The sequence below is a fragment of the Nostoc sp. JL34 genome, assembly GCF_017114945.1.
In the GTDB taxonomy this organism is placed as follows: domain Bacteria; phylum Cyanobacteriota; class Cyanobacteriia; order Cyanobacteriales; family Nostocaceae; genus Nostoc.
On the sequence record NZ_JABXKQ010000131.1, the window covers coordinates 1 to 57,671 of the forward strand.

The 57,671-nt window shown below is 42.2% G+C and carries 51 protein-coding genes and 2 pseudogenes (1 of these 53 running past the window's edge); 26 read left to right on the plus strand and 27 right to left on the minus strand.

Annotated elements, in window-relative coordinates; translation table 11 throughout:
• Positions 1-698: 698 nt before the first annotated feature.
• The 3 genes from HWQ44_RS23345 to HWQ44_RS23355 all read right to left on the minus strand — a co-directional run bounded on the left by HWQ44_RS23345 (position 699) and on the right by HWQ44_RS23355 (position 6,429).
• Positions 699-2,204, minus strand: coding sequence for a glycosyl hydrolase family 57 (locus tag HWQ44_RS23345; RefSeq protein ID WP_292723680.1), 1,506 nt, complete (start codon positions 2,202-2,204; stop codon positions 699-701).
• A gap of 461 nt (positions 2,205-2,665) precedes the next feature.
• On the minus strand, positions 2,666-3,538 hold the full coding sequence (locus HWQ44_RS23350) for an SDR family NAD(P)-dependent oxidoreductase (protein WP_292723682.1): 873 nt from the start codon (positions 3,536-3,538) through the stop codon (positions 2,666-2,668).
• A gap of 1,187 nt (positions 3,539-4,725) precedes the next feature.
• A complete protein-coding gene (locus HWQ44_RS23355; RefSeq protein WP_292723685.1) occupies positions 4,726-6,429 on the minus strand; it encodes an alpha/beta hydrolase in 1,704 nt (567 codons plus the stop codon).
• A 298-nt stretch (positions 6,430-6,727) separates the two neighbouring features.
• Here HWQ44_RS23355 and HWQ44_RS23360 point away from each other — a divergent pair, with 298 nt between their 5' ends.
• Positions 6,728-6,922 carry a hypothetical protein gene (locus tag HWQ44_RS23360; RefSeq protein WP_292723688.1) on the plus strand — a complete coding sequence of 65 codons (195 nt, stop codon included), beginning with the start codon at positions 6,728-6,730 and terminating at the stop codon, positions 6,920-6,922.
• 99 nt (positions 6,923-7,021) lie between these two features.
• Here the strand turns inward: HWQ44_RS23360 and HWQ44_RS23365 are convergent, their stop codons facing one another.
• Both HWQ44_RS23365 and HWQ44_RS23370 read right to left on the minus strand, forming a co-directional pair.
• A complete protein-coding gene (locus HWQ44_RS23365; RefSeq protein WP_292723691.1) occupies positions 7,022-7,936 on the minus strand; it encodes an ion channel in 915 nt (304 codons plus the stop codon).
• Positions 7,937-8,107: 171 nt separating this feature from the next.
• Positions 8,108-9,001: a DUF2382 domain-containing protein gene (locus HWQ44_RS23370; RefSeq protein WP_292723693.1), complete on the minus strand. Its 894-nt coding sequence runs from the start codon at positions 8,999-9,001 to the stop codon at positions 8,108-8,110.
• Positions 9,002-9,088: 87 nt separating this feature from the next.
• On the opposite strand from HWQ44_RS23370, the gene HWQ44_RS23375 reads away from it, so the two are divergent.
• Positions 9,089-9,235 (plus strand): hypothetical protein, encoded by a 147-nt coding sequence (locus HWQ44_RS23375; protein ID WP_292723695.1) that lies wholly within the window; start codon positions 9,089-9,091, stop codon positions 9,233-9,235.
• Between the two features lie 24 nt (positions 9,236-9,259).
• Here HWQ44_RS23375 and HWQ44_RS23380 read toward each other — a convergent pair whose 3' ends face one another.
• Together HWQ44_RS23380 and HWQ44_RS23385 are read right to left on the minus strand one after the other, a co-directional pair.
• Positions 9,260-10,159, minus strand: a complete 900-nt coding sequence (locus HWQ44_RS23380) for a DUF2382 domain-containing protein (RefSeq protein WP_292723697.1) — start codon at positions 10,157-10,159, stop codon at positions 9,260-9,262.
• 438 nt (positions 10,160-10,597) lie between these two features.
• Positions 10,598-11,440: a DUF2382 domain-containing protein gene (locus tag HWQ44_RS23385; RefSeq protein ID WP_292723701.1), complete on the minus strand. Its 843-nt coding sequence runs from the start codon at positions 11,438-11,440 to the stop codon at positions 10,598-10,600.
• Positions 11,441-11,839: 399 nt separating this feature from the next.
• On the opposite strand from HWQ44_RS23385, the gene HWQ44_RS23390 reads away from it, so the two are divergent.
• Together HWQ44_RS23390 and HWQ44_RS23395 are read left to right on the plus strand one after the other, a co-directional pair.
• Positions 11,840-12,574 carry a DUF1995 family protein gene (locus HWQ44_RS23390; RefSeq protein ID WP_292723703.1) on the plus strand — a complete coding sequence of 245 codons (735 nt, stop codon included), beginning with the start codon at positions 11,840-11,842 and terminating at the stop codon, positions 12,572-12,574.
• Between the two features lie 72 nt (positions 12,575-12,646).
• The gene (locus tag HWQ44_RS23395) at positions 12,647-13,192 is read left to right on the plus strand and encodes a histidine phosphatase family protein (RefSeq protein WP_292723705.1); all 546 of its coding nucleotides are present in this window, start codon (positions 12,647-12,649) and stop codon (positions 13,190-13,192) included.
• 34 nt (positions 13,193-13,226) lie between these two features.
• Here the strand turns inward: HWQ44_RS23395 and HWQ44_RS23400 are convergent, their stop codons facing one another.
• The 4 genes and pseudogenes from HWQ44_RS23400 to HWQ44_RS23415 all read right to left on the minus strand — a co-directional run bounded on the left by HWQ44_RS23400 (position 13,227) and on the right by HWQ44_RS23415 (position 17,245).
• The gene (locus HWQ44_RS23400) at positions 13,227-13,562 is read right to left on the minus strand and encodes a XisI protein (RefSeq protein ID WP_292723707.1); all 336 of its coding nucleotides are present in this window, start codon (positions 13,560-13,562) and stop codon (positions 13,227-13,229) included.
• Complete coding sequence (locus tag HWQ44_RS33635; RefSeq protein ID WP_334727168.1) at positions 13,550-13,675, minus strand: element excision factor XisH family protein; 126 nt, start codon at positions 13,673-13,675, stop codon at positions 13,550-13,552. The genes HWQ44_RS23400 and HWQ44_RS33635 overlap by 13 nt, the downstream gene beginning before the upstream one ends.
• Before the next feature lie 19 nt (positions 13,676-13,694).
• A pseudogene (locus HWQ44_RS33640) lies at positions 13,695-14,099 on the minus strand (element excision factor XisH family protein).
• A 119-nt stretch (positions 14,100-14,218) separates the two neighbouring features.
• Positions 14,219-17,245, minus strand: coding sequence for a zinc-dependent metalloprotease (locus tag HWQ44_RS23415; RefSeq protein ID WP_292723713.1), 3,027 nt, complete (start codon positions 17,243-17,245; stop codon positions 14,219-14,221).
• Positions 17,246-18,175: 930 nt separating this feature from the next.
• On the opposite strand from HWQ44_RS23415, the gene HWQ44_RS23420 reads away from it, so the two are divergent.
• Positions 18,176-19,945, plus strand: coding sequence for a pentapeptide repeat-containing protein (locus tag HWQ44_RS23420; protein WP_292723716.1), 1,770 nt, complete (start codon positions 18,176-18,178; stop codon positions 19,943-19,945).
• Between the two features lie 299 nt (positions 19,946-20,244).
• Here the strand turns inward: HWQ44_RS23420 and HWQ44_RS23425 are convergent, their stop codons facing one another.
• Genes HWQ44_RS23425 through HWQ44_RS23435 form a run of 3 tightly spaced genes read right to left on the minus strand, consistent with a single transcriptional unit; the run spans position 20,245 to position 21,194 of the window.
• Positions 20,245-20,526, minus strand: coding sequence for a transposase (locus tag HWQ44_RS23425; RefSeq protein WP_292723719.1), 282 nt, complete (start codon positions 20,524-20,526; stop codon positions 20,245-20,247).
• The gene (locus HWQ44_RS23430; protein WP_292723837.1) at positions 20,495-20,809 is read right to left on the minus strand and encodes a hypothetical protein; all 315 of its coding nucleotides are present in this window, start codon (positions 20,807-20,809) and stop codon (positions 20,495-20,497) included. Before HWQ44_RS23430 ends, HWQ44_RS23425 begins: the two co-directional genes overlap by 32 nt.
• A gap of 19 nt (positions 20,810-20,828) precedes the next feature.
• Positions 20,829-21,194 carry a helix-turn-helix domain-containing protein gene (locus HWQ44_RS23435; protein WP_292723721.1) on the minus strand — a complete coding sequence of 122 codons (366 nt, stop codon included), beginning with the start codon at positions 21,192-21,194 and terminating at the stop codon, positions 20,829-20,831.
• Positions 21,195-21,598: 404 nt separating this feature from the next.
• Here HWQ44_RS23435 and HWQ44_RS23440 point away from each other — a divergent pair, with 404 nt between their 5' ends.
• From HWQ44_RS23440 to HWQ44_RS23455, 4 genes are all read left to right on the plus strand, one after another.
• Entirely contained in the window at positions 21,599-21,790 is a 192-nt protein-coding gene (locus tag HWQ44_RS23440; protein WP_292723724.1) for a hypothetical protein, read from the plus strand.
• 42 nt (positions 21,791-21,832) lie between these two features.
• Entirely contained in the window at positions 21,833-22,903 is a 1,071-nt protein-coding gene (locus tag HWQ44_RS23445) for an LOG family protein (RefSeq protein WP_292723727.1), read from the plus strand.
• Between the two features lie 409 nt (positions 22,904-23,312).
• Positions 23,313-24,635, plus strand: coding sequence for a D-alanyl-D-alanine carboxypeptidase (locus tag HWQ44_RS23450; RefSeq protein ID WP_292723730.1), 1,323 nt, complete (start codon positions 23,313-23,315; stop codon positions 24,633-24,635).
• A gap of 270 nt (positions 24,636-24,905) precedes the next feature.
• Positions 24,906-26,120 (plus strand): HhoA/HhoB/HtrA family serine endopeptidase, encoded by a 1,215-nt coding sequence (locus tag HWQ44_RS23455; RefSeq protein WP_292723733.1) that lies wholly within the window; start codon positions 24,906-24,908, stop codon positions 26,118-26,120.
• Positions 26,121-26,319: 199 nt separating this feature from the next.
• On the opposite strand, the gene HWQ44_RS23460 is transcribed toward HWQ44_RS23455, so the two are convergent.
• The 6 genes from HWQ44_RS23460 to HWQ44_RS23485 all read right to left on the minus strand — a co-directional run bounded on the left by HWQ44_RS23460 (position 26,320) and on the right by HWQ44_RS23485 (position 32,636).
• On the minus strand, positions 26,320-27,222 hold the full coding sequence (locus HWQ44_RS23460; protein WP_292723735.1) for an MBL fold metallo-hydrolase: 903 nt from the start codon (positions 27,220-27,222) through the stop codon (positions 26,320-26,322).
• 11 nt (positions 27,223-27,233) lie between these two features.
• Positions 27,234-27,617: an aspartate 1-decarboxylase gene (panD, locus tag HWQ44_RS23465; protein WP_292723737.1), complete on the minus strand. Its 384-nt coding sequence runs from the start codon at positions 27,615-27,617 to the stop codon at positions 27,234-27,236.
• A 113-nt stretch (positions 27,618-27,730) separates the two neighbouring features.
• Positions 27,731-28,243, minus strand: a complete 513-nt coding sequence (locus HWQ44_RS23470) for an inorganic diphosphatase (RefSeq protein ID WP_292723739.1) — start codon at positions 28,241-28,243, stop codon at positions 27,731-27,733.
• Positions 28,244-28,698: 455 nt separating this feature from the next.
• The gene (locus tag HWQ44_RS23475) at positions 28,699-28,887 is read right to left on the minus strand and encodes a hypothetical protein (RefSeq protein WP_292723742.1); all 189 of its coding nucleotides are present in this window, start codon (positions 28,885-28,887) and stop codon (positions 28,699-28,701) included.
• A gap of 1,238 nt (positions 28,888-30,125) precedes the next feature.
• The gene (locus HWQ44_RS23480; protein ID WP_292723828.1) at positions 30,126-31,097 is read right to left on the minus strand and encodes a DUF362 domain-containing protein; all 972 of its coding nucleotides are present in this window, start codon (positions 31,095-31,097) and stop codon (positions 30,126-30,128) included.
• 117 nt (positions 31,098-31,214) lie between these two features.
• A complete protein-coding gene (locus HWQ44_RS23485; protein ID WP_292723745.1) occupies positions 31,215-32,636 on the minus strand; it encodes an aspartate ammonia-lyase in 1,422 nt (473 codons plus the stop codon).
• Positions 32,637-32,767: 131 nt separating this feature from the next.
• Here HWQ44_RS23485 and pgsA point away from each other — a divergent pair, with 131 nt between their 5' ends.
• From pgsA to HWQ44_RS23500, 3 genes and pseudogenes are all read left to right on the plus strand, one after another.
• Positions 32,768-33,295: a CDP-diacylglycerol--glycerol-3-phosphate 3-phosphatidyltransferase gene (gene pgsA, locus HWQ44_RS23490; protein WP_292723747.1), complete on the plus strand. Its 528-nt coding sequence runs from the start codon at positions 32,768-32,770 to the stop codon at positions 33,293-33,295.
• Positions 33,279-33,513, plus strand: a pseudogene (locus HWQ44_RS23495) (type II toxin-antitoxin system HicB family antitoxin). The gene pgsA and the pseudogene HWQ44_RS23495 overlap by 17 nt, the downstream one beginning before the upstream one ends.
• A 121-nt stretch (positions 33,514-33,634) precedes the next feature.
• Entirely contained in the window at positions 33,635-33,790 is a 156-nt protein-coding gene (locus HWQ44_RS23500; RefSeq protein WP_292723749.1) for a hypothetical protein, read from the plus strand.
• 78 nt (positions 33,791-33,868) lie between these two features.
• On the opposite strand, the gene HWQ44_RS23505 is transcribed toward HWQ44_RS23500, so the two are convergent.
• Entirely contained in the window at positions 33,869-34,753 is an 885-nt protein-coding gene (locus HWQ44_RS23505; RefSeq protein ID WP_292723751.1) for an SMP-30/gluconolactonase/LRE family protein, read from the minus strand.
• Positions 34,754-34,976: 223 nt separating this feature from the next.
• Between HWQ44_RS23505 and HWQ44_RS23510 the strand changes: the two genes are divergently transcribed.
• Positions 34,977-35,702, plus strand: a complete 726-nt coding sequence (locus tag HWQ44_RS23510; protein WP_292723757.1) for a Uma2 family endonuclease — start codon at positions 34,977-34,979, stop codon at positions 35,700-35,702.
• Between the two features lie 161 nt (positions 35,703-35,863).
• On the opposite strand, the gene HWQ44_RS23515 is transcribed toward HWQ44_RS23510, so the two are convergent.
• Positions 35,864-36,802, minus strand: coding sequence for an NAD-dependent epimerase/dehydratase family protein (locus HWQ44_RS23515; RefSeq protein ID WP_292723759.1), 939 nt, complete (start codon positions 36,800-36,802; stop codon positions 35,864-35,866).
• A 271-nt stretch (positions 36,803-37,073) separates the two neighbouring features.
• Between HWQ44_RS23515 and HWQ44_RS23520 the strand changes: the two genes are divergently transcribed.
• The 8 genes from HWQ44_RS23520 to HWQ44_RS23555 all read left to right on the plus strand — a co-directional run bounded on the left by HWQ44_RS23520 (position 37,074) and on the right by HWQ44_RS23555 (position 45,049).
• Positions 37,074-38,216 (plus strand): glycosyltransferase, encoded by a 1,143-nt coding sequence (locus tag HWQ44_RS23520; RefSeq protein WP_292723761.1) that lies wholly within the window; start codon positions 37,074-37,076, stop codon positions 38,214-38,216.
• A gap of 112 nt (positions 38,217-38,328) precedes the next feature.
• Positions 38,329-39,087 (plus strand): sugar transferase, encoded by a 759-nt coding sequence (locus HWQ44_RS23525; protein WP_094342755.1) that lies wholly within the window; start codon positions 38,329-38,331, stop codon positions 39,085-39,087.
• Between the two features lie 495 nt (positions 39,088-39,582).
• Positions 39,583-40,662, plus strand: coding sequence for a GDP-mannose 4,6-dehydratase (gene gmd, locus HWQ44_RS23530; RefSeq protein ID WP_292723763.1), 1,080 nt, complete (start codon positions 39,583-39,585; stop codon positions 40,660-40,662).
• Positions 40,663-40,685: 23 nt separating this feature from the next.
• Complete coding sequence (locus HWQ44_RS23535; protein ID WP_292723765.1) at positions 40,686-41,630, plus strand: GDP-L-fucose synthase; 945 nt, start codon at positions 40,686-40,688, stop codon at positions 41,628-41,630.
• Positions 41,631-41,703: 73 nt separating this feature from the next.
• Complete coding sequence (locus HWQ44_RS23540; RefSeq protein WP_292723767.1) at positions 41,704-42,321, plus strand: 5-formyltetrahydrofolate cyclo-ligase; 618 nt, start codon at positions 41,704-41,706, stop codon at positions 42,319-42,321.
• On the plus strand, positions 42,318-43,328 hold the full coding sequence (locus HWQ44_RS23545; protein ID WP_292723770.1) for a catalase family protein: 1,011 nt from the start codon (positions 42,318-42,320) through the stop codon (positions 43,326-43,328). Before HWQ44_RS23540 ends, HWQ44_RS23545 begins: the two co-directional genes overlap by 4 nt.
• 389 nt (positions 43,329-43,717) lie before the next feature.
• Complete coding sequence (locus HWQ44_RS23550) at positions 43,718-44,005, plus strand: hypothetical protein (protein ID WP_292723771.1); 288 nt, start codon at positions 43,718-43,720, stop codon at positions 44,003-44,005.
• A gap of 210 nt (positions 44,006-44,215) precedes the next feature.
• The gene (locus HWQ44_RS23555) at positions 44,216-45,049 is read left to right on the plus strand and encodes a carbohydrate ABC transporter permease (protein ID WP_292723774.1); all 834 of its coding nucleotides are present in this window, start codon (positions 44,216-44,218) and stop codon (positions 45,047-45,049) included.
• Between the two features lie 151 nt (positions 45,050-45,200).
• Here HWQ44_RS23555 and HWQ44_RS23560 read toward each other — a convergent pair whose 3' ends face one another.
• The gene (locus tag HWQ44_RS23560; protein WP_292723776.1) at positions 45,201-45,854 is read right to left on the minus strand and encodes a sugar transferase; all 654 of its coding nucleotides are present in this window, start codon (positions 45,852-45,854) and stop codon (positions 45,201-45,203) included.
• Positions 45,855-46,205: 351 nt separating this feature from the next.
• Positions 46,206-50,294: a hypothetical protein gene (locus tag HWQ44_RS23565; RefSeq protein ID WP_292723778.1), complete on the minus strand. Its 4,089-nt coding sequence runs from the start codon at positions 50,292-50,294 to the stop codon at positions 46,206-46,208.
• 556 nt (positions 50,295-50,850) lie between these two features.
• Here HWQ44_RS23565 and HWQ44_RS23570 point away from each other — a divergent pair.
• From HWQ44_RS23570 to cobT, 3 genes are all read left to right on the plus strand, one after another.
• Positions 50,851-51,552, plus strand: coding sequence for a Crp/Fnr family transcriptional regulator (locus HWQ44_RS23570; protein WP_179065484.1), 702 nt, complete (start codon positions 50,851-50,853; stop codon positions 51,550-51,552).
• Between the two features lie 224 nt (positions 51,553-51,776).
• Positions 51,777-52,517: a DUF2232 domain-containing protein gene (locus tag HWQ44_RS23575; protein WP_292723784.1), complete on the plus strand. Its 741-nt coding sequence runs from the start codon at positions 51,777-51,779 to the stop codon at positions 52,515-52,517.
• Between the two features lie 70 nt (positions 52,518-52,587).
• Positions 52,588-53,739 carry a nicotinate mononucleotide-dependent phosphoribosyltransferase CobT gene (gene cobT / locus HWQ44_RS23580; RefSeq protein ID WP_292723831.1) on the plus strand — a complete coding sequence of 384 codons (1,152 nt, stop codon included), beginning with the start codon at positions 52,588-52,590 and terminating at the stop codon, positions 53,737-53,739.
• A 563-nt stretch (positions 53,740-54,302) separates the two neighbouring features.
• Here the strand turns inward: cobT and HWQ44_RS23585 are convergent.
• Entirely contained in the window at positions 54,303-54,674 is a 372-nt protein-coding gene (locus HWQ44_RS23585; protein WP_292723786.1) for a hypothetical protein, read from the minus strand.
• Between the two features lie 356 nt (positions 54,675-55,030).
• On the opposite strand from HWQ44_RS23585, the gene HWQ44_RS23590 reads away from it, so the two are divergent.
• Together HWQ44_RS23590 and HWQ44_RS23595 are read left to right on the plus strand one after the other, a co-directional pair.
• Positions 55,031-56,188, plus strand: a complete 1,158-nt coding sequence (locus HWQ44_RS23590) for an extracellular solute-binding protein (protein ID WP_292723787.1) — start codon at positions 55,031-55,033, stop codon at positions 56,186-56,188.
• Entirely contained in the window at positions 56,189-56,425 is a 237-nt protein-coding gene (locus tag HWQ44_RS23595; protein ID WP_292723789.1) for a hypothetical protein, read from the plus strand.
• Positions 56,426-56,471: 46 nt separating this feature from the next.
• Here HWQ44_RS23595 and HWQ44_RS23600 read toward each other — a convergent pair whose 3' ends face one another.
• Together HWQ44_RS23600 and HWQ44_RS23605 are read right to left on the minus strand one after the other, a co-directional pair.
• Positions 56,472-57,188 carry a molybdopterin-dependent oxidoreductase gene (locus HWQ44_RS23600; protein ID WP_292723791.1) on the minus strand — a complete coding sequence of 239 codons (717 nt, stop codon included), beginning with the start codon at positions 57,186-57,188 and terminating at the stop codon, positions 56,472-56,474.
• Between the two features lie 7 nt (positions 57,189-57,195).
• Positions 57,196-57,671, minus strand: the 3' portion of a protein-coding gene (locus tag HWQ44_RS23605; protein WP_292723793.1) for a cytochrome b/b6 domain-containing protein. Its footprint extends 121 nt past the window's final position; the window shows 476 of its 597 coding nt (coding positions 122-597); the start codon falls outside the window, past its right edge; it ends in the stop codon at positions 57,196-57,198.

The following is a 57,671-nucleotide window of genomic DNA, read 5'->3' on the forward strand; positions in this document are numbered from 1 at the left end:
ATTGCTATATCAGGCAAGTCCTATTGTCAATAGGCTTTGAGACGCGCTAACCCTGCCAGTATGGGCAAGTTCTGAGGCAAGTTTTTCAGCTGGCTCGGTATCAATTTGTCGATAGCTTATAAAAACGTTAGCCATAACATAATAAGTTAATATTTAATTTATACTTCCTATTTATACTTCCTTTTAAAGATACTTGGTTAATTTAAAAACTTAAAAACTCATATCTAGTCAAATAAATAAAATGTTAAAATTTATTATTAAGCCTTTACTTTCACCTCAACCTTGACGGAAGGCAATTTGGTAAGTAGCTAATTTGAATTACAAAATATCTGATTGTACCCCAATTATCTTACAAGTGCGATCACATCATATGCCAAGCAAGCACACCTCTAATTCGCCAAGTGCGATCGATTTTGCTATCCACAAAAAAATGAGGGAACTCGCAATATTCTAATCGGATACAAAGTAGATTTAGTTAAAGTACAACGTGCCAAAGAACTTCGCCAGCAGATGACATAGAGGACTGCGTTTGTTGCGAATTAAAAATGAAGAAGTGAGATACGAACTTGATTAAAGTTTTAATGCGTATTTCCACAGCTTGTTCTCAATAAATATAACCCCCAACCCTCTTTCTTACAAGAATGGGGCTGGGAGTTAGGTGTGTATTCAACTCAACAGAGAAGCGCTATACCAATTCTCTATAATCTCGCAGTCGTTTGTAGCAAGCTTTCGCCACGTTGATAAATTTCGCGTGCGTAATCAGTCCAAGCGCCTTGTCCCCAATAACGAAAACAACTAGTTTGCAGCAAAAGGTTATGTAGGAGAAGGTTACGGTATTGAGATTGTCTAGTAATAGGTTCTGCTGAGTCAGTTTGCAGTAATGGATCAATCTTTTGATGAAATAAACTGCTTAATTTATACATGGGAGACAACACATTTTCATATCCTTTTACCCAACTGATATGATTTGTCCACGAGGCTCCATCCATGTGAAAATTAGAGTTTATTTGCTTTAATTCTTGAATGGCATTCTCTACAGCTTCCGGTTGACTATTATCTGGTGAAACTCGCTCCCAAATCTGATGTTGTCCTACTGGTTGGCAAGTTGGATAATCTTCAGGTTTACATCCTGCTGCTTCTATTAATTCTAAATATTCTGTACCACATATCCCGACTACACCTGATTTTCCTCCGCCGTTATTTACCATATCCCACCAAGCTTGTTTAAAAGCGCTAGGAAATTCATTCATCATCACGCCACCATTTTCACCATCTCCAATTTGGCTAACTATCGGTGGTACAAACACACTACCTATTTGTTGTTTCGATAAGGTTTTAGCTTCATAATAAGGCTGCATTTGTGCGACTAATTTAGTATCCGAACCTTGGGTTTTAATTAAGGCTGTGATGCTAATTGTTTCACCTTGAGAATTACGGGCAATCAGACGATGTGGTAAATGTTTGTGAGTGAGAGATTGACCACTAATTGTTTCTACAGAATGTTCTTGAACAAGTAGCCAGCGATATCCACATTCTTTCAGCGCTTTCACAAATTCAAATAGAGCATCAGGGTGATTTGGTAGATGCATTTCTGGGGGCGAAAATCCTTTAACTCGCGCTAGTGCTTCCCAGCCAAAAATTGCCGCAAAGTGATGTTGCCATGCGATGATCTGCAATTTAATATCTGCTATGGGTGTGGAAGGAATCACTGCATGACTCCACATTGTACCCAACCACTCTACATAAGGTTGATAGGTTGGATCGCAAGTGATGCGTTTAAGATTATCAAGAACATCACCGCGTCCCATTTGCCTGAGTCCCCACAGAAGATTACCAGAGTAATCCAACATCACACGCGGATTGCAACCTTGATTTACAAGTTCGGGGATCAAGTCTCCCATGCGGCTGTAACAATGGGCAAAAGGATCTGCATTGTGGTTATCCCCTTCGTTGGGATGCTCAAACATATATTGCAGATTGCTGATGAGTGTACCACCATGTCCAGCGGGTATAGTTGGCTGGTGCATGTGTAAGGCGATCGCAAATACAGCATTTACGTCTTCTAAGCGGATATTCGTAGTTGGTAAAAATACTGGTTGTTCCTGGTTAACTACAGAGAGAATCTCTGTTTCCCAACCAGAAATATTCGGTAAGCCATCAATGATTTCGGGCAAAGGAGTCAGGGTTGTGGGGAAGGATAGCATTTCTAGTTGCTCCGAAATAAGTTGTATTTATAAAATTTGCACGAGTATCTAATAGCACCTGACTCAGTACAGATCCAATAAATATCCTGAGCCATAACATTTTTAATTTGGTGATTTTCAGTAACTGCGAACTCAGGCAAGTCTAGTAATCATCGGTGCAGTCTACCCAGATATTCGCATCTTTGTGTTCTATTTATTGATAAAGTTTGTTTACCGTCTGCTAATACGCCAGATTTTAGTCAGAAATCTATGATCGGCAGGGATCAGCCTTTTTGGTAAAATATAGTTAGTCCATACAGATTGCCGATATCTGGAATTAGAAGCTGATTGAGTTGGGTTGTGTAAGGATTGCTGATTGCAGTTAATCTAGTTAATTTGGTCGGGTACTGCTGTTTTTAGCCTAAAGGTAAAAGCAATTGACCCCAGAACAGAAAGCGCGATCGCCCCTAAAAATTTAGGACTCATGTTCTTGACAAGAACAAATCACCGAAACGATGGATTCTCGTTAAAAAACTCAGTTTCGGGATCAGCGTTTTCAGTTTTTCAGCAGGCTGTTGTTTTGTTGGCGCTGGCGGAGTCGCTATTCGTAAAATTAGCTCTAGCAACCAAGGAGCAAGGCGTTGACACAACACGGCTAAATGACTTTGCCATCCGACTAGAATTTCTGGTGAATCATTTTGCATTCCGGTGACGAGTGCTTTAGCCACTTGCTGAGGAGTCATGGGGATCACCCAGCGAAATAATTTTAAGTCGCGCACCATGTCTGTATCTGTGAGGGAAGGCAGTAATGCAATCACTCGAATATTGTGTTCAGCTAGTTCCCGCCGCAAGGCTTGGGTAAATCCGATGATGGCAAACTTGGTAGCTGAGTAAGTCGCCATCGTCGGTGCAGCGACTTTCCCCATCAGGCTTGATACATTGACAATTGTCCCTTGTCTTTGGCTAGCCATGCGTCGAGCGATCAGACTAGTGAGGTTGTACATCCCTAACAAGTTCACAGAGAGTTCTTCTTGAACTTGGGGCATTTTAGATTGCAAAAACGAACTTTGGTAGGCGACTCCTGCACAATTAACCAGCAGGTGAATCTGTCCGAAATTGCGCCACAGTTGGGCTACAGCGATATTTATTTCAATTGTCTGTGTCAAATCTAATGCCACGATCGCAGTTTCTGTGCCCATCGCCTCGATTTCGTTAGCTACCTCGACTAACTTTTGGCGATCGCGTGCTACTAATATCAGCCGCTTGATGCCTTGTTGCGCTAGTTCGAGAGCGATCGCTCGTCCAATCCCACGAGAAGCCCCTGTAATTAAGGCAACTTTACCTTGAATCTCCATTGATTTTATCCTCCAAAATTTAAGTCTTACCAAACTCTTCGTTATTGCCGATAAACTCAAATCTTGAGCTACTCGCTTGTCGGCACAAGGTAAGACAAATAATTAATCGCAATTGAAATCAAACTGAAACTAAGTCTTTAGCAACGAGATATTTCTTGGTTAATCTGCAATCACTCATAATTGTCTATACGAGGCAGAAATTTCTCATTTTTAACCTGTCAAACCCTAACACACTTGGCTGAATGGGTATAGCTCATAGATTTTATTTCTCCTAGATCCGAGCGTTCATCAGCATCGTTGTCATACACACGTTAGCAATTAAATCAAGGGATTGCAATATTCTTTAATAAGGATTTCTTAATACCTCTTAACGACAAGCATATATATAGAAAAGATTTTATTAAATAAGTTTTTATGAATACCTGAGTACAAATATCTGAATTTCCTGACAAACAACCTCTATTTTGGGAAATTGCTATATCTGATTCATAGTTTAGAAACAAAAAAGACATCTAGCGTTTTGGCTTATGGGTACAATACTTAGGTATTTCAGCTAGCTTGCAGACTTGCGGCAGTATATTTACTGATTTACTTGAAATCAAAAACTTTAATTTCTATTTTTTAAAAAAATAGAAGAGATCCCCAAACCCTCTTAAAAAGGGAGAGATATTAAAAGCCGTTTTTTTAAGGGAATTAGGGGGATCAGGTTTCAGGTTTTCAGTTATTATTCTTAATGCAAATTACAACAGCATATCTATCTGCTAAAACTTTAGGATAAATGGTAAATCGTTTGGGTTTAGCTTTGAGTTTATCAAAGAAATGCTTGAGACTTGCCCGGTGTAAATAAGTTGACGATAAAAATTTAATCTATAGTAATTCTAAATCATTCGTCAAAAGTTAGATCCCCGACTTCTTTGAGAAGTCGGGGATCTGGACACCGAGAATTTTCACAACTCATTTAGGATTGCTATATATGAATAAATAGAAATTTAAGTGTAGGGAAAGCTCCGCAACGCACTGTCCCTACATTTACATTTCTTAAGAGAGCTTAAAATCTTAGCACCAACTGACTTATACAATAACCCCGACTTCTCTAAGAAGTCGGGGTCTAAAGCTTTCAATCTTCACAAATCAAATAAGATTGCTCTTATTAGCAAAGTGCAGGTGTGTGTTGAAAACTACTATAACTAAGGTCGGGTAGGGGTAGGTTGAAGATTTGATGGTTTGACTGACTGAGGAATCGAGCCATTCCAGATTTTATTGAATTGATCTACCGATAACGATTGTAAAAGACTGAGATTCAGAGGCTCTTTACTGATGAATGTGGCGTAGGAAGGCTGTAAATAGGAGCGGTATTCAGGGCGATTAAGGAGATGGGTTTCCAAAAAAGCTACACTCAAGGCGTTGAGATAGGAATAAACAGCAGCACGATCGGGGCCCAGCAAGGCAGGTGGCACAGGTAATACATCGTTTTGAGAAGTAGGTTCAGCGATCGCTGAAAAGTGGGTAGCGTTTTCGATTAAAGCGAGGTACTTATTGGAGTCAGAAAGCCAGGTAAAGGGGCGAATTTGCTCAGATACGGGTGGGGCGAAAATATCTTGACTACCTGCTACCAGCATGACAGGAATTTTAATTTGACTGACTCCGCCTTCACCCAAAATTGAGCTATCAATGGGATTAATCGCAATAATCGCCTTGATGCGATCGTCTTTGAATTCGTAATTCTTTGGGGGTAAGTCAGTTGCTTGACACTGCAAAAAAAGTGACAAATTAAAGGATGAATTATTGGGATTACAGTCTTGACGCAGTTGCTCAAAGTTAATCTTTGCTCCTGCTAGAGTCAAAACAGTATAACCACCAAAGGACTGACCGATCGCCCCAACTTGCTGAAAATTGAGTTTTCCCTGGAGGGTGGGATCAGATTTTTCTAGACGCTGGAGTTCATTGAGTAGATACTTAATATCTAAAGGTCGGTTGATAAATTCTGCTGCATCTGGCGGCCCTGCCAAACCCGCAAAATATTGCTGAAAGCGTTGAGCATTACTACCAGGGTGTTCCAGTACAGCAACAGCAAAACCATAGGATGCTAGATGTTCAGCCAGATAGACAAAGGTAGAGCGGTCTGAGGCGATGCCATGAGAAATTACAATCAGGGGAAAGGGAGGGGACAGAGAATTCTGAGTTGTGAGTTGTGAGTTTTGAGTTGTAGGTAAATAGACATCCACAGGTAGACGGCGATCGCGAGAAATGTCATTTAACTCGAAGGTTTTTTTCTGCCAGGTGAATTTTCCTGGCGATCGCAAATCTTGCTGTTGGGAGAAATCAACGGTTGAAGTGGCTGCTTGAGCGATCGCTTCTTTTTGAAGAGAGGCAAAAACTTCATCCTTTTTTTTGATCAATTGCGACAAGTCATCGACTATCCTTAACCCCTCTGTGAAATTCACCCGTATAGTATTGCTAGGAAATTTCCGCAGCAAATTCACAACCGTTAAACCCTGTTGATCGGCAGCAGCCAAAATCAAAGAGGCACGTATGGCATAGAAGCCATTCTTTCGAGACTCAGTGAGAAGTAATTTTCCCAATTGTTGCACCAGCTGCTCACCTATAGGTGAGTAGGTAACTTGAGATAATAATGTAGGAGTGACATTAAACCTTTTCTGGAGTAGATCCCGCAGTTGAGCGAGTTGTTCAGGGGTAGCACGACTAGCATAAAATGAAAAATCTTGATCGATTTTGCCTTCTTTCGCAAAAGTTTCCAGCGAGTCCACAGATAAGGAAAATTCGCCGAAGGGAGGATAATAAAAGCTAATGCGCTCGGCTCCCAATCCGGGAGTAGCGGTCAAAAAGGTAGATAGCAAACCTAAACCCAGATATCTCAAAAATTTTTTCATTAGAAAAACCCACTGTCTAACCGTGCCCAAAGAAGTTTGAGCAGGGAGGAAAGCGGGGCGGGATCTATAACCGCTTTCCTATTTAATTGGTTTAGATATATCAAACAAGCTACAAGCACAAGAAAGCAAGTACTTACATCCATAGTTTCGCATATACGCAATAGTCAGCACTGAATTAAATTTCGAGCTGTGCAATCCCTACTTATTGTCCTCAATAATCAAAATACATAGGTAGCAAATTTTTCAGCCAAACAGCAACAGTAGGGCGATAATATATATAGAGATCAAAATGTTTTATATGTCCTTTGCCTCCTGCGCCTGTTGTGTTGTCGTCCTCAACCAACAACAAGAGCAAAATATCTCCCAAAAAAACCAGTGCCAGGATGTGCCAGTTAACCACAGCAAGAGCACGGTTAAAAGTTGCACTGTTGTTGAAAATGGTCGGGTTGTCGTTAAACCGTTACAACCACCACTCAATCAGACTTCCGAGTAAACTTCAGGTATTTCAACTCCTTTAACTAATTTGCCGACGTAAGTCTAAAATGCATCATTGCTCCAGCCCATACTATACCTTCAGGTCAGTGTGGGTAGTTTACTCTAAAGGTAAAACATCGTGGAAGCGGTTGTAATCAATGTAACGATGTCCATCCGGTGTGTGGTGAAAGATATCGACAAATTGATTGTTCCACAAAATCTCATTAGCACTATAGCTATGACGGGCATGAACAACCTGGGCAACCGTTTCATCAATGCCACTCAAAGAGACAATCACCATAGTATTTGTCTGAATTAACGATTCTGGGGTCATCCCATATAGAGGACTAAACTCATCAATGACATGCATCACTGACCAGCTTAATGTGAAGCTAGGTGTTTGGTTCCTCAGTAGTTTGAGATCGTAGAACCGACGCATGAACTGTCCTTCTAGGGTTACTTCATCGCGCATCAAGTAGACTCGCATCTGCGCCTCCAAAATCATATTGCGACGCTGATTAGCGCTGCGAAATATGAGAGTCGGCATTGCCTCATGAGATGTAATTACTGCTACACGACTAAAGAGTACACGGGCTGTGGGTCGGGAGAATCGAGCAAAGGCTAGTCCCGTCATCACAGCAATTCCCACCAAACCGATCATTGCTTCAATGGTGACAATAATGTTGGCGTAAGTTGTTTTAGGATACATTGCCCCATAGCCGATAGATGCTAGGGTTTGGACGCTAAAGAAGAAGACATCTAAAAAAGAGCCAGGTCGGGCGTTGGCAATACAATCTCCTCCTATCAAGTAAGCTAGGGCAAATAGAGCATTAATAGTTACATAAAAAGTACAAATCAAGATCAGAAAACCAGTCCAGGGAATCGTTAGCAGTAAATGGTAGGGATCGCGCCAGTAGGAATGCCATACACCCATACCCATAATCTCAAATTTTCCATCTCGAACTTGAATCTGAATCGGTGGGATCAGATGCTGTCGTTTCTTCCGTGAAAGTCTCTTCAGTCGAAATCTCATTGCAAGTAGCCAAAAGAACGGCAACTGCTTAGTATTGTAAATTAAGTTGCTTTAGAGACATTCACTCTAGACAATTAGGCAGTGGGGAACAAGAATTTAAACTTTCTTTTCTTAAATCAGCAAAAAAATAGGGTGAGCAATGCCCACCCTACTAATTTATCTGCTAGAAACTTATTTTTTTGGCTTTAGTGATTCACCTTTAGAACAGCGGTCAAACCACTCCTGGTATTTTTTCTGGTGTGACTCATCTTCAACAGCAATGCTCACTCGCACCTGCTTACATCCGTGATTTTGCTCTAGTGCGATCGCATTCAGCAATAAACTAGCAATTTTAGGCGAGCTAAATTCACCGCTTACCGTTAAACCGCCGTCAAAACGTGTAAATTCAAGTTTTTCTACTTCGGTCAAGTCAATGCCAGCAATTTCCTCTTGTCCTAAATCAATTTCTGCGAGTTGTTTGTGTTCTGGACTAATTTGTTCCACAATCAGTTTTTCACGCCGGACAGGAACTTGTACCATCCGGGTTTCGATTACTTTGCGAACAATCACCTCACCAACTTTACGCTTACTGGTTTCAACAACTAGTCGTTCTTGTAGTAGACGAATAATCTGTTCTTCGGTAGCCTGTTCTAAATTTACTGGCTCAACTGAGCTATTTGTAGTTTGATGATTTACTAGTTGCTTAGTTGAGTTTTCTGATAGTGTGGGTTCGCCTGGTGTTTCTGTTTCTAAATATTCAGGCATATACTCTATTTCTGATTTGTTTAAGTCTATGAAAACAGATTTAGTCGGCTTGTCGATTTTTTTTATTCTTTGGCTCTGTAACTGAAATAAAGAAGGATGTTTATCGGCTAATAGCTGACCATATTCTCCAGCTTCTTGATTCGGCTGATTAGATATAACTAAGTTTAGCCGACGATTAGCATCCACAATTAAATCATGAACTACTCCTACTAGCTTACCTTGCTTATCGAACACAGTAAAATTGTTCACCTTACTTCTTAAATCTGCCAGTGAGGTGCTAGTGCGAGAGTTTCCGTTTGCCTGTCCAATCTTTCTTGCCATCAGTTGGCTATTCATATGCAAAATTTATGAACTGCTTTCTACTTAGCTAGATTAAATGTATTAATTATCTAGATACCATTTAGAAAAATGTTTGCGACAGATGCATTTATCCAACCCATCTCAGAAGCAATATTCGCGATTCAAAATCTTAACTGGTATCAGCTATTGCAAGCACAGGTAAAGCTAATTCAACAGCCTCACCTGCACTGTGTCGAATTAATTATTAGTCATTAGTTATCAGCTAATGACTATATTTAGTTAGCGTTCTTCAATTGGAAGATTACCAGAATTCACATCTAACTCTTCACGACGCACGGTTTCTTGAGTTTCAACTGTCTCTTGATCTACCACTTTTCTAACTCTGACTTCTTCACGCAAAAATGCTTCTTTGCGAACATCAGGAGTTTCTTCATGGATTTCTATGCGAGCAACTTCACCTTCACGGAAGTCTGCTTCACGCCCGGAAGCGGCAGTACCCGCATCTGCTGGAGTTACCCGTTCAATCACAACTCGCTCTCTTTCAATCGGGACTGCAACCCGTGCAGTATCAGTCTCAACATGCTTGCCAATCGTTACTTCTCCGGTTTTTTGGCGGCGTTTACTGGCAATCAGCCGTTCTTCATACAATCTCAGAGTTTGATGATCTTGCTCATTTAACCCGTATAAAGAAGGTTCACGTTCGTAAGTGTAGTTATCACGGGCGTAAGCGGGCGTTGTACCCAATGGTGCTGGTGCTAAAGGGTCTAGTGCTGCTGAAGCATCTAATGGCGCTGAAGCTTCTATAGGAGGGGTGTAGTTTGTGGGTTGGCGATATACACCACGCACCCGTTCTTCATAGTCATAATCAAGGGTTTGACGTTCATCGAACTCAGGTAAATCTTCTGCTTGCTCTCTAGTCAAGCCAACTGTGTAGACGCGATCAACGTTATAGTCGATACGGGCCCGACCAAGTGGTAGCAATACTTTCTTACCAAAAATCCAGAATCCTAAATCAACGACTAGATAGCGAAAATGACCTTCATCATCAACTAAAACATCGCTGACAGTGCCAATTTTTTCATCAGTGCCTTGTGCATAAACTCCAAGCCCTTTAATATCGTGACCTTCAAATGTATCGCGGTAATTAGGCTCAAAATCTTCTAATTTGTAAAGAACCATTATATTTAACCTCAAAAAATTTTTCTTCATTTCCTAATAACTAAACTAGACATTTATTTATTTGTGTACCTCCTTCTACCGAATGAATTATTTCCAGAGTTCAACAATCCAAAGTTATAGATATTTTTTATTTAGGGCAGATAAAACAAAATAGCTGAATTAGAGACGCGAAACTGGGGGCATCTCACTTTCTATTGTAAAAATATGTTTACCCTTGGTGCATGAAATTTGCCGAATATATTAAAATACTCATTGAAAAATATCACATCTCTACATGATTGAGCAAGATGTAAATTCATTTAAGCTTGAGATTCCCGACTTATTAAACAAGTTGGGAATATTGTTATTGAATAAAAAAATACAGGCAGAGATAAAAATTAACTTTGCCTGTCTGATTATTTCAGATAAATCTACCAAACAAAATTATTAACCAGCTAATTAGATAGTTTCATGTGTAGTGATATCATTTGCTTGCACATGTAAATTACCCGCAGTATCAACATCTAACTCTTCGCGACGAATGGTGTCTTGTGCTTCCACAATGTCCCGTTCTACTACTTTCTTGACCCGGACTTCTTCACGCACAAAGGCTTCTTTATATATCTCAGGCGTTTCTTCGTACACTTCTATGCGGGCTACTTCCCCTTCTTGAAACTTCAGTTCATTGGGATCTACAACTTTTCCTGCTTCTGTTGGCACAACTCGCTCAATCAGAACTCGTTCTTTTTGAATAGGGATTGTAACGTGCGCTATTTCTGTTTCAATGTGCTTACCAAGCGTTACTTCTCCGGTTTTGACGCGATGTTTGTTGGCGATCAATCGTTCTTCATAGAGTTTAAAAGTTTGATGAGATTGCTCATTCAAACCGTATAAATCTGGATCTTTCTGGTAATTGTATGTGTCGCGATCATAAGTCACACCGCTGGTTGAAGAACGAAATACACTACGGACATTTTCTTCGTAATCATTATCAATGAGCGCATCTTCTTTGTGATCGGGTAAATTTTCTACTTGCTGTCTGCTTAATCCATCAACATAAACGCGTCTTTCTGGATAATTGATCCGGGAAAGACCAATCGGCAGTAATATTTTCTTGCTAACAAAATCTAAGCTTGTATCAATAATTAAATACCGGAAACGACCATCGTCATCAACTAAAACATCAGCCACTGAACCAATCCTTTCTCCTCCCTCAGTATAAACATCCAGCGCTTTAATGTCGTCTCCGCCAAAAGTATCTTGATAGTTTTGGTCAAAATGTTCAAGTTTGTGAAGAGGCATACGCTGTTACCAAGTTGTTTATAAGGTTTATTTAACAGTGTAAAAAATATTGTGCTAAATCTCCTCCTGCTAGCGACTGAGTTCAGTTGAAAGATTTTATGATTTATAATTCATACTTGATGAGAAAAGACTCCAGTTGAACCTATTGATAATCAATAGAAATATAACTAAAGTTATAAAAATCAGATATTATACTGGTATAAAATATTTTTTAACCTAGGTCGAGCAAGCGATCGCATAATTAAGTAAATTTCTCACCCATACAGTTGACAAAATCCCTCAGAGATCGAATAGAACAGCGCTGCTTTAAAAAGCAGTTGAGCGATCTCCTCTGCGTAAGTCCTAATTAAGAGCCAATACTGAAACAATGGGAGTAGACACTACAGCACTATACAGATTATGAGTGAACTTCCAAATAGTCTTGAAGATGCGATCGCCCAATCTCGTGTAGCCGTTCAAGCTGCCCTTGCAGATGGCTGTACTCGCTTACAAGTTGAGTTCCTGTTCCCAGAACTGAAGTTTATGCCGGTAGCGGAACAATTTCTGCCGGCGTTTACAGAATATGATTCCCGTTTGAAGATTTTCTTTGCTGACGCTGGTGCTGCGGCCCTAGCCCGCCGCGATTGGGCTGATGCACCATTTCAAATTTTGGATATTGGTACGGGTAGGGCTGCATCCTTGCAAACAAAAATTCAGCCAGAAGATGAAATTTTCTTATTCATTGCCCCCACTGCCGTAGAAGTACCGCAGTTGGAAAAGTTGTGTGAAGTAATAGGCGATCGCCCTTTAGTTTTGTTAAATCCACGCTTAGAAGATTCTGGAACTGTAGGCATTGGTTATACAGCTAGAAAAATCCGCGATCGTTTCATCAGTACCATTGAATCCGCCTATTATCTCCGCCCTGTAGACGATCAAAGTGCCTTATGTCGCTGCTACCCAGGACAGTGGGAAGTTTGGCTGGAAACCGGAGGCGAATATCAAAGAATTGCCGAATTACCCACAAAACCATCGGGTGATGAGTTGGATCTCATCCTGATGAAAGGACAACCGCAAACAACAACAGACGCTGCACCTGCGAGAAAGCCGAGCGTGTTTAAGAGTTTGCAACGGTTCTTAAAGGCATTGAGTAGTTAGGAGAAAGCAGGGGTAGCAGGAGGAAACTTTCTCGTCTGCTGCCTCATTTTGAGTTTTTTCTACAGAAATTTAATGCTAAAAACCCTGTATATTGTGCGACATTGCCAAGCAGTTGGACAAGAACCTAATGCGCCTCTTACATCAGAGGGTCATCTTCAAGCGATCGCTCTGACTGATTTATTATTTGATTTTGGGATCGAGCGGGTTATTTCTAGTCCATTTATTAGAGCATATCAATCAATCGCTCCCCTCGCTAAACGTCTGGGTCTTTCAATCGAGATTGATAACCGACTTACTGAGCGCGTTTTGTGTGCAACACCGCTTGCTAATTGGCGTGAGCGATTGGCTGAATCATTTACCAATCTCGATTTATATCTAGATGGTGGTGAGTCAAGTCGTGATGCTATGGCGCGTGGAATCGCTGTAATTGATGAAGTATTGCAGCAAGAAGTAAGTAAAGTTGCGATCGTCACGCATGGCAATTTAATGGCGTTGATCCTGAAGCATTTTGATGACCGCATTGGTTATGCTGAATGGGAAAAATTGAGTAATCCAGATGTGTACTGCGTACAGTTTCTCAACGCTAAAACACACGTGGAACGAATGATCTGCGCTTAGTATACATACTGTCATTTTCAGTCTTGATTTCTCTTTAACTCATAGCATAGTCTGTATACTGCCGGATGTAGGGTGGCTGAAATCCAACTACAATATCGTTTTTTGGTACTCCCATCGCCGTAAGTTGCTCACCTACATCCTCTTCTGTACCATTCCACTGAATCCAAATTTTACCGTTTTTGATATCAAAATGCATCACAGGGCCGAAAACCCTACGTCTATTTTGCCAACCAATATATATCAGTTGGTAATGATCTTGTTCTCCGTCAAAAATTGTTTGAGCTTCAATTTCATTATTAGAGGAGGCGCGTTGAGCATATTCTGTAAGTAATTGACGAATACACTTTCGATATTTATCTAAATCTGCCATCGGCTAATTTCCTCCGTTTCCACATCATAAACTATTAGATTGATTTGACTACGCTGGATAATAGTTTTAATAAATGGTTTATTTAAAAAATCGTTATAAGTGTTTAAGGGCACTGCTAAATACAAAACTCGCTCAGAATCTATCTCTTAAGAAAGCATATCGATAATTAATAAACTGTCCCACCGCGGTATGAAATTCAGAAATAGTTGAAGTACCGAGGAAACTTTTAACTTCAACCGCTATTATTTGTCCCTCTCTTTCTGCGGCAATAATTCTCTCTGCTCCCAAGTCATATCATGTTCGGGTAAAGACTTATCATTTAGACCGCAGGGGTGCAGGGGGCAGGGGGCAGGGAGAAAGAGGTTTTCCTGACTTTTGCACGGATGCGGTAATCATAAGTAATTAACCGGACTTGATATCAATATACATATCGGTAATATTTTCTATGCGAATTAGCAAGGGATCATGAGTAATTCGCCACCCCTCCTTTTGTAATGCCGATTTCACAACATTGTGAAATTTATCTCTAGCTGACATAAACTATTTTCTCAGCCTGTATGAGCATTCTAAATATATTTTGCCAAAGTGGTGATGGAAACAGAGAAGGGAGAGGGAGATACAATTTAAAAATTATTCCCCCACTTCCTACTCCCTTTTTAATTCCCTTGCAACGGCGCATTCAAGACTTTCTCGATGCGATCGCGCGTTTCTAGTAAGTGCGCTTTGGTGTATTCATCATCTGAATTAACTCCCTTCAGTTTCTCATCCAGTTGTTTGAGTTTATACCAAGCGAGAGTTCGAGCATCTTCTGGAACATATTCTTTTCGCAATACCATACCAGTTAAAATGTCCAGATATTGCCGCTGCAAGCCTCGCCGCAAACTGGTAATCTTCATTAGTTTACCTTTTGGTTTGATAACTTCCGTCCAAATACCTGACTGCAAAGTGTCAAATAATTCTGGTAGAGTCAGTGCTTTTCCTTCAGGAGTTTTGAGTTCAATATCCTTGAGACGAGAGAGGCGATCGCCTGAGAGTAAATCCCGCAACACAGAACCCTGCATGAGTAGTACCAAGTCATGAATGGGAAAATCCAAACGGCCAACTTGCGGAGAACTACCCCAATGTCGCCAACGGGAAGGTGCTAATTTATTCAGTAGTTCTGGGGAAAAACTGAGGGCATCTTCTGCAAATACATATTTTTGTAGCGTTTCTAAAGCTTGGCGTTGTTCTTCAACTGGTACTGGTTCAAATGGTAAACGGTGTTGGCGGACTCCAGAGCCTTTCTCGGCAGGTAGTTCGCTGGGGTGAATGCGATAGAAAGATTGTCCCCCAATATATTTTGTGGTGTAATATATTTGCTGGAAATAGTTACCCAATACTGTACTAAAGCGTTCGCTCACATCGCTGTAACTATCGCCAGCCATTGGGTAACGCTTATCGAGACGTTCCCACATCACCCGCGAATTATTCAACTGCCACTGAGAATAAAGCAGCACATTACCGCTATTATCCCAAGCATCAGCCGTTGGGTCAAGGTCATATACATCTTCATCTGTAGAATAACTCAACTCTGGCTTGTAGGATTGTGCAGCAATTTCCTCCAAAATTGGCTTTTCCGCTAGAGGAGTTGATGTCTGAATTGTTGTGTAGCCATACTTAATCGCCCATTCATCATAAGGCCCCACCATACTAGGAAAATAATCTCCCTGTTTTGTCCCTTGAGGAGCAATATTTGGAGGAATATAGTCCATTACGGAAGCTGTCAGACCTTTAGTTTTGGTAATTTCCGTATTATTCATTTCCTCTGGTGATAGCAGAGTACTACCACGGAAATTATGACGTAAACCAAGAGTATGTCCAACTTCGTGAGCGATGATTAAACGTAAATATTGATTGATATATGCTTTCACCTGATCTGGAGTGGCTATAGTATCTGGCAGCAGTGACATCGCCAAGGAACCAAAGGCAAACTGGTTAGCGGCTTCCATCCCGTAGCATAAATCGTACTCACCTGCCATTTTCGATAAACGACTCAATAACCCCTGTTGCCCTTGCGTCTTCTGGGGCACACCATTATTTTTCGCATCTAAACCATTGGCGCAAAGAAGACGATTTTGCATCAAAGCTGATAAAGTGGTGCGATTTTCTGTTTGGCTGGGTTGAACGATTTTGCGATACTCATTCTTGAGTGCCCGCACAAAGCTAGCATCTACGAGAATGTCTGCATCTAAAATTTCTCCTGTCAATGGATTAACACGGGATGGCCCCATTGCAAAATAACCATCTACTGTGTTAATCCAGCGAATCGTATTGTAACGAATATCTGCTGGGTCCCATGTGGCGTCATCTGGCATTTGGCGGACTTCAATTGCATCCTTGAATCCAGCTTTGAGAAAGGCTTTGTTCCACATGAGAACGCCTTCTTTCATGGCATCGCGATACTCTAAGGGTACAGCGTTATCAATCCAGAAGACAATCGGTTTTTTGGGACGAGAAATAACTGCTTTCGGGTCTTCTTTTTCTAAATGCCAGCGATTTATGTAGCGGACAAAAGAATCGCCGCGATCGTCGTCTTTGGATAAATCTTGGTAGGCAGTGATGAAATAGCCGATGCGATCGTCAGCAAGGCGCGGTCGATAATCTTGGTCGGGTAGTTGGGAGAGACTATAGTGGACGCGCAGGGTAAAACCACGGTTATCAGCTAGCGATGCAAAACTTGCCAATTCACTATCGCGGTCAACGCTACCAGAGTAATTCAAAACTGACTCGACTTCTAAGTTTTGGGGAAAGGCTTTAGCAGTACCAAAATAAGATTGGTCAGTGGTTGCGGGGACTCCTAAACTTGCAGATAATCCCGCCAAGTCTGTGAGTAACAAATCGCCCAAATCGATGAGAAGAGTTTTGCGTTGTGGATGAATGCTTTTAATGGAAATGGTGTAAAGAACAGAGTCACTAAAAGACCGGGCTAGCGATCGCACTTGAGGATCTCCCTCACGAGTGCGAAAATTCACATTGCGGATCACAAAATGTAGTTTATCATCCACCCGTTGGAAATAAAACAAAAAATCTTGCAGAGGCATACCGCTGTAAATACCCCGTTCGCCAATGCCCGATTCCAGGGTTGCCGTAGCTAAGTAATTTTTATTAAGTTGCTCTGGCTTAATTTCTAGATAAATTTTATTCTTTTCTTTATTACGATAAAGGGTGAATAATCCCCCTGAGTTTTGGGTGTCTTTGATTACTTCGTTAAATGGTTCTAAATCTTCCTTTGCTGGTTTAGCACTAGGATTAGGCTTTGCATTCGGTTTTTCTGAGGGTTTTGCAACTTGCAAAAATGGTTGCTGTTCTACTTTTTTAAGGTCTTTTACTACCCAAATAAATGGTTGAGGCTGTACGTATTTATTTTGATTAACTACCCAAACTTGCCCTGACGGGAGCCTCTGTTTATGGGTAATATTAATATTCTTTGGCGATAAGGCTGAGATTTGGGTTGAAGAAGTTTCTGCCTTGAACTGACTATTGGATTGCTCTCCACTGCTAGCTGTAACTACGCCTTCTACAACCCGATGGTTGGCTGATAACTCTGTATCAACTCTGTTAACAGAGGGTGACTTGGCGTTAGCTGTTGCTATTCCTAAAAACAAACTATGTAACAAAATCATATAAAAGGTTAATCTGTTCATCGCATTCATTCCCCGATAACTATTCAGTAGTTAATTTTTAACTTTTGCCAAGCTATACAGCCTGCCTTCTGGCGATTCTCTTAGCTGCTTTATATTAAGCAGCAAACTTTTGCTCGTGCCAATTTGAGATTTTGGATTTTTGATTAAAAAAGTTTTTTTGGTAGATGCCCCAATGGCATTTGATACCAGTCCGCTCAAGTCAGGAGACCCGCCCACGCGGCTGGCTCCTTTATGCCGAGAAACCTTTCCATCGCAGTGCCTTCCCCTTGTGGGTGAAACAAATCCAAGCATCCGCTCGTAACGCTCGATAGAGTTCGCGCAGCATCTCGTAGAGAAGCGTTAGCGACTGTGCGTAGCGTCTGACTCAATATCGTCAATCTAAAATCACTGAGCCAAGTACCTTGTGGTTAGGGTCAATCTAAAATTGTTTGACTTCAATTTTAGTTACCATTTTTCAGGTTTGTTACGTTGTTTTAGTGTAGGATTTTTCCTAATAATTGTGTCTTTCACAAACAGTAAGCATTATTTTTACATCAGACTAGTAAATTTATTGGTAAAAAAGTACAACAAATTAGTCAAAACATGGAAATTACTTGATTTTTGAAAGAATTTTTCACCTAACACTTTATTTACATCACCAGAAGAGGCTTAAGGCTACTAGAGGTTAATTAAAAGCCGTCCTCCAGCAAAGCCGTGGCAAATGCACAAGAAGTAGCCCGCACTTCTTTAAGAGACGCTACGCATAGCTTGCTTCCCCGGAAGGGTACGACAAAGCTCAGTGACCAGCGTAGATATCACCAACTCATGATTTTTTTATATAGTATTTATTTATACTATTTATTTTTGGCAATGAACAGAAAACTAGCATAGAAAAATTTTTAATTTAGGATTATCAAAAACAGTAATTTAAATGTAACAACGGACACAAAAATGTCAACATATTTATCTCAAGTCTGGCAGCTGCTGAGAAATTATGTGAGGGGTACAAGGTTGGAAGAGATGCCAAAGACCACATCGCCAGAAACCGAAGCAGTTTTACCTCTAGGAAAAAGTATTAAAGAACTAGATAAAAGCGTTGAATTTGCTCAAGATAATTTGCAGGAATATTTATACTCTCCAAGGCTACAAAAGAGCTTAGAAAAATGGACAATACCAAAGAGCAGTTTGACTTTTAAGATAGACGATCAGACATCGGGCACTTTACCTTCTGGGTTATCCTTTAGAGTGTGCGATCGCCAGATGCATGAAGAAATTTATGATTTACTGGGCAATGGGGCGCTGAAACCAGAAATAGTCAACCAAGTAATGGAATTGGTTGTGACTAGTCAAAAAATTCGCCTAGAATTGCTTTTCTGGCGGCTAGAAGATTTTTATTATCGCTGGTGTCAGGGAGAATTTATCGATGGAACACCAGATGATAACCTGCCTCAGAAAACAAGGTTAAAGCTAGCGGCACAAAATATTGCGATCGGGTTGAGACAGGTAGACATATATACAGGGCTGAACGTCCTGATTTTACTATTAGAGTTACACCGCTACGCCCAAGAGCGAGATGAACTCAAACAAAAAATCACCTTCTATCCATCTGCCCAACCAGATACAGACAATTTTTTCACATCCCAACTGCTGCGGATTATCAACTATAGTGATGCCCTGGAAATTGGCAATTTTAGCAGTATAGTTGGGCAATTCCTCAAAGGCGGCAACTTTCGGAGTGCTTACCTCGGCGATGCCAACCTTACCGGGGCAGACTTTAGCGGTGCTGATCTGGGCCAAGCTTATCTCGGCGATGCCAACTTAACTGGCGTAAACTTCAGTGGTGCCAACCTTAGCGGTGCCAACCTTGGCGATGCCAACCTCAGCGGTGCTAACCTCAGCGGTGCTAACCTCAGCGGTGCCGACCTCGGTAGCACCAACCTCAGCGGTGCTAACCTTAGCTGTGCCAACCTTAGTCGCGCCGACCTGAACCGCGCCGACCTCAGCAGTACTAACCTCAGCCGCGCCGACCTGAATCGCGCCGACCTGAATCGCGCCGACCTCAGCAGCACCAACCTTAGCCATGCTGACCTCAGCAACGCCATTCTTTTCGGTGCGAATCTAAGTGAAGCCAACCTCAGTAGTGTCAGCCTCAGTCATGCCGACCTTTGCCGCGCTGACCTCAGCGGTGCTGACTTGAGTCATGCCATTCTCAATGGTACTAACCTTAGTGACACAATTCTTTTCAGTACCAATCTAAGTGATGCCATCCTCGTCGCCGCAGACCTCAGCTACGCCAAACTTAACGGTGCCAAACTCAACAATGCCAGACTTAACGGTGCAATGTTTTTAGGTGCTGACCTCAGTGGTGTAGACCTGAGTCGGGTGATTCTCAACGAAGCCGACCTCAGTGGCGTGATTCTCAACGACGCCGACCTTAGTGGTGCTGACCTCACCGACGCTATCCTCTTCGGCACAGACCTCAGCTATGCCAACCTTAACAGTGCTAACCTCAGTGGCAGTAACCTCAGTGGTGCTATCCTTAATGGTGCGGATCTCAGCCATAGCAACCTCACTTACGCCATTCTCGGTGGTGCAGACCTCAGCGACGCCAATCTCCAAGAAATGAACTGGGGTAAAAAGCAGCAGTGGGAAGATGTGCGGGGATTAGAGACAGCAGTTAATGTACCAGAGGCGTTGAAAGAAGAACTGGGGTTGAAGTGAGATGACGGGAAAGGGAAAAGTCAAGTTCTCAACAGCATCGTTCGAGTTCCGAACTCGAACGATGCATATCTCAGCTTGAATGATGAATTTAAAACCAGCAAAGTCTAATTATTAGGATAATGCGATCGCCTTTTCTTTTCCTCCATTGCCCTCTGCGCCTCGGCGGTTTGTCATTCTTCCTACACTCATCAACCCCAGCAAAAGCCTTAATTGAAAAAGCTAAAGAAAAACTGGGTAATGAAGCGCTACAAGACATCTTTAGCTGAGCAATCAATGTGCCAAAAGCCTTACAGCAATTTTCAGGTAAATAGACCACAGTGGTTGAACCAACCGAGGGCATCATCTTCGGTAATGTAATTGACAGCTTGAGCCATTACTTGGTCGAGTGATTCCAGTGTGCGTGCTTCACAGGAACGGAGAAATTGCTTCAGTTTCGACCAACATAATTCTATAGGAGATAAATCTGGAGAGTAGGGGGGCAAAAACTTTACTTTTGCACCGACGGACTCAATTGCAACCCTTACACGTTCGGCATGATGAACTTTCAGGTTATCCATGACTACAATAGCCCCTTTCCACAACTGAGGTGCTAAGACTTGAGTGACATAAGTGAGAAATGCTTGACATTTTTATACTTCCTGACACAGTCATTGCTGCAACTAGTCCATCAAGGTTTAAAGCACCTACTAAAGAAACTTTTCCACCCTTACTTCCAGGAATACTACCAACTGCTCTTTCACCATCTACCGCTCTAGCGAACAACCGTGTCATTGATAAATGTAATCCCGCTTCATCGATAAATACAAGGTTTCGGACATCAATTTTATCTAAACTTCGTCGATAATCATGCCTTAGCTCTTGCACTCGTGGGCTATCTTGCTCACTAGCATAAAGACTTTTTTTTTACACGTAAGCCTAATTTTTCTACAGCACGATGCATTGTCGTGATACTTACGCTAGTCCCTGTGCGTTCTGCATAGCGATCGCATAATTCTCTTAGCAACAAATCATTCTTACCTTCCACCAAAGACTTGATCATGCTGAGATGTTCATCCTGAATTATCGGTTTTTGATACCCCCCGCGTTGTTTTGCTTCAATTTGTCCACTTTTACGATAATGACGTACCACGTTGCGTACAAATGACAAGCTGACCTTAAACCTTTGAGCCAGTTGGCGTTGCGAACCTTCCTTCTCTAACCAAGCGGCAATCACACGACCACGCAAATCTTTGGAGTAAGATACTGGCATTGAATTTGACAATCACTATCTATTTAGCTTACCGTTTTTTGTGGTTCAATTACCTGAAAATTGCTGTAAAACAACAGTTGGGGTTGAGTTAAGAAGAGACGGGAGCAAAGGAGTAGGGGAGAATAATTTAGGGATTTCCAACAAATAAATTATCCAATCTTGTAGGGTGGGCATCTTGCCATTAGTGTCAAGTTAAGCTCAAACTTCCTATGTCAATAAGTATTTATGCTTAACAATTTGGTTTGAAAGGGACAAAAAACGAACTTTTTCAGGGACTATTAATGCTTTGTTTATTAGCATCACTCCCAGCTTGCGTATAAAAGTCAGAAAAAAGTTCACCTTTATACTTCGTTCCTAACAAAACCTATCGTTGACAAATGGGTTTTAACCTTAAGTTGACACTAATGGCGAGACGCCCACCCCACAAGAAATTAGAGCTAAAAGCCTTAAAATTGGTAGGTTTGAACACCAACTTTCGAGTTCCAATCTCAAAAGATGGGGATCTCAGCTTGAGTAATTACCAATACTATCTCAAAGCCAGTTCTGAGTATGCTAACTCTAAATCAGAGGGCGATCGCCCGCTTGCTAGAGTGTGAGTAGTTCACGTAAAATATAGTGCCATTGTTGCGGCAGTTCTCATGACCTCATCTGCGTCGTTTGACACATTAGAGTCTTTACAGGCGGATATCGCTGAATTGATCGCTCGTTTACCGACATTAAAAAATCGGCAATTTATTCAGCAAGCACTTGCTACTATTGTTCGTCTAGCTGATACCGAAATTGAGCGTCTCGATTGGAAAATATTGTCGGCTGCTTTAGCAGATATGGAGCGCGGTTTCCAGCTTTTTTATGATTACCGGCATGTTCGCAAAGTCACCATCTTCGGTTCTGCTCGTCTAGCACCAGATACACCAGAGTACCAAATGGCCCTTGAGTTTGCTCGCACTGTTTCTCAATTAGGATTTATGGTGATGACCGGCGGTGGCGGTGGGATCATGCAGGCGGGTCATGAAGGTGCTGGGCGAGAAAATTCTTTTGGATTAAACATTCAGTTACCCTTTGAACAGGAAGCAAACCCCTTTATAGAGGGCGATCCCAAGCTAATTCACTTCAAATATTTCTTTACCCGCAAGCTGTTTCTCCTTAAAGAAAGTGATGCAATAGCATTGTTTCCGGGAGGTTTTGGCACTCAAGATGAAGCTTTTGAATGCATGACATTAAGCCAGACTGGTAAATTTGGCCCAGTACCTCTAATTTTAATCGATCGCCCTGGTGGTGATTACTGGCGGTCTTGGAGCGAATACATTGATAAGCAACTAGTGCAAAATGGTCTTGTCAGTCCTGAAGACCCCAGCCTTTACACGGTGACAGATAATCTGGATGTGGCAAGCGATGCTATCACCCGTTTTTACCAGGTTTATCACTCCTGTCGATATGTAAGCGATAAGTTAGTTATCCGCCTGAAGACAGATATCTCAGATGCTCTTGTAGAGCAACTCAATGCTGATTTTAGCGACATTATTATTCAAGGAAGGATTGAAAAAAGTCAGGCATTACCTCAAGAAGCACAAGATGAAACTGTTGGATTACCCCGCCTCATTTTGTACTTCAATCAACGCGACTTGGGGCGCTTGTATCAGATGATTGCCACAATTAATCAGATAGGTACTCCTTCACCAGAGGATGCAGCGCATCCAGAAAGAAAGTAGGTATTAAGAAAGGCAAGGGGGAGAATTTTGAATCACTCTCCCTTTCCTGGCTTCAAGGTTATAGTATGGCGTCACCATAGCGCAGCGTTAGCGAGTCAGACGCTCCTGCGTGGCTAACGAATGTCACAGCCAGTTGTAGATCGCCCGTTCCTGAATTAGGCTAATGGCTTAATATCTCCACATATCAAAAAGTCTACTGTATAAGTATTTTCGTCACAAATCTCATGAGGCTATCTTTAATGAGCAATGGGCATTTTGGCATTGTCAAAGGAGCCATAAAAACAATATTATTCACCCTACTTACAGATGAGAAAAACACCAGTTATTATGACTCAATACTGATTATCCTAAAAAAGCTTGTATATTAGCACAGTAAACAACGGATCAGATCCTAACAGAGGAATAAAAAATGCTGGAATTATTGGGTTCAGGTTTGGTGTCGCTTTGGCTGGAAATGGCCGGGGTACAAATCAAGCCTCTAGATGCCCTAGATGCACTAACTTGGCAAAGTAGCCCTGGCTTGGTTCTTGCCCCTGATCCAAATCCAGCTGGGGCGACTACGGTGCAGGAATATCTGAAAAAGCTCATAACATCAAAAGTGGTGGCGCAAAATCTGGCTGAAAGTCAGGGAATTTGGATGCAGTCAGGGCCGATGCTAATGGCAAATCACCAAGGTACGACACCTTTGCCAGCTGCCTCTTTAACCAAAATTGCCACTTCACTAGTTGCTTTAAAAACTTGGGGGCCAGATTACCAATTTGATACTTTGGTGAGTGTTACTGGGCCTGTGGTAAATGGAGTTGTACAGGGTGATTTGGTCATTGCTGGCCGTGGCGATCCTTTGTTTGTTTGGGAAGAAGCGATCGCTCTTGGTAATACTCTCAATAAAATGGGCATCAAGCAGGTAAAGGGAAATTTGATCGTTACTGGCAGTTTTGCCATGAATTTCCAACGTCAGCCGATGCTAGCGGGTCTCATGCTCAAGCAAACACTAAATCGTGCGACTTGGGGACGCCCCGCTATTTACACACACTCAATCATGCCTAAGGGAACACCCAAACCTCAAGTTGTAATTGCGGGGGCGGTGAAAGTTGAGGCGCAACCCAACCCTCAACAAACTTTGTTACTGCGTCATCGCTCATTACCCTTGAAGCAACTGCTCAAGGAAATGAATGTTTACAGTAACAATGATATGGCAGAGATGCTGGCAGACTCAGTTGGAGGAGCAACTGTAGTCCAATCAACTGCTGCTAGCCTTGCTAGAGTTCCACAAGTAGAAATTCAGTTAATCAATGGTTCTGGACTGGGCCCCGAAAATCGCATTTCCCCTAGGGCTGTTTGTGCCATGTTTATGGCTATTCAAGCGGAGGCATCTGCCCATCAACTGAATCTAGCTGACTTGTTCCCCATGTCTGGATTCGATCACCGGGGGACACTACACACTAGACATATTCCCCTAGCGACTGTGATCAAAACTGGTACTCTCCGGGATGTGAGCGCTTTGGCGGGAGTGATGCCCACACGCGATCGCGGTTTGGTTTGGTTTGCTATTATCAACCGGGGGACAAATGTCTGGGGTTTGCGGACTGGACAAGACCAACTCTTGCAAAGTGTTGTCAAACAATTACAACTACCTCCCACCGTTCCTGTTGCCCTGACTCCCCACTCAGTCATCAACTCTTTACCCCAACTAGGCGCAGCTAATCGGAATGAAATTTTATACAAAAGTTAGTTTATCCATAGTCCACGACGGTTAGAACAGACAGTGGGCTAGTCTTGTTAGCAATCCAAAAGTTTTATGGATGGGTAAAAACCGAACTTGTAAAGGGTAAATGTCCATAATAGCTTTTGGGTTAAATTTTCCATTAAGTTGATTACAGGTAGTTCGCAAAATGCCCTAACCCCAGTAGTGGAAAGAGCAGGCGAAACCTGAAGTAAAAATAACTGTAAATAGATTTGTCACGACTAAGCAACAATTAAGCTGATAAATTAGGTTGTGATTATGCAATTTCCCAAATTATCTCGGTCTCTACGTCAACTTAGTACTCATGTTTTAGCGATCGCACTTGGAGCCATGCTAACAGTTAGCACATTGCAGGTGTTACCTTCCCAAGCCGAACCAGCCCCCACAATAACTACTGGGGGTACTTCAGAACTAATTGCCCAACGGCAATCACCAGCTAGTGCTGCGATCGGTAGCACTAGCTTTGTCACAGCAGCAGTGAATCGTGTTGGTTCAGCAGTTGTCAGAATTGATACTGAGCGAACAATTGCTCGTCGGGCTGATCCCTTTTTAGAAGATCCCTTTTTCCGTCGGTTTTTTGGTGAGGGTTTCTCTCAACAGATGCCTTCTGAACAGTTACGTGGTTTAGGCTCAGGTTTTATTATTGACAAAAGCGGGTTAGTTTTGACTAATGCTCATGTGGTTGATAAGGCTGATAAAGTAACAGTCCGACTCAAAGATGGCCGCACCTTTGAAGGGAAAGTTCAGGGTATTGATGAAGTCACAGATTTGGCAGTAGTCAAGATTAACGCTGGTAACGATTTACCAGTCGCGCCTTTGGGTTCTTCCACCAATGTCCAAGTAGGAGACTGGGCGATCGCAGTTGGTAATCCTTTGGGATTTGATAATACCGTTACCTTGGGAATTGTCAGTACCCTCAAACGTTCTAGCGCCCAAGTCGGTATTAGTGACAAACGCTTGGACTTCATTCAAACAGACGCCGCCATTAACCCTGGGAACTCTGGCGGGCCACTATTAAATGGCCAAGGTGAAGTAATTGGCATTAACACAGCTATTCGCCCTGATGCGATGGGTATTGGGTTTGCGATTCCTATTGATAAAGCCAAAGCGATCGCCGCACAACTCCAACGTGATGGTAAAGTTGCTCACCCCTATTTAGGTGTGCAAATGCTAACTTTGACACCCGATCTTGCCAAGCAAAATAACACCGATCCCAACTCTCCGATTCAGATACCAGAAATTAATGGGGTTTTTGTCATGCGAGTTGTCCCCAATTCTCCAGCGGCATCTGCGGGTATCCGGCGTGGGGATGTAATTCTGCAAGTTGATGGTAAAGCAATTACCAGTGCTGAACAATTACAGAATGTTGTGGAAGACAGTCGCCTTGGTCAAGTATTACAGGTGAAAGTGCAACGAGGTAATCAGACACAGCAGCTTTCAATCCGCACCGCTGAGTTACAAAATGCTTCGTAGGGGCAATAGCCAATTTTAATTTTGTGGAATAGTTAAAAGGGCGGTTAGAAACCGCCTCTACACAAACAAAACCCACGGAGGTGGGTTTCAAACTCTTAATTTTTTCTTAGTCCGCGGAGGCGGACAATGCCAGTGTAGCCGCGAATTCCATTCGCTTAAAGCTGGGGTAAATTTACACTTTGCCAATAAGAGTCTTAAATTACTTACCAACAGCTAATACTAAACCTTCATGGGCTAGTATGGCTTGAGAAAAAGCAGATTTAATATCGACTTGAACTTGGTCAAGAAAATCATCATGGTCATCTGGGTGATGATGAGAAATAGCTAGCCGATGGACGCCAGCACTCAGAGCCGCATTCACCGCAGCTTGCCAGAGTAAATCAGCAGAGTCATGATTGTGAGATGTCGGCGGAGTGTAAGTGGCATTGGCAATCAGCAAGTCAACGCCTTTAATGAACTCTAAAATCCGCTCTCGCTCCACTTGATCTTCATTCTGCTGCAAATCCGTGACGTAGGCAACACTATACTCTTGCCAAGTGACACGGTAGCCAATTGACCGCTGAGTTTGATTAATTAATGCAGTTGTAATAGTGACATCATCTAATTTCAGATCACTGTCTGGAGTTAGATTGTAAAACTGCAATTCCGACTGCATTACCTGTAAAGGGTAAGGAAAGTGTGGTTGGAGCATCTGATCGTACAGACATTGTTTGATTGAGGCTCCATTTGAGGCAGCTGTGCCGTAAATATGGAAACAATTTTCCCCAATAAATGCGGGAGCAAAAAAGGGGAACCCTTGAATTCGGTTTGATTGACAGTTGGTAAAAAATAAATGGGCTTCTAATGGCTGTTGTAGTTCTTGCCAAGTTTTACCCAGTATGCGTAAGCCAGTACCGCCATCAAAAATCAAGCGTTTCCCAGCTACCTGCATTTCTAGACAAGCGGTATTACCACCATAACGATTAGTATTGCTACTTGGAGTGGGAATCAAACCTCTTACACCCCAGAATTGCACGAGAAATTCACCTGCTGGACTACTTGGCATGGTAGCGGACTTTTCAGGTATGTAGCTTTGGGAACCCGACAACTCAAAATTTGACATTTTTCTTGAAATTAGACCTTACTGAGCAGGTCATCGTAGCGCCGCACTTCCAACAGCCTATTTTTTTCGTCCACAATGACTACCGTAGGAGAGTAACTTTTTAACTCTTCTGGAGTGAACTGCCCGTAAGTCATTATAATCAAGCGATCGCCAATAATGCCTAGACGTGCCGCACCTCCATTTAGCTCAATGATTCCTGAATGGGCTGGAGCGGGGATCGCATAAGTAATAAAACGCTGACCGTTGGCACTATTAACTACTTGCACCTGTTCATAAGGTAAGATACCAGCTTTTTCCAAAAGGATTTCATCAATGCTGATACTACCTACGTAGTTGATATTCGCCCCTGTGAGGGTGCAGTTATGAATCTTTGCCAAAAGGAGAGTACGCTGCATTCTGGTTTGGGGTTGGTGGCAGATTTTAAAATCCGTAACAAGCGAAAGTTATCAAAGTGAGGAGTTAGGAATAAAAATTCATAACTCTTAACTCCTAACTCCTAACTCCTCTATTATCCTCTATAAGCTTTGACGGATTTTTCTACTAAAGCTGCAACCTTGTCTACATCTTGCCAACCAAGAATTTCAGTTACCTTTTTTTCCAAATTTTTATAACTACGGAAAAATTCGGCAATTTCATCTAAGCGGTGTGGCGCTAAGTCATTCAGGGATTTTACCTGAGTGTAGCGCGGATCTTTGTCAGGAACACAAAGGATTTTTTCATCGCGATCGCCACCGTCAATCATCTCCAAGAAGCCAATCGGCCGCGCAGCAATAACGCAGCCAGGAAAGGTCGGCTCGTCAATTATGACCATACCATCTAGGGGATCGCCATCATCAGCCAAAGTATTGGGTACAAAGCCGTAGTCGTATGGATATTGTACCGAGGAATAAAGTACTCGGTCTAGAGCAAAAGCTTCTAGTTCCTTGTCGTATTCGTATTTATTTTTACTTCCGCCAGCAATTTCAATCAGAACGTTGATTAGACCCGGTTTCGGTTGGGCAGGAATACGGGATAAGTCCACAAAAAACTCCTCTGATAACAGTGAATCATGGGGGCACTCTAGTCAGCTTCGCTCCCCGTGTAGAATTTTAGGGCAATATGGATCTCTTCCCAAGGATTTGTTCTACGGTATTGGAGATTGGGCACAAGAGGCAGGAGTTCTTTAATTTTGAATTTTGAATTGATTTCTCCCTCGTCTCCCCAGTTCCCTTAAATTAGCCAAAAAATGGAAAAAGCGTTGTGAAGTTTGTTCGCAACGCTTTTTCCAAGAAGGTATTATGGATATCCTCCACCCTTAATTGCTGTTGGAGGAATTTTTGCCCCAACTCTGTTAATCCAACTGAAATCTAGAGTCACACAATCCAGATTCAGCTTATATTGGATGAACTACATCCAATATTTACAAAGATTGTCTTAAAATCAGTGTTCTGCTTTCTTGTAGGTCTTACCGTGGGGAAATACCACTGGAAAGCTTTATCAATCTTGATTTCCTTGGAGGTTTTGGATCAGGGGTTGCTGGTTATTTTGAACATTAGTTGAAGAATAGTGGGCGATGACAAATACGGGTAGGGTAAGAGTCAACAGAGCGATCGCAGTTCCCACAATGTCTGCCAAACGTTGGGAATATGTATCGGTAGAATTGGCAGACTGGCTATTTGAATTCATACAAAATTGAAGTTCTTCGTAACACTGTGTAGGTCTACTCTCTGAGTGAGAGTCTTGATGCTATTTTAGCTATTTTTAAACTGTAAAATGTGTATCATTCTACAAGCTAAACCAGTTTTACAACTGTCATAATAGCGTTTCTATACATGGAATTCTTAATACCAAGTTACAAGTCAACAAATCATGTTTTATTTTGTGATTAATATTTTCAGATGTTTCCCTGTATGCTGTAACAGTTTGCATACGTAAAGCCAACTTTAACAGCATCATAAACAACATTTTTTCGTTGCTTAAAGATTAATTAGCAAAATCTATTTGTCCGATACTTCATGATTATAACATCCTGCAACGCCTTTGATAAGGTCATTTTACTGGAATTACTAATTTGTGATACAGAATACAAAACAGCAATTGCACTGATAGATATTCAGTATTTTCGATTGTTTAGACGGTAGTTCTACACAAAAATATTTGACACCAGAGAAGAAATGGGTCGGAATGATTTTTGTAACCAATCATAACTACCGAATAAATACAGATACATTAACTGTGTTATCCAGTATGGATTCAGTGAATACCACTAAACAAATATTTACTAATTTAAATTTTTAAATTTATTTAAGATCACAGCAATTTTGTCAATCTATATATAGATAGAGGAAAAAATATTTTAGAAGGTGACGTAGAGGTGTGGTGCGTTATCGCCAGATTTTGCTCATACTCATATCTGAACAAAATATCCAATCCCAATTTCTAGATCCTAAATCCGTATAACTTTTTTGGATAAATCAAAATCTAAAACGAGAACCTGTATAACAAATTAATCAGCTAAAAAAACCGCCACTAACTATGATAGGGCGGTCTGGTTAAGCAATCGGAGGGTAATTACAGATTACTCTCTTAATAAATGAAATTGTTGTAACGAAGTTTGCACTAAGAGCATCTCAATGAGTGTAAAAATACCCCTAGCCCTAGCGAATGGAATTCGTGGCTATACAGACAAAACCCACCTCCGTGGGTTTAAAATTCCTTGAGTTTGCGTAGGCGGACTTCTCTGTGAGACGCTACGCGTAGCTTGCTTCTCCGTTTGCGTAGCGTCCCATAGGGAAGGAGTACGTTTGTGTAACCGCGATTTTTAATCGCCAGGTATATTTGCTAAATTGGGGATTTGGGGATAAGAGGTAATGGGGATTGGAGATGGATTATTGTCCCCTTGTCTTTGTCATCTCCCCCACTCCCTACTCCCTTACATAAACACTCATTGGTTCCTTGATAAATCGGGTGTAAAGATGCTTAAACGTAGATTTAATTACGCGGGGCATACCAAAATCGATGGGCATCAAATTATCTGGTAGTCGCCAATCTTCTATTTTTAATAAGTCAGGATTTAAATGCGGAAACTCTATGGCAGCAAGTTCTGGACAAACTCCTAGCCTTTGGGAAGCTGAAACTGTGGGCACTTGTTCAGGAGGAACATTGAGAATTTCTATCATTGCCCGATCTAAGGCAAATATATCTGATGCGGCTGCTAAAATGCCTAGTTGGCGGGGTTCACCGTTACTAGGGCCATTACCTTCATGACCAATGATGCCATCTAATATGGTTAAGTTAGGGTTAATTGCTCTAGCAGTTTCTACTAACATTTCACCAAATCTATTCGCGTCTTTTCCCGCTTCCATGTGCCACCAAGCTTTCATTTTGCCAGGGACGCAACCAAATAAGTTTTTTACGCCCAGCGTTAATGTCAACTGGGCATGAGATTTCACTTTCGGTAGGTTAATCACTACGTCTGCTTCCATTGCTTCTCTAGACAGCCGCAGATGGTTAAAATTGTCGCTAACGGTTTGGTAACGCTGACCGTGAAAATCGATGATGGGAAGATTGAGTTCTTCTAGAATAGGCAGATAGCCATTTGCTATTGCTACGCCCTTGGCACTACCAAAAGCAGGACTATCGCCCAAAAATGGCTTACCGCCAACCTGAATTACCATTTGGGCAACTTCATAAACTAGTTCGGCACGGGTGATACATTCTTTACCAGGACGCGATCCTGTAAGTAGATTTGGTTTGAGTAAAACGCGATCGCCTTTTTTTACAAACGCTGCCATTCCTCCAAAAGGTTCCAGCAGCGTGACTAAGGATTCTCGTAAAGCCTCTCGTTCGTAAGATGTAGCCCGAATGAGACTAACAGATGGTTTTTGAGTTTGCATGGTATGGGGATTGGGGATTGGGGACTGGGGATTGGGGACTGGGGATTGGGGTGACGCGGTGAGTAATTTCCTCGTGTCTCCGTGTCCTCTTTCCCATTCCCAATGCCCCATAACGTATTATTCTGTTTTAAGCGGTAAGATACCACTCATTTGTTCTAGATTTAAGACTGTGGCTAAGTCTGTTTCACTCATCAACCCGCGTTCTAAAACAATTTGCCGCAGGGATTTACCAGTTTCTAAAGATTCTTTGGCGACAGCTGCGGCATTTAAATAACCGATGTGGGTATTTAGTGCGGTTACTAAAGCTAAACTGCCTTCGGCATAAGCTAAACAACGTTCTTTATTAGCTGTAATTCCCTCAATGCAGCGTTCGGTAAGTGCGGCGATGGTATTACCGAGAATTTCGATACTGTGAATTAGGTTATAAGCAATCAACGGCATCATCACATTTAATTCTAATTGTCCGGCTTGTGCAGCTAAAGCGATCGCACTGTCGTAACCCATCACCTGAAAACACACCATTGATGTCATCTCTGCCATGACTGGGTTATATTTCCCTGGCATAATCGAGGAACCGGGTTGCACTGGAGGGAGTTGAATTTCTTTCAAGCCTGTTTTTGGCCCCGAATCCATCAACCGTAAATCATGAGATATTTTGACTAGATCCTGGGCTAAGTTGCGTAAAGCACCGGAAACATTTACAAATGGTGCCATACTCTGCATAGCTGCCATGAGATGCGGTGCAGGTTCTAAAGGAGTTTCAATCAATTCTGAAAGAACTTCTACCACACGGGCGCGATATAGAGGATGAGTATTTAACCCTGTTCCGGCTGCACTACCTCCCAAACCCAGCACCATCAAATCTCCAGAGGCGGTGTAAATCCGGTTTTGGTGTTCTGTAAGAATTTGCGCCCAAGCCCGAAAATTTTCACCCAAACGCACGGGTACTGCGTCTTGTAAGTGGGTTCTGCCAGATTTGACAATATCTTGAAATTCTACAGCTTTGTTTTCTAAAGATGCGATCGCACCATCTAAAGCTGGGTGTAATGTCTTAGATAATGCCAATAATCCACCAATGCGAATTGCAGTCGGAATCACATCATTGGTAGACTGCCCATAATTAACGTGGTCATTGGGACTAACACGTTTGTAATTGCCCTTTTCTTCACCAAGTATTTCTAAGGCGCGATTTGCCAAAACTTCGTTGATATTCATGTGGTGGGATGTTCCAGCACCCGCCTGATAAACATCCACAACAAATTGATCGCGGAACTTCCCAGCTAAGATTTCATCAGTTGCTTGCACAATCGCCTGACTAATATCTTGGGGAATGCAATTTAGTTCTCCATTGACAATTGCTGTAGCTTTTTTAATGATTAATCCAGCATCTACGTAAGTAGCTAGAGGCTTTATGCCGCTAATAGGGAAGTTTTCAATCGCTCGTAGCGTTTGAATGCCGTAATAAACGCTACTAGCAATTTGGCGATCGCCCATCGAATCGCGTTCGATGCGGAATTGGGAGTCTGTGTGTTCAGTCATAGTATTGTTTTAAGAGAGCTTCAGAAAACAGATTTTCCCACGCAGGCACACTCAGATACACTAATCTGCATATATTTTGCATATTTGCTTGGCTGTTTGTTGCTTTTACACTAGTTAATTTTTAATTTTCAATGACCCTACCCAACTGGATTACCTTCTCTCGCCTTCTGGGTGTACCATTTCTGCTTTATGGCTTGTACAATCCTACAGTACAAGCTAGGTGGATATGTTTGGCAATTTTTATCGTTGCGGCGTTAACTGATTGGTTAGACGGTTATTTAGCGCGGAAACTCAACCAAGTTAGTGAGTTGGGTAAGTTTCTTGACCCCTTAGTGGATAAATTTCTAGTACTTGCGCCGTTGCTGGTTTTTATTGAACTAGGAAAAGTGCCAGCTTGGGGAGTGTTTTTGATTTTAGCGCGGGAATTAGCGATCGCTGGTTGGCGGGTAAATCAAACGACAATTACCGGGGCGAACATTTGGGGTAAACTCAAAACTGTTAGTCAAATAGTTGCGATCGCACTTCTGATTGCACCACTACCTGAAGTATGGCAAAGTCCCTCTCTGATTGCCTTTTGGGTTTCTGTCGCCTTGACTTTAATCTCTGGGGGTATTTATCTTTTGCCGCAAAAAGCTAGCACTAATGAAACGACAATATAGTATTGTAATTCAGTGGTCTGATGAAGATAAAAAGTACGTTGTCAGCCTACCTGAGTTTGGCCCCTATGCACACTCATGGAAATACCTACGCAGATGCTCTCAAGAATGGTGAGGAAGTGCTGGAACTTTTGATTGAAGATTACCAAGCACAAGGAAAACCACTGCCAAAGCCTTTGACTACAAACATTTCCTTTCAGTTTATCCAATCCTTACCCTAATTATTAGCACTCTGTTGCCTTGACGTTAATATCTGGAGTAATTTACCTTATACCACAAATTCCAACTAGGGAAAATATACCTTTAAGTACAAAGTTAAACTAAAAAAGCTCCACTGGACTGATGTTTTTTTATTTGGAAGTCTCTTTCAACTCGGAAGTTGAGCCTCTGAACTCGGAAGTTGCACCTTTGAACTCGGAAGTTGCGCCTTTGAACCCGGAAGTTGCACTTTTGAACCCGGAACTTCAAGATCAAAAGTTCAAAACTCGGAATTTTTAGAATTCACAAACAAATAAATAGTTGAGTTGAACAAATATGAGAGGCAATTTAGCGCCTCACCTTGACACTGATACTACTTTATTTATCAAAATCATAGCTAAGTAATCCAGTAACATCAGTTTTGAGAGCAAATAAATCACCTGAGTAGAAACTTTTTCCTATCTCCGCTTGGCTGAGTCCAACTGAAGCAGTGGTAATGTAGAGTGTTTGCAAATCTTCGCCGCCAAAAGTGCAACTGGTTGGTAATTGCACAGGTAAATTGATCCGCAATATCTCTTCACCCTTGGGATTGAAACGAATCACACACCATCCATCCCACATAGCTGACCAAATATTTCCTTGACTATCTATCGTCAACCCATCTGGGTAGAAAGATTCATGAGTTAAATCAACAAAAATCCGGCGATTAGTAATGTTACCTGTTACTGAATCAAAATCGTAAGCATATATCTTTTTGTGAGGAGAATCACTCAAGTAAAATGTTTTTTGATCGGGACTCCACCCCAGACCATTAGAGATAGTCAAACCCGTTTCAATGATATGTAATGAACCGTCATGATCGTAGCGATAAAGGCTAGCCTGGGGTTTTTCTAAAGAACACATTGAGCCGATCCAAAAACGTCCTTGAGAGTCACATTTGCCATCATTCAGACGGTTATCTGATAGATTTCCTTCAATTTCCAAAATAGGAGTAACTTCACCTGTCTGGGTGTGGAGAAATGCCAAGTGATGACGCAGTGCCATAATTAATCTATCTTTACCTGCTGTTGCGATCGCACCTACGACATCTCCCACATTAAAAAACAAGTCTTTCCCCGTAGCAGGATTGAACTGATGTACCCGATGGTTGTAAATATCGATCCAGTACAGTAGGTTTTGGGTAGAATCCCAGATGGGGCCTTCACCCAAGCGGGCACGGGACTCTAGTACATTGTGGAGTGGATATTGCAAAACCTGGCTCATTTTATCAACCAACAATAGTATTTACAGAAACTAGTTTCAGTAGCCTTCAGGCAATTCTAAAAAACGTTTGCCTGACTAATAAAGAAAATTTTCATTCCTGTTTCAGTAAAGACTAAAAACGCAATTTATCGCGTCTTTCTCAGGTAGAAGAAAATATTTTTGATTTTGACTCAATTTTTACTGCGATCCGTTAACTTAAAATTAGTCGGTCAAGATTCCCGTTATGTACCAAACAGACCCGCCTCTCTCTCCCAAAGAAGTCCTACCAACCATGTACGATCTTCCCAGTGAATACCCGGAGGACTCTGGTTTGCCTGACGAATTTCACCTTTTTCAGCCCCAACTTCTGCGCGAAACCTTCTGTCCACCTAACTATCCAGCAGAGGAAGTATTTGTTGCCAGTGACTTAAACCTTTACTATGACCTGCGGCATACACTATGGTACAAACGCCCAGACTGGTTTGCTGCTGTGGGAGTTTCGCGTCTCTACGAACAGCAAAACTTGCGTCTGAGTTATGTTATCTGGCAAGAAGGGGTCGCTCCTTTTGTAGTGGTAGAATTGCTTTCTCCTGGCACTGAAAAAGAAGACTTAGGACAAACTCTGCGGGAAATTAACCAACCACCGACCAAATGGGAAGTTTATGAGCGGATTTTGCGAGTTCCTTACTACATTGTTTTTGACCGCTACAGTGACAAACTCCAAGTATTCCAATTAGTTGCAGATAGTTACAGCGAATTGGACTTGAGTACTCCACGGGTGTGGATGCCGGGTTTGGAACTGGGCTTAGGACTTTGGCAAGGTTCTTACCAACAAATTGAGAGATTGTGGCTACGTTGGTATGATGCATTCGGGAATTGGCTTCCCACGCCGCTAGAACGAGAAAGTCAACGTGCTAACAGATTAGCAGCACAACTGCGAGAGTTAGGCGTTAACCCTGATGAGTTATGAAAATGCGATCACATCAGTCAACTTAAGCGAAACGGGCAGTTAGAAACCTCGCTAGACAAACAAAACCCACCTCCGTGGGTTTCAAACCCTTAATTTGACCTTAGTCCGCGGAGGCGGACAATGCCAGTGTAGCCGCGAATTCTATTCGCCTTGGCTACTGCTCACAACGCTTGTAAAATCTCCTCATCTACAGAGAAATCAACATCAGCTTTATCTTTTGCATTAGCCAAATAGTCATTTTCTAGAGAGTCTTGTAAACCAGAAATCAAATCATATTCAGGATGCCAGTTTAATTCTGTTTGCGCTTTATTCACCGAAGCAAAGAAATGCTGCACCCGCATCGGAAATGCTTTGCGCTTGCCGAAATCAAACTTTTTCGGGTCGTAGTGGACAATTTTGACAGCATCGGGTGATTTGCCAGCCGCTACAGCGCTAGCACGGGCTAAACCATCAAAAGTGACAAAGCGATCGCCTGAGATATTATAAATCTGTCCTATGGCTTGTTTATTCCCCAAAACCTCAGTCATTGCTTGTGCCAAGTCCTTTACATGACCTAGCTGCGTGATATGCAAGCCATTTCCAGGGATAGGAATGGGGCGATCGCGCACAATTCTGTCAAAAAACCAGCCTTCCAACTCATTATAATTACGAGGCCCGTAGATATAAGTAGGACGAATAGAAGTAAAGGGTAATCCCAATTGAGTCAGATAAGCTTCTGTTTCATGTTTACCCTTATGGCGACTTTTGGGATCTACAGCATCGCCTTCTATGTGTGGTAATTGATCGGATTTGAGATAAACCCCCGCAGAACTCATATACACAAAATGTTGTACTCGGTCTTGAAAAATTTCTGCTAGTGGTTGAGTATCAGTAAGTTCGCGCCCGTTATTGTCAAAAATGACATCAAAGTTTTCTTGTGATAACTTTGCCTTTAATTGAGTAGCATCTGTGCGATCGCCTATAATTTGTCCTACTCCCTCTAAAGAAGGTGCTGGCCGATTCCCACGATTGAACAGCACTACCTCGTGTCCTTTTTTCACTAGTAGTTGAGTCAAATAGACACCAATGAACCGAGTACCACCCATAATCAGAATTCGCATAAATTCACCCTTTCTATATCAGTTGTCGTCAAAAGATTGGGGAGTAGGGAGACAAGGAGAATAACCCATGCCCAATGCCCAATGCCCAATCCCCAATGCCCATTCCCCAATCTGAGATTATCAGGTTGCAGCATCCATCTGGAACCTCTCAGGGAAAGATTCCGTCTTATGTGCTAATCTGGGGCGCTTCCCATTAATTAATCACAAAGGGAAACTTTTCAGTTAACGTCATCAAGTTGGCCTTTGTATTTTCCATTTATTCAAGTTAGCTGTGCCCTTGAAATATGCTCTGGTTCATGAGTGGCTGACACCCAAAGCCACCGGTGGTTCAGAACTCGTTGTACGAGAAATTTTGAATCACATTGATGCTGATTTGTATGCTCTGATAGATTTTGAATCTAGCAATCCTGAAAGTTATTTATATAAACGTCAGATTGGCAAGACGTTTCTTCAGGACTTTCCCTATGCCCGCAACGGTGTACAAAAATACTTGCCTTTGTGGCCTTTGGCAATTGAACAACTTGATTTACGGCATTATGACGTAATTCTGTCTTCATCCCATGCTGTTGCCAAAGGAATCCTTACCACTCCAGAACAGATGCATATTTGCTACTGTCACAGCCCTATGCGGTATGCCTGGGACTTGACTTTTGATTATCTCCGCCACAGCAAACTGGGTAGTGGTTTTCCCGGGTGGATGACGCGATATTTATTACATCGCTTGCGTCAGTGGGATGTATTGAGTGCCAATCGCGTTGATTACTTCATTGCCAACTCGCAGCATACAGCTCGGCGGATTTGGCGTTGCTATCGGCGAGAAGCAACAGTCATTTACCCACCAGTGAATATTGCGGAATTTCCGTTTCTATCTGAGAAAGAGGACTTTTACCTGACAGTTTCCCGGTTAGTGAGTTACAAGCAAATATCGTTGATTGTCAAGGCTTTTAATCAACTAAAACGACCATTAGTAGTCATTGGTACAGGAGATGAAATGAACAAGATTCGCGAGATGGCCAACTCAAATATCCAAATACTCGGTTGGCAACCCGATAATGTGGTAAAAAAATATATGTCTAGGGCTAAAGCGTTTGTGTATGCAGCTTGTGAAGATTTTGGGATTGCCCTAGTGGAAGCACAGGCTTGCGGCACACCAGTAATTGCCTACGGTGCAGGGGGTGCTTTAGAAACAGTGCGAGATATCCGCTCTGATGCGGATACAGGGACAGGTATATTTTTCAAGACGCAAACAGAGGCGGCTTTGGTGGAGGCAGTAGAAAAGTTTGAAATGTATGAGGGTTCGTTCAATTCCGAGTATATGCGATCGCACGCCGCGCAGTTTTCACCGCAAATCTTTGCAGATCGTTATCTAGATTTTGTAAACAAGTGCAACGAAAAAAGACCGTTTTTGCAATGATGGTCTTGGTTAACGTCTTATTTTTTTAGGCTTTTGGCAATTTCCCCCCAGAAGAACCTCATTTTGGCTTTAATATTGGGACTATGTGTGGTGTGGATTATTAAGGAGTATGATGACTGCCCAGAGCTCACTCCTCTCCGGCAAGCGAGGCGTACGGCAAGACACTAGAGCGTCTACGCGTACTTTCTTAAAACGCGGTCAAAAAACAAAGACGCCAAAAGTTAAGCCCAAAGGTTTATCTTTTCAGGGTTTAAACGGAGAGTTTGCCAAACGACTGTTCGATATAGTGTTTTCGCTGTCGGTATTAATTTTGTTCTTCCCCGTCTACTTAATTTTGACCTTGCTGATTGCCTTTAGCTCAGAAGGCCCAATTTTTTATGTCCAGGAACGGGTAGGGAAAAATTACAAAGCGTTTAATTGTATTAAATTCCGAACAATGGTAAGCAATGCGGACGAAATCCTCATGCAAATGATGGAAACATCGCCCGAGTTGCGACAAGAATTTGAGAGCAGTTTTAAGCTAAAACAAGACCCCCGAATTACCAAAATTGGTCGATTTTTGCGAATTACTAGCTTAGACGAATTTCCCCAGTTCTGGAACGTTTTAAAAGGGGATATGAGTGTAGTCGGCCCTCGACCTTTGGTAGCAGAAGAACTGCCAAAATACGGTTGTCACATTGATGAGATTTTAACAATCCGTCCAGGAATTACTGGTTTGTGGCAGGTGTCTGGGCGTAATGACATTCCCTACCCTCGGCGAGTCCAAATAGACCTGCATTATGTCAAATTTAGGAATTTCTGGCTTGATTTATGGATCATCTTGAAAACTGTTGATGTGGTCATTTTGCCCAAAAATAACGGGGCATACTGAGTAACTACTTAGGGTGGATTCTGTGGGGCAATTAATGCCCCTAAGTATTAATTCTTCCCCTCAGACTAAACGATTGCTCATTTTTCTTTCTATAATTTGTGCCTTTCTACTTAACTCAGACTTCTCTGAGGTATGTGTTTGTGGTTATTTTTACGTTGATTCGGATTTTTGCCATAAGTCTAATTTAAAATATTTATTTTATTAAGTCTTCACAAAACCAGAAATATATGAAGTTTTGACAAAAAAATAACAGCTATAAAAATAATCTTGATCTATCTGGTAAAAGAAAAAATATACATGATTAAACGATCTTGATCTATCTAAGGTTGGGCTTACGTGTTAAATTACTTTTTATTAAGTATATTTATTTACGGAAAAAGTCTTCTAAAGACAAGAACTCGTAGGTTTCCCATTAGGCAATTTAGCAATTAGCTGCTAGGTTGTATCAGATTGACTGTAACTTTTTAATCTAAAGACAATAAGGAATAACTGAGCATGACGCAACAGAAGCGAGCGTTGATTACTGGTATTACTGGACAAGATGGTTCATATCTAAGTGAGTTTTTGTTGGAACAAGGTTATGAGGTTCACGGCATCATTCGTCGGACTTCTACCTTTAACACAGACCGCATCGATCACATTTACGAAGACCCCCACAAAGATGGAGTGCGGTTGTTTCTTCACTACGGCGACTTGACGGATGGTACAACGTTGCGGCGCATTTTAGAAGATGTCAAGCCAGTAGAGATTTACAACCTCGGCGCTCAATCTCATGTCAGAGTCAGCTTTGATTCACCAGAATACACGGTAGATGCTGTAGGAATGGGAACGTTGCGTCTGTTAGAAGCAATTCGAGACTACCAACATCGGACTGGTATTCAGGTACGATTTTACCAGGCGGGTTCTTCAGAAATGTATGGTTTAGTACAAGCAATACCTCAAACTGAGACAACACCCTTTTATCCCCGCAGCCCCTATGCGTGTGCGAAAGTTTACGCCCACTGGCAAACTGTAAATTATCGTGAGTCTTATGATTTGTTTGCTTGTAACGGCATACTTTTTAACCACGAGTCACCAAGGCGGGGTGAAACCTTTGTAACCCGCAAAATTACTAGAGCAGTGGCTGGTATTGTTGCTGGTAAGCAGAAAAAAATTTATATGGGTAATCTAGACGCCAAGCGAGATTGGGGCTATGCGAAGGATTACGTTAAAGCAATGTGGTTGATGTTGCAGAAAGACCAGCCAGACGATTACGTAATTTCTACTGGTGAAACCCACTCGGTACGCGAGTTTTTGGAACTGGCATTTAGTTATGTGAATCTCAATTGGCAAGATTATGTAGAATTTGATGAGCGTTACCTCCGTCCATCTGAAGTAGAGTTATTGATTGGCGATTCTACCAAAGCACGGCAGAATTTGGGCTGGACACCATCAGTAACCTTTGAAGAACTAGTTTCCCTAATGGTAGAAGCAGACTTACAAGCATTGGGACACACTTCACCCAATGGAAATGGTTCACAATTTCCAGCTGATATTGCGACTATTCGTCAACAACTGGGCGCTTTGCACTTCTGATTTACACCACAGAGGATAAAAATATGACTGCCTTAGAACTAAAAAATAAACGTATTCTCGTCACTGGTGGGTCGGGGTTTCTAGGTCGTCAGGTGATAGATCAACTATGTAAAGCAGGGGCTGATCGTGAGAAGATTACAATACCGCGATCGCACGATTCTGATTTGCGTGTTTGGGAAAATAGCCAACGTGCAGTTGACCAGCAAGACATAATTATTCACCTAGCAGCTCATGTCGGTGGCATCGGTCTAAACCGGGAAAAACCCGCAGAGTTGTTCTACGATAACTTGATCATGGGAACCCAGCTAATTCACGCTGCCTATCAAGCTGGAGTAGAAAAATTCGTATGTGTTGGTACTATCTGCGCTTATCCTAAATTTACTCCAGTACCATTCAAAGAAGATGATCTTTGGAATGGCTACCCAGAGGAAACCAACGCTCCCTACGGAATTGCTAAAAAAGCACTTTTAGTCCAATTACAATCTTACCGCCAGCAGTACGGCTTTAATGGTATTTACTTACTACCAGTGAATTTATATGGCCCAGAAGATAACTTTGACACAGGAAGTTCCCACGTCATTCCAGCATTAGTTCGCAAAGTTCACGAAGCCCAAATCAAAGCAGAAAAGCAACTTCCCGTTTGGGGTGATGGCAGTCCCACCCGTGAGTTTCTGTATTCAGAAGATGCAGCGCGGGGGATTGTTATGGGGACTCAATTCTATAACGAATCGGAACCAGTTAACTTGGGAACAGGTTATGAAATCTCCATCCTTGATTTGGTAACTCTAATTAGCGAATTGATGGAGTTTAAGGGTGAAATTGTGTGGCAAACTGACAAGCCTAATGGTCAACCCCGCCGCTGTTTAGATACTGAACGGGCCAAACAAGCCTTTAATTTCACGGCTCAGGTGAGCTTTGAAGAAGGGCTAAGGAATACCATTGAGTGGTATCGTCAACACGCTGCATAACGATGTACTGGTGAATGTAGGGTGGTATAAGCTGGGTGATGCCCAGCTTATTTGTTTGACGATATAAATTTTTATGGACAAAGTTAATCATCAACTAAATAAAGCAGATCTGCGCCGCACTCTACTGAAAACACGTCAATCAATGTCCGTTGGAGAATGGAGAGAAAAAAGCGATCGCTTATGCTCTCATTTACAAAACTCTACTTTGTTTACCCAAGCAAAAACAATACTCGCTTATTTCAGCTTTCGCCAAGAACCTGACCTTAGTCCCCTATTTGCCAACACCAAATCCCGTTGGGGATTTCCTCGTTGCATTGATAAATCCTTATGTTGGCATATTTGGACACCTAACGATTCTGTCCAAAGTGGCGCTTATGGCATAACTGAACCCCACCCCGACGCCCCCCTATTAGATGTTGCCGAAGTAGATTTGATTCTCGTCCCCAGTGTAGCTTGCGACTATCAAGGATATCGTTTGGGTTATGGCGGTGGATATTACGATCGCTTGCTCAGTTTACCGCAGTGGCAAACAAAGGCAACCATCGGAATCGTCTTTGATTTTGCCTATTTGTCCCAAATACTGATTGAACCTTGGGATAAACCACTACAAGCTATTTGTACGGAAACCGGATTGACTCATAAAGGTTCCAGGATTCAGGATAATGAGGACACATTATCAAATGTTTTATGACTAATCCAACGTCATCTACCACTGAGCAAGAAGCAATAATCGACGAGATTATCGCAAGTAGTCTCCAAGCTCAACAAAAAACAGGCCCAGACCTCCGCCAAATTCATAGTAAAAGTCATGGACTCCTTTGGGGAGAGTTCATTATTGAACCCAATCTTCCTGAAGACCTGAGAGTAGGTTTGTTCAAAACGCCCCAAACCTATCCTGCATGGATTCGTTTTTCTAGTGGTGGTTCGCCTGAAAAACGTGGTAAATTCCACTCCGATAGCCAGCCTGATGTTCGTGGTATCGCCATCAAGGTAATGAATGTGGAAGGGCAGAAAGTGCTGGATGATGAAGAAAAAACTCAAGATTTTATACTCAACAATTATCCTACTTTTTTGGCCAAAGACGTTCGTGATTACGCTGATCTTTCCAAAGCAGGTAGTGGACAACTCAGCCCAGAACGGCTGGAAGAACTTGGTTACGCATTTGCTATCTTGCAAAAAATTGGCAGCCAAAAGGTAGGAAATCCGCTTTTGATTCAATATTGGAGCATGGCTCCGTTTAAATTTGGTAGTCGTATTGTCAAATTATCTGTCAAATCTCAACAGCCTGAACAACCACCAGAAACACTTCCAGAATCAGAAAATTACCTTCGAGAAACGCTGGTAAAATATTTGACTGAAGAAGGTCGAGAAGCGTCTTTTGACTTTTTAATTCAGTTTTATGTAGATGATGACAAAACACCTATTGAAGACCACGTTAAGGAATGGCAAGAAGCAGATTCACCGTTTATTAAAGTTGCGACTGTCCACATTCCCAGCCAGAAATTTGACTTTGAAGAACGCAAACGTTTAGATGAGGGTATATTATTTTCCCCTTGGCATACACTGCTAGACCATGAGCCTGTTGGAAGTGTAAATCTCTCTCGTAAGAGGCTTTACAGCGAACTTGCAAAGTATCGACGAGAACAAATTTCCCAACGTTCGCGGGAACCACAACCTTATGTAGCGGTTGAAGATTAACTACTATGAATTTGCTTAAAACTGCAAGAAGAACCGTTGAAAGTTGTGCAGACAGAAGCTGACTTTATACTAATTGTATGGGATTAGTAAAAATTGAAATACCAAGATTCCCGACTTTTTAAATAAGCCAGGAATCTTGTTTTTAAGGAATGATTTTAACGTGAGTTCGACAAGTCTTATTTGACCTTTCCTCCAGCCCCTCTCCGACGCCCAGAGGGGAGCAAAAAGCTTAATTTTTCGTTTCTCCTCCCTTTCCGTTTCGGAGAGGTTCATCGAACTCACGTGATTTTAAGACTGCTATAGATGGTTTTTATAAGTATACTGGCTTCAGAATATGATAAATATTTAATTTGTGTAACATAATTCCTTTTCTGAATTGGGGATAAACTATGAATAAAGATAATGAACTAACTGAAAAGTTGAATAAAATGTTGACTGAATCTGCTGACAAAGAATCTGTTATTAAGTTTTTAAGATTGACTAATTATTCAAAAGCCGAATCAATTGGGATTTTAAAAAATGCTTTGGGTATTTGTCTTCTTGAAGCACAAGATATCATTCACAATAGTCAAATATGGAGTGATGTAAAAGAACGTGATGCAAAAATAAACAACGAGTTCTGTGATTTTCTGGAAGAATTAGGTAGTTCAGAAAGTGAAGAGACTGAATTATATTGAGATGTGAATAAATTCAATAACAGAATTAAGTTAATTGTTTTAAACAGATTTTTGATGATAGGTTAGGATAAAGTTAATAAAATTCTCAAGTAAAGCTATGTCTGACTCAATTCAGTATGTCCCGCTGCTGAAATTTTAACAGTTAAGACTTTTTAATTTGAGCAGATCATTATTTAATTTTCAAAAAAGATAATTTCCTATATTAATAAAATGCTGAACTGGAAAAAATCACGATCGCAGATTCTAATGTATGCACTGTTGGGAGCGATCGCACTGTTGATGCTCTTTCCTTTACTATGGCTAATTAGTACAGCCTTAAAATCACCAACGGAAAATATTTTTCAGTCGCCGCCACAATTGCTACCCAGTCAACCGACACTAAATAACTTCTCTAGTGTGTGGAACTCTTTACCTTTTGGACAATACCTATACAACAGTACCTTGGTATCAGTACTGACTGTGGGCTTAAATCTACTGTTTTGCGCCTTGGCTGCCTATCCATTGGCCAGATTGTCATTTGTGGGTCGAGACTGGATTTTTGTAGCGATCGTCTCTACGATTATGATTCCCTTCCAAATCGTGATGATTCCCCTCTATATTTTGACAGTCCAGATGGGTTTGAGAAATACTTATTTAGGGATTATTTTTCCGAGTTTAGCTTCTGCCTTTGGTATTTTTCTGTTGCGTCAAGCTTTCATGAGTGTCCCCAAAGAAATAGAAGAAGCCGCCCGGATGGATGGCAGTTCAGAGTTAGGTTTGTGGTGGCATATTATGTTACCAGCAGTTCGCCCTGCACTGGTAACTTTAGCGATTTTCGTATTTATTGGTGCTTGGAGTGACTTTTTGTGGCCTTTAATTGTCATCCAAGACGAAAATTTATACACTCTTCCTTTAGGAGTCGCAAAGCTAGCAGGGACATTTTCTCTTGACTGGCGGTTGGTAGCTGCTGGCTCAGTGATTGCGATCGCCCCAGTATTATTACTATTTCTGTTTTTACAACGTTATATTGTACCCACAGAAACAGGTAGCGGCGTCAAGGGTTGAAGGAGGCAGGGGAGCAGGGGAGACAGGGGGGGCAGGGGAGCAGGGGAGCGGGGGAGCAGAGGAGAAGTTGTAGTAAGTTTTTCCCCTCTGCTCCTCTGCTCCTCTGCTCCTCTGCCCCTCTGCCCCCATACCCAATGCCCCATTCCCAAATTCAATAAGCACCAGTCTTTTTAAATACTACCCAAATAGTTTTAATAATCAGACTCAGGTCATAAGTTACAGACCACTTGTGTTGATAATCTATATCCATTTTGACAATGGTTTCAAAATCTGTGACACTGGAGCGCCCATTAGCCTGCCATTCTCCGGTAATGCCTGGTTTGACTCGCAATCTATCCCAGTGGTGTAGATCGTAATTATTGACTTCATCAAGAGTAGGTGGACGAGTACCAACTAAACTCATGTCCCCTAACAAAACATTCCAAAATTGAGGGAATTCATCCAAGCTAGTACGCCGCAAAAATTTACCTACAGGAGTAATGCGAGGATCGTCAACAGATTTAAAGATGTGACCTTTGGCTTGATTCTCAACCAAATGCTTGAATTTATCGGCATCGACGATCATGGAACGGAATTTCCAGATGCGGAAAGTCTTTCCGTTCAAACCACAGCGAATTTGGGAATAAAATATTGGACTTGGCTCATGAATAAAGGTAGCAATTGCTACAGGAATTGCTACCATAAATGTAATAATCAGCCCTACAATGGCTCCAACAATGTCAATTAATCGTTTTCTCACGCTCAAAGTTGACGGGTGTGAAGGCTGTTGCAAACAATTAACTGAATAAAGATAAAGATTATTCACAAGGGCTAACTTATTTTATAACAGGAATTTTTACATCAGTAGTGTAGACGACATAAATATGATTTTTAAGCGATTTTTACTGCTGTTGTCATACCACTGAGTGTTAATATACACAGAACTTAATCAATATAAAAAGCAAAAACCCAAAATTTACAGAATCTTTCAATTAAAGTGATCGATTGTAAATCTACAGTATTTTCCCCATCCCATAAAAAAGATCCTACTACGGTACACATCCAAAAAGTTACTTTCCTGGAGTACCCAGTAGTACTTTGCAAAATTCTAAATGCTTATAAGGTAAGCATTTAGAATTTTGAGTAGGATCACTATTTCTAGCCTGATGTACTAGTCTCAATGATGAACTTCAAAGGCAAAATTCACCGTATATGGTTCCTCCAGTGATTGCTGATTACTAGCCTTGATCGCATCTAAATAGCGACGCAAAGACAACAGTTGTTGGGAATTGGGACGATAGGTGAGACTCCCTTGTTTTTCAAAAAGTGGTGCTGTGGCGATCGCCTGATACTCAGGATTTTCTTGTGAACTCTGGGTAAGCCACGTTGATTCTGTAACTGAAGGTATCAAACCCGAAGGTAGTTCACCTTCTAAAAAAGCTAGCAGCCGTTGCTGACAAGTCCGAGTATTGATTCCACGACCCTCAAATAACTGGATAACTTCACCAAAAGATAAGGGTCGGTCTGGTAGCAGCCGCAGCAATTCTGTAAATAGGAAATAATCAGTGTACTGTTGCCTGGGTATATCTAAAATCTGGGGATGTAGAGGCAGCATCGCCAAACCATAAGCAACCCGACTGCAATTAGGAGCGCCGTTTTCGCCGAGATATAAATCTTGAATAATCTTAGCGCTGGGAAGTTTTTGCCGTAACCAGCGGTTCACCGTCCCGATACAAGCCACCCCACCAGTCAGGATAGCTTGATTAATTGCTTCTGTAGGGATGCCACGAGCTACCAATAACTTGTTGAGTTCTCGGTTGAGGCGGCGAACAAAGGGGATAAATACCTGACTTTCTAAGTCTCGTCGCTGCAAAATCCACTGTTGATCGGCTAATTCCAAAGTAAAAGAGTCTTGGTGTTGCAAAATCAGCTTTAGGGCTAATGCTGCATCTAATACCGCCTGTCCCAGTAGAGAACTTTCTAGACGCTGCTGGAGGCGAATCCGAGTGGAGATATCAGGTTCTCCGACTCTGGGTAGTTCTAATTCTTCTAACCCTAAACTGTGCCAACGCATTTGGTCTAAACCGGGAATTGAGGGTTGCCATTGCCAAGGATTACTCGTGGTAGTTTTGCTATCGCTTGGTGTTTCTGGACGTGATTGCCGAGATTTAGGTGGCAATAGCAACTGGCAGATAATATCTTGTTCAATTCCCTTGCCAGCATAAGCAAAACTGTGCAGCATGAAATCATTGTATGTCAATTGCTGCAAGGTTTCTGGTAGATTTACTAGCAACATTTCTGTGGCAGTTGTCCCAATGTTAATCACAAGGGTGTTGCCAACAATGGGATGTTCGCTCGTTTTTGCTGGATGAGAACCTTGAGCATCGCTTAATTTTACCTGCTCACCATTAGCAGCATCGAGTTCTGGGAGTAGACTAGCGATCGCTTCTTCGACAAAAAAGACTTGCTGCGGATGTTGGATGAGTTTGCTAGTGAGTAAAGCTTCCCGCACATTAAAGCGGTATTGTTCCGACCAGCTAGATGGACAGGTGCAAATGACACCAGCAATATTATTAATGATTTTGGGAAAATTTTGTTCGCTGATTCCAACAGCGGCAGCCATTAAATTAGGGGTGGTACTTGTTTTTTCGGATTTGAGGGTTAATAGTAACTTAGAGAGCGATCGCACAACCCAAATCAAAGGCCCTGCCGAAAATTCATTTAATTGCAAAACAGGTTCCCATTTCTGTCGTTCACTCTTGTAGGGAATGGCTACTTGTAGATAAGGCTTCAACTGCGCCGAGTAGAGATTATTTGTCGTCGAATCTGCTATTGATCTCGGTGTTGCAGGAGTAGTGGCCGAGCGATCGGGCACTTTATCTTGGGCAACAGCCGCAGGTGTTGTCTGCTCGTGTGTCTCTATACTTTCGTTTTCACCTTGGGGTACAGAAGCTGTAGGCAGATAAACCTCTGTTGGTAAACGAAATGATTGCTGGAAGGAAGTTGTTCCCGGTGGATTTTCTGCTGACCAGTAGATAGGATGTACAACAAAAGTCGAGCGATTTAATAATGCAGCAGAAATTCCTGTTGTACCTAAATCAATTCCTAAATACCAGACTGATTCTAGAACATTAGGCGAAACTTCTGGATTATTTATGGAGTTGGAAATTGATGGTAAAGAATTTTCTTGAACAGGAGTTGTGACTTCCTTTTTTTTTTCAGTTTCTACCAGAGTAACTGCCAAACTGGAAAAAGCCGCAGTTGAAGTATTCTCTACTATTTGGAGATTTTCAGAGGAAGTTGTGGGGATTGTATCTTGAGTATTAGCAATTGTTTCCGAGAAAAGATCCAAGTTGGTAACTGGCTGCGACTCAGAATTTAGCTGCCGATCAAAATTAGCCAAATCCCGATCTAATTGCTGCAACTGTTCTTCATCTAGGGAAATATCAGGTACGCCTGGAGCCTGGTTTGACTCAATAGAAAGCAAGTTTTCTTGTGGCGAAGCAGCAATGTAGTTATCTGAAGCCGGTTCTGGCTGCTCATCGCTAATTAATACTTCCGATATGGCGACACCTTCTGTGCCAGACGCTACGCGAACGGTAGGCTTTGCCAACGCAATTTCTGCTACTTGTGGAGTAACTGGTGCTGTAGTTGTGGCATTATCCACAGAGGATGATACTTCCAGCAGTTGCTGCTCACTACCTATATCAGGCAATAGGTCAGTTGCTGTATTTGTGGCATTATTATCCACAGAGGATGATACTTCCAGCAGTTGCTGCTTACTACCTGTATCAGGCAATAGGTCAGTTAGGGTATTAATTGTATCAACACTAGCTGGCTGAGTGTCGACTTGTATCGGGAAAGTGTCTTTTTGTGGGGTAGAAAAGCTAAGAGGTGAGTTTAGGTCAGTCTCCTCTTCAAAAAATAGTTCTTCCTGTGGCTCTGATGAATCAGTGGTTTCGACTAAAGTCTCTTGGGTTGAAAGACCCGTATCTGGTGTCACAACCGCAGAATCCACGGTTGGGGTGACAGGTGGGGTCTGGGCGATGTTCAACGGTGATGAGGAGGCTGTGGAAGCAGATAAGTCATTTGTGGCAACATCGAGGTTTTGATTATTAAGATTACCAGCACCAAACAAACTGGCGTAAAGTTGGTCTACTTCGTCACCAATTAACGCAGAAATATCTTCCGGTAATTCGGTCGGGGTTTCAGAAGATTCAGACGAGTCTAAACCAAGCTGTAACAGTGCCGCATCTAGATCCTCTGTGAGAGTAGTCTCCTGTGGCTCAGAATTAATAGTGAGTGGAGATGAAGTTTCTGGCTCTATAAGCTCCAAAGGTTGGGGTGCAACTTCAGCAGCAATCTCGGCTGGGACAGCCAATGGTAGTGTCTCAGATTCTCCTCCCAGGAAAGATGGCTGGGAACTAGGGGATTCTTGCTGCAAATGCTGGGTCAAATTATTAAGAAAGCTGGTCATCAGCTGTTCACCTTGCATCCCCTTGCTATGCATTCTTGCCAGTGCTTGAGATAGGGATTCGTAATAGGTATTAATGTTGCGCTGTAGTGCCTCAAAGACTACATTTACCGTCCCATCTAGTGATAAGAGGCGTTGATCCAACTCCCTGGCCAGCTGGGTTAACCGCTCCACACTGTCTGGTGATTCTAAAAAAGGTTGAGTTGCAAAGGTTGCATGATTAGTTGCTCCTGAAGAACTGACAGAATTTTCCCCCGTCTGTCCTACCAGTGGCGTTAAAGTTGGCACAAGACGACTCATGAGTACCTGTAAAAATTCGGTAATCATTTGCTCCTGGTTTGTCAACTGCTGCGCTAAGGAGTAGTTTTGCAAACGCTTTTGTTCTAGCTGCCGAATTTCCTGGATGAGGGTGGCTCGCTCTTGCAAGAGCAATTCTAATTCCGATCGCAATGGCTGAATCAATCTCGAAAATTCATTTTTTAATTGTCCCGCGCCAACATTACTCTGTTCCTGACTAGGTTCGAGTTGCGGTAGGGGATACTGATTATGATCGCGAACAATAAATTTTGTTAACAAAGGCGATTGCGGTTCTTCAGAAGACTGATTTGAGATGCCGCTCTCTAATACTTCTTGTTCTTGTAACCTCACCAAGAAGTCGCGAATTCGTTCTAAAACTTCTTTAGGCTCTTGCGCCTGACCAGACAGAAATCTAGATAAGCGCTTGCCACCACTGGCAAGCAAGTTGTCAATGTCTGCGATCAGCTTTTGAATTTCATCTGCACTGGAAGTCACTTTCATCACCTTACGTAGAAAATTATGTCAACTAATGTGACAATTACTTTACAATCACCGCACCCCTATGGGGATCTTGCTACGCGCAGCGTCGACCATAGGAGAAGTTTTGAGTGGCAAAAGCCGCTGCTGGGACTTGTGACTGTCATTATGTTATGGATTACTGGGAGTAGTGGCAATCTTCAGTCAGCATTTGTATGAGAAGCTTAGTTTTGCAGGTCATTGGTTGCCTATTTTTGAAAATCGCTAAAATACCTGAGCAATAATTTACTCCCTTTAGTATCATTGATGTTGTTTGCCTATATTCTTAACTTATCAAGTTTGCAGTGCAGCTAGCCCCTAAGCAATACAACCGCAGGCTATAAACTACTTTTTGCAAAACTTTTACCCCGTTTAAACTTATAGGTAAAGATTATTTAGAAAAACGTTCTTGTCGCTTTCTTGTGTAGCATAGTTTAGTTTTCTCTTGGAAAGGGAGCTGTGCGATGATAGCTTAGGCTAAAAATGGCGCTCTTGTTTGTTGTATGTACATAGCAGCTTGAATAAAGATGTCGTAATGGAAGACCGATATAGCTTGCAAGCACAGGCTAATCCCTGGATGATCACCTCGGCTCCCTTTTTTCAAGGGTTGCCAGAAACTGCTGTGGAATCAGCTCTAATCCATCTTGTCACCCGCACTCACCCAGCCAATCAGGTAATTCTGCTAGAAAATGACTGGGGCGGTTCGGTGTATTTTATTATGGACGGATGGGTAAAAATTCGCACCTACAATCTGGAAGGAAAAGAGGTAACGCTGAATATTCTTGGCAAAGGGGAATTGTTTGGCGAAATGGCGGCGCTAGATGAAGTACCTCGATCCACAGATGTGATTACCTTAGCCCCAACGGTAATTGGCAGTATGCCTGCTCAGGATTTTGTCAAGTTACTTCAGATAGAACCCTTGGCGGGAGTTCGATTGGCGCAACTAATGGCACGACGTTTGCGGCAAGTAAATCGCCGATTGCGGCTGCGGGAATCTGATAGCCAGTCACGGGTGGCAGATACGTTGTTATTTTTGGCAGAAGGACAGGGAAAAAAAGGACAAACAGGAACTGAAATCCCCAATTTACCTCATCGGGAATTGAGTAGTTTGAGTGGACTGGCGCGGGAAACGGTGACACGAGTATTGACAAGGCTAGAAAAAAAAGGCTTGATTAAACGGGATCAAGACACTATTTGTATTCCTGATTTGTCAGCCTTGGAAAGAATGATCGTTTAACAGGTCGCGCCCATTCTTCCTCAACTTCTCTACGAGACGCTACGCAAACAGCTAAGAAAAGTTGGCGAAGAATGGACGCTCCGGGACTGGGTACTGGGTATTGGGTACTGGGGAAGAAATTCTTTTAAAATTTGCTTGGGGTATGAATCCCCATTCACATCTTCCCAATCCCTAGTACAATCAGTCCCCAATCCCCAATTCCCAGTTTAAGAACTTGTCAGAATATGAGTATTTTAGATTCTCTGCCAGATCAGCCGGAGGAAGATCCATCCCCTGAATCTCCAACTCCTCAGAATCATTGGTTAGACAAAGAACAGCAGTTAATGCCTCCTCAACTCAAGGCTGATGCACCCTTAAGGATGGTGGAAACGGCATTTTTAGCCAGTACCGCTAGCTTAATTTGGTTTATTAATTTCTACTTCCCCTTGGGCCCAGTTTTGCGGATATTTTTTCCGGTGCCGATCGCTCTAGTTTATCTGCGTTGGGGCAAACGTGCGGCATGGATGGCAGCACTCACCTCTGGGTTACTGCTGACGGTACTGATGGGGCCAGCCCGCAGTTTACTGTTTGTCATGCCCTATGGGTTCATGGGCGTGCTTTTGGGGGCGACGTGGTATCGTCGGCGTGTTCCCTGGATTGTTTCTATCACTTTGGGTACGCTGTTGGGTACTTTGGGAGTCTTTTTTCGGCTGTGGTTGCTGTCTGTTTTGTCAGGTGAAGATTTGTGGATTTATGTAATTACCCAGGTGACTGAGTTCATTGAGTGGGTATTTTTGAAGCTAAGTTTGTTAGCGAGTCCCAGCGTATTTTTGATTCAAGTAGGAGCGATCGCTCTAATTGTACTCAACAACTTTATCTACCTTTTTGTGGTACACCTGGCAGCATGGTTACTTTTTGACCGCCTGGGCAACCCCATTCCCCGGCCACCACACTGGGTGCAAGTCCTCATGGATTATGACGGATAGTCATTAGTCATTAGTTTTTGGTTAAATGATGAGTCCTAACTAATCAGCAATGCCCCATGCCCAATTCCCAATGCCCAATTCCCAAATTCGTATTTATACCCAAAAAGAACAGGGTGAAGAATGGCTACGACGGTATCGTGGTTATCTACCCGTATTTGCTTGTGTTTTAGGATTTACTGAAACTGGTTTAATTCCAGGAATTTCAGCAGCTGGTCGGACTCCAGAGGATCGGAAATATACCGCTTGTGCCGATGCCGAGTTTTTGTATTACGGCCCAGAACATAAAGCCCAATATCCCCTACCACCATTAGCGGCTGGGGCTTCACCTGTGCTGATTTCTCGCGCTATTTTTGAGTCACTAAAGATACCAGTTCATTTATTTAATGCTGGTTTACCCCAGTCTCCTGCTGTGCCAGTAATTGATTTGGGTGGTGCTTCTGCTAAGTGTTTAAGTGCAGGTGCTGCTATGGAAATCACAATAGTACACCACTTATTTAAACAAGGGCTACTTTGGGGAGAACGCCTTGCCGCCAGTATCCAACAGGGGTATCTGATTGTTGGTGAGTGCGTCGTCGGCGGCACTACAACTGCCCTGGCAATCTTAACTGGTTTAGGTATAGAAGCTACTGGAAAAGTTAACAGTAGCCACCCTATTTGTAACCACACGCAAAAGTGGGCACTAGTGCAAGCTGGACTAGAGAAGATAAACCTCCAATCTCAAAGCCAAAATTCTATAGATCCTCTACAACTCGTCGCTGCCGTGGGCGATCCTATGCAAGTAGTGGTAGCTGGAATGGCGATCGCAGCTAGTCGTAGTTGTGGTGTAATGCTTGCTGGAGGGACGCAAATGCTGGCGGTTTATGCGCTCATCCGTGCGATCGTTCAAGCTTACGCCTTATCATGGCAACCAGAAGCAGTAGTTGTAGGCACAACCCGCTGGGTGGCAGAAGACCCTACTGGTGCTACAGTTGACTTAGCCCTCAACTTAGGAAAAAGCAGCTTAACTCAGAGTGCAGGAATCCCTCCCCTATTAGCAACTCATCTGAGCTTTGCTGATTCTCGTTATCCCCAACTGAGAGCTTATGAGCAGGGCTTTGTCAAAGAAGGTATGGGTGCTGGAGCAGCTTGCATAGCCGCCCATCTTAGCCAAGATTGGCAGCAACACGAACTTTTGGCAGCCATTGAAGCCCAACTTGAACGGCTAAGTACTGCCTTGAACTAAAGATTAAAGTCTGTCTCTCTCCCTGGTTTTACTATGTAGTAAAACCAGGGAGAGGTCTTTTCTGTGTATCTGTGCGTAAGAGCGTCTTTCTAGCAATTTCAGTAGACCAAAAAGTTTTGCGTTAGCGTTCGCGAAGCGTCTCGTAAAGAAGGTATCGCTCTATGATGAATAGCTGTGCCAACCCTTTAAAAAAAGTTCGACTACCTATGGCTTGTCATCAACCAATTTGATCATAAGATGCTAAAAACACTAATGATAAAAACGCAGATTAATAAGAAAATCTTGGTTTTTGAACTATACAATACCCTAATGACACCAGTGTTAGGGTTGGTTTTTTTGTTTTATCGTGAGGTGTATACTAAAAACCTATAGGTAGATATATCACACTATTACGTAAATATATGTAATAGTGTGTTTAACTTTTTTATCAATTTGATTGATGGCTGGATTAATTGCTTATATCTAAGTATATGTCCATAAACCCATCACTCGACATTGAACTTAAAGGCTTGTCTTACCTACCTCGAATCCATTTTTTTAGTTCGTTGAACTTCAGGTTAAATTTAATGAATTCTCTCTCTAAGTAATTGTTCTTCTAAAGCAGCAATGCGATTGTAGGCTGCTGTTAATTGCGCTGTCAGTCGTTGTATTTGAATTTCTGGTGTTATGTTATCTCCACCTTGACGATGCATGTCTAGATAAATGCCATCTATCAATACATCCTTGTGTTCCATTTCTGGATTTAAACTTATACGTCCTTTGAACTGGTAGCCCCCAGTCGCGCCATTTTCCTGATAATTATTCTTTGCTTGTGTATTCGCTAAAGAACACTCTGAGAAAGCTTGAGTAACTTTACCATCAAGCTGCTCAATTACTTGGCACAGGGAATCCAGCTTTTGGCTTAAAGTCAGGATCTGCTGCTGTAATAGCTCCATTTAATACCTTTATCCAAATATTTTCTTTATGTTATTCAATTTACTCCCAATCTTAACGATACTTATGGATTATTTAAGTATTGATAATTTTTGCTGGAAATGTGACATTTAAATTATTACTTCTAAATAAAAGTAAAATCTTACCATAAGTACCTATAAGGAAATTTATGCAGAAAAATTAATCTTTAGGTAGTGATTTGCCTAAAAACTGGCTAATCAGACTGAAATATTCCAAATTATCGGTATTGTCAAGAAAAAATATTGCTAATTTTCCAACTCCACTTTTTCAGCTAGTCAGCCTCTGGTGAATCTCTGCTTAATATTAGGTATAATCAAAAATCTCAAATCCAAAATCAATGGATCGACGGTCTTTTTTGCTAGGTACAAGCACACTGGCACTTTCGCAACTGCTTTTTGGCTGTGGTGGAAACAACCAGACGCAACTAAAAGTACAGCTATTAAAAGGTTCTATACCTGGTCAGGTGGTGAATCAGTTCCACAAAGGTTTGCAGGAAGAGGTGCAGTTAAAGTTTGCTCCAGTTGAGCAAATACAGGATTTATTTCAGCAATTACAAAGTTGGCAGCAGAAACCGAAAGCCACCGATGAGCAGGGATGGAGTCGCTTTATACCCTTTAGGCAAGGTCAAAAAGCAGCTGAGGCAGACCTAGTGACATTGGGAGATTACTGGCTAAAAGCAGCTATTGAACAGAAATTGATTCAACCACTCCAAGAAGTACAGGGAAACCAATTAAAGCAATGGTCTGCTTTAGATGAAAGGTGGAAGAAATTAGTAACCCGCAACGATGAAGGTAACTTGGATACTCAAGGGAAGGTGTGGGGTGCGCCTTACCGCTGGGGTAGCACAGTGATTGTTTATAACCGCGACAAGTTGCAAAAATTGGGATGGACACCCAAAGATTGGAGTGATTTGTGGCGAGATGGAATGAAGGAGCGCATTTCCCTACTCAATCAACCACGAGAAGTTATTGGTTTGGTCTTAAAGAAGCTCGGAAAATCTTACAATACAGAGAATCTTGACCAAGTACCAGATTTGGAAAAGGAATTACAGACATTAAATCAACAGGTGAAGTTTTACAGTTCCAATCACTACTTGGAACCTTTAATTATGGAAGACACTTGGCTCGCGGTTGGTTGGTCAAGCGATGTACTACCAGTTCTGGGACGTTATCCGCAACTTGACGCAGTTATCCCCCAGTCAGGAACAGCAATCTGGGCGGACTTATGGGTACGTCCCGCAGGAATTAATAAGGGTACTTTATCAGATCAATGGATTAATTTTTGTTGGCAAGCAAGTACAGCTAAACAAATTTCGGTACTGACCAAAAGTAATTCGCCAATTTCTACAAATATTGCCGCTTCCGATATCCAAGAACCATTATGGAGCATATTACAGAGCGATCGCAGCGTTTTCGATAAAAGTGAATTTTTACTTCCCTTATCCCCATCAGCAATAAAACAATACGAGTCTTTATTCGCCAAAATCAAGGTTTAATTGGAAATTGGGGATTGGGTATTGGGCATTGACAAAGAGGCCGAGGGAAAATTCTTCTCCCTTGCTCCCCGCTCTCTTGCTTCTTCCCCATTCCCCAATGCTCATTCACGGGTATTAACTTCTACAGAACAGGAAAGTCAACGGGCTGAACAAGAAAGACAAAGGGCTACACGGTTGATTGCACAATTGCGTAGACGCATTCGCGTAGCGTCTCGTAGAAAAGCGGCTTGTCGTTAAACATCGCTAGGCGTTAAACCCGATGTAAATTAGCTTTTTACCTACCTCATAACCCTGCAAACCACTCATAGCCCTGATCCTCCCAATAGCCTTTAATAGGCAACAAATTGCTGACGAATGTAATTTGAGTTACCCACTTGCTTTGCTTATAGCCCAGTTTAATTGGGGATGCTAGGCGCATAGGCGCACCATTATCAACTGATAAGGGTTGTCCATTTTTTTGATAAGCCATGAGAGTTTGGGGATGTACAGCAGAGGCAATATCCCAGCTTTCATAGTAGCCATCAGCAGATTTGAAGTAGACATAGCGGACGTTTGACTTCGGCTGTACCAGTGCTACTAAATCTCGCAATCGTACACCTCCCCATTGAATGATCGCAGCCCAGCCTTCAACACAGACATGGCGAATTACCATTGAAGTCAAGGGAAGTTTTTGAATATCTGCCATACTCAATTGCATCGCGTTACTAACCTCACCATCAATCGTCAGGCGAAACTGCGCTGGATCAATTTGCGGGGTGAAGTCAAAGGTATTAACCAGCAATTTATCTGCTTCTATGGCACTGACAGGAAATTCAGGTACAGGTTTCTGAGTTAGCAAGAGTGCTTCAAGACTTTGGTTTAGTGGCTCAGATATTTGCTGCACATTATCTGAGAACAAATTTGTCCCACAGCCACCTAAAAGAAAGCCTACCCCTGAAAGTCCAGATAGTTGCAGTAACCGACGACGGGATAGGGTATGTTTGGGAAGAATCAAACTCATAGAACCTCTACAGGAACATAGACTTAATTAGACGGATGCTTCCTACCTTCAGTGCAAGTAAGGAATGAGCAATTGTAAACAGTATGACTGTGGGGACAGTGATAAAGTGAACAGTGCGTAGAGTCTGCCAACTACCAAATAGCCCGGAAAGCCAATGCAGTTGGGCAGGTTTGTACATCGCCAAACCACTCAAGATTGCCAGCAGCAGCACTGGAATGATAGCAGTATAAACTAGCCGATGCCATGCGTAGTTCTTGCGCTTTGGGTTCTGGCTGATTTGCAATGCTTTTAAGTCACCACTATCGGCAAAGCGACGTTGCCAGCGACGAGTGACTAAAATATAAAGTCCATACCAAAGTAAGTTCAGCGAAAACAGCCACATAGCAGCAAAATGCCAGTGTCTACCACCCCCTAACCAACCTCCTAGCAACAGAAGATCGGGAAAATGCCAACCGCCACGCCCTCCAAATACCGGATTGGCAT

Bases quoted from the DNA above. Each gene is read 5' to 3' on its own strand.
- HWQ44_RS23570 (WP_179065484.1), top strand. From the start codon at position 50,851: ATGGAAGACCGATATAGCTTGCAAGCACAGGCTAATCCCTGGATGATC.
- HWQ44_RS23550 (WP_292723771.1), top strand. From the start codon at position 43,718: ATGAATAAAGATAATGAACTAACTGAAAAGTTGAATAAAATGTTGACT.
- HWQ44_RS23435 (WP_292723721.1), bottom strand. From the start codon at position 21,194: ATGCCAGTATCTTACTCCAAAGATTTGCGTGGTCGTGTGATTGCCGCT.
- HWQ44_RS23385 (WP_292723701.1), bottom strand. From the start codon at position 11,440: ATGCCTCTTCACAAACTTGAACATTTTGACCAAAACTATCAAGATACT.
- HWQ44_RS23600 (WP_292723791.1), bottom strand. From the start codon at position 57,188: ATGAGTTTGATTCTTCCCAAACATACCCTATCCCGTCGTCGGTTACTG.
- HWQ44_RS23505 (WP_292723751.1), bottom strand. From the start codon at position 34,753: ATGAGCCAGGTTTTGCAATATCCACTCCACAATGTACTAGAGTCCCGT.
- HWQ44_RS23365 (WP_292723691.1), bottom strand. From the start codon at position 7,936: ATGAGATTTCGACTGAAGAGACTTTCACGGAAGAAACGACAGCATCTG.
- gmd (WP_292723763.1), top strand. From the start codon at position 39,583: ATGACGCAACAGAAGCGAGCGTTGATTACTGGTATTACTGGACAAGAT.
- HWQ44_RS23590 (WP_292723787.1), top strand. From the start codon at position 55,031: ATGGATCGACGGTCTTTTTTGCTAGGTACAAGCACACTGGCACTTTCG.
- HWQ44_RS23380 (WP_292723697.1), bottom strand. From the start codon at position 10,159: ATGGTTCTTTACAAATTAGAAGATTTTGAGCCTAATTACCGCGATACA.
- HWQ44_RS23455 (WP_292723733.1), top strand. From the start codon at position 24,906: ATGCAATTTCCCAAATTATCTCGGTCTCTACGTCAACTTAGTACTCAT.
- HWQ44_RS23545 (WP_292723770.1), top strand. From the start codon at position 42,318: ATGACTAATCCAACGTCATCTACCACTGAGCAAGAAGCAATAATCGAC.
- HWQ44_RS23575 (WP_292723784.1), top strand. From the start codon at position 51,777: ATGAGTATTTTAGATTCTCTGCCAGATCAGCCGGAGGAAGATCCATCC.
- HWQ44_RS23475 (WP_292723742.1), bottom strand. From the start codon at position 28,887: ATGAATTCAAATAGCCAGTCTGCCAATTCTACCGATACATATTCCCAA.
- HWQ44_RS23360 (WP_292723688.1), top strand. From the start codon at position 6,728: ATGTCCTTTGCCTCCTGCGCCTGTTGTGTTGTCGTCCTCAACCAACAA.
- HWQ44_RS23535 (WP_292723765.1), top strand. From the start codon at position 40,686: ATGACTGCCTTAGAACTAAAAAATAAACGTATTCTCGTCACTGGTGGG.
- HWQ44_RS23445 (WP_292723727.1), top strand. From the start codon at position 21,833: ATGACCTCATCTGCGTCGTTTGACACATTAGAGTCTTTACAGGCGGAT.
- HWQ44_RS23350 (WP_292723682.1), bottom strand. From the start codon at position 3,538: ATGGAGATTCAAGGTAAAGTTGCCTTAATTACAGGGGCTTCTCGTGGG.
- HWQ44_RS23510 (WP_292723757.1), top strand. From the start codon at position 34,977: ATGTACCAAACAGACCCGCCTCTCTCTCCCAAAGAAGTCCTACCAACC.
- HWQ44_RS23440 (WP_292723724.1), top strand. From the start codon at position 21,599: ATGGCGAGACGCCCACCCCACAAGAAATTAGAGCTAAAAGCCTTAAAA.
- HWQ44_RS23400 (WP_292723707.1), bottom strand. From the start codon at position 13,562: ATGGCAGATTTAGATAAATATCGAAAGTGTATTCGTCAATTACTTACA.
- pgsA (WP_292723747.1), top strand. From the start codon at position 32,768: ATGACCCTACCCAACTGGATTACCTTCTCTCGCCTTCTGGGTGTACCA.
- HWQ44_RS23355 (WP_292723685.1), bottom strand. From the start codon at position 6,429: ATGAAAAAATTTTTGAGATATCTGGGTTTAGGTTTGCTATCTACCTTT.
- HWQ44_RS23415 (WP_292723713.1), bottom strand. From the start codon at position 17,245: ATGAACAGATTAACCTTTTATATGATTTTGTTACATAGTTTGTTTTTA.
- HWQ44_RS23460 (WP_292723735.1), bottom strand. From the start codon at position 27,222: ATGTCAAATTTTGAGTTGTCGGGTTCCCAAAGCTACATACCTGAAAAG.
- HWQ44_RS23450 (WP_292723730.1), top strand. From the start codon at position 23,313: ATGCTGGAATTATTGGGTTCAGGTTTGGTGTCGCTTTGGCTGGAAATG.
- HWQ44_RS23540 (WP_292723767.1), top strand. From the start codon at position 41,704: ATGGACAAAGTTAATCATCAACTAAATAAAGCAGATCTGCGCCGCACT.
- HWQ44_RS23515 (WP_292723759.1), bottom strand. From the start codon at position 36,802: ATGCGAATTCTGATTATGGGTGGTACTCGGTTCATTGGTGTCTATTTG.
- HWQ44_RS23395 (WP_292723705.1), top strand. From the start codon at position 12,647: ATGCTAAAAACCCTGTATATTGTGCGACATTGCCAAGCAGTTGGACAA.
- HWQ44_RS23390 (WP_292723703.1), top strand. From the start codon at position 11,840: ATGAGTGAACTTCCAAATAGTCTTGAAGATGCGATCGCCCAATCTCGT.
- HWQ44_RS23485 (WP_292723745.1), bottom strand. From the start codon at position 32,636: ATGACTGAACACACAGACTCCCAATTCCGCATCGAACGCGATTCGATG.
- HWQ44_RS23370 (WP_292723693.1), bottom strand. From the start codon at position 9,001: ATGGCAAGAAAGATTGGACAGGCAAACGGAAACTCTCGCACTAGCACC.
- cobT (WP_292723831.1), top strand. From the start codon at position 52,588: ATGCCCAATTCCCAAATTCGTATTTATACCCAAAAAGAACAGGGTGAA.
- HWQ44_RS23525 (WP_094342755.1), top strand. From the start codon at position 38,329: ATGACTGCCCAGAGCTCACTCCTCTCCGGCAAGCGAGGCGTACGGCAA.
- HWQ44_RS23585 (WP_292723786.1), bottom strand. From the start codon at position 54,674: ATGGAGCTATTACAGCAGCAGATCCTGACTTTAAGCCAAAAGCTGGAT.
- panD (WP_292723737.1), bottom strand. From the start codon at position 27,617: ATGCAGCGTACTCTCCTTTTGGCAAAGATTCATAACTGCACCCTCACA.
- HWQ44_RS23420 (WP_292723716.1), top strand. From the start codon at position 18,176: ATGTCAACATATTTATCTCAAGTCTGGCAGCTGCTGAGAAATTATGTG.
- HWQ44_RS23500 (WP_292723749.1), top strand. From the start codon at position 33,635: ATGTTTTTTTATTTGGAAGTCTCTTTCAACTCGGAAGTTGAGCCTCTG.
- HWQ44_RS23480 (WP_292723828.1), bottom strand. From the start codon at position 31,097: ATGCAAACTCAAAAACCATCTGTTAGTCTCATTCGGGCTACATCTTAC.
- HWQ44_RS23375 (WP_292723695.1), top strand. From the start codon at position 9,089: ATGTTTGCGACAGATGCATTTATCCAACCCATCTCAGAAGCAATATTC.
- HWQ44_RS23555 (WP_292723774.1), top strand. From the start codon at position 44,216: ATGCTGAACTGGAAAAAATCACGATCGCAGATTCTAATGTATGCACTG.
- HWQ44_RS23345 (WP_292723680.1), bottom strand. From the start codon at position 2,204: ATGCTATCCTTCCCCACAACCCTGACTCCTTTGCCCGAAATCATTGAT.